At 57.5% G+C, this 56,582-nt stretch carries 55 protein-coding genes, 3 tRNA genes and 1 other RNA gene (1 of these 59 running past the window's edge); 32 read left to right on the top strand and 27 right to left on the bottom strand.

The genetic code is table 11. The annotated features are described in order from the left end of the window. A protein-coding gene (locus BP07_RS04215) for a respiratory nitrate reductase subunit gamma (RefSeq protein ID WP_157203071.1) crosses the window boundary here: on the bottom strand, window positions 1-467 show its 5' portion. 388 nt of this gene lie to the left of the window's left edge; only the first 467 of its 855 coding nucleotides appear in the window; the start codon lies at window positions 465-467; its stop codon lies off the left edge, out of view. A 263-nt stretch (window positions 468-730) separates the two neighbouring features. Here BP07_RS04215 and trxB point away from each other — a divergent pair, with 263 nt between their 5' ends. Then, complete coding sequence (trxB, locus tag BP07_RS04210; protein ID WP_042686133.1) at window positions 731-1,642, top strand: thioredoxin-disulfide reductase; 912 nt, start codon at window positions 731-733, stop codon at window positions 1,640-1,642. Here the strand turns inward: trxB and BP07_RS04205 are convergent. From BP07_RS04205 to rpl7ae, 7 genes are all read right to left on the bottom strand, one after another. Then, window positions 1,626-2,039, bottom strand: a complete 414-nt coding sequence (locus BP07_RS04205; RefSeq protein ID WP_042686131.1) for a Tfx family DNA-binding protein — start codon at window positions 2,037-2,039, stop codon at window positions 1,626-1,628. The genes trxB and BP07_RS04205 overlap by 17 nt on opposite strands. Window positions 2,040-2,101: 62 nt before the next feature. Continuing rightward, complete coding sequence (locus BP07_RS04200; RefSeq protein WP_245597049.1) at window positions 2,102-3,133, bottom strand: flippase-like domain-containing protein; 1,032 nt, start codon at window positions 3,131-3,133, stop codon at window positions 2,102-2,104. A 17-nt stretch (window positions 3,134-3,150) separates the two neighbouring features. After that, window positions 3,151-4,923, bottom strand: coding sequence for a translation initiation factor IF-2 (infB, locus tag BP07_RS04195; protein WP_042686126.1), 1,773 nt, complete (start codon window positions 4,921-4,923; stop codon window positions 3,151-3,153). Beyond that, the gene (gene ndk / locus BP07_RS04190; RefSeq protein ID WP_042686123.1) at window positions 4,916-5,377 is read right to left on the bottom strand and encodes a nucleoside-diphosphate kinase; all 462 of its coding nucleotides are present in this window, start codon (window positions 5,375-5,377) and stop codon (window positions 4,916-4,918) included. The genes infB and ndk overlap by 8 nt, the downstream gene beginning before the upstream one ends. Window positions 5,378-5,383: 6 nt before the next feature. Continuing rightward, a complete protein-coding gene (locus BP07_RS04185; protein ID WP_042686363.1) occupies window positions 5,384-5,578 on the bottom strand; it encodes a 50S ribosomal protein L24e in 195 nt (64 codons plus the stop codon). 5 nt (window positions 5,579-5,583) lie between these two features. Beyond that, a complete protein-coding gene (locus tag BP07_RS04180) occupies window positions 5,584-5,796 on the bottom strand; it encodes a 30S ribosomal protein S28e (protein WP_042686121.1) in 213 nt (70 codons plus the stop codon). A gap of 9 nt (window positions 5,797-5,805) precedes the next feature. Continuing rightward, a complete protein-coding gene (gene rpl7ae, locus BP07_RS04175; protein WP_042686118.1) occupies window positions 5,806-6,171 on the bottom strand; it encodes a 50S ribosomal protein L7Ae in 366 nt (121 codons plus the stop codon). Window positions 6,172-6,348: 177 nt separating this feature from the next. Here rpl7ae and leuS point away from each other — a divergent pair, with 177 nt between their 5' ends. Next, on the top strand, window positions 6,349-9,210 hold the full coding sequence (leuS, locus tag BP07_RS04170; RefSeq protein ID WP_042686117.1) for a leucine--tRNA ligase: 2,862 nt from the start codon (window positions 6,349-6,351) through the stop codon (window positions 9,208-9,210). On the opposite strand, the gene BP07_RS04165 is transcribed toward leuS, so the two are convergent. The 5 genes from BP07_RS04165 to pyrE are packed head-to-tail and all read right to left on the bottom strand — an operon-like array spanning window position 9,197 to window position 14,115. After that, window positions 9,197-9,592, bottom strand: a complete 396-nt coding sequence (locus BP07_RS04165; protein WP_042686114.1) for a nucleoside 2-deoxyribosyltransferase — start codon at window positions 9,590-9,592, stop codon at window positions 9,197-9,199. The genes leuS and BP07_RS04165 overlap by 14 nt on opposite strands. Continuing rightward, window positions 9,592-11,901 carry a DUF3656 domain-containing U32 family peptidase gene (locus BP07_RS04160; RefSeq protein ID WP_042686111.1) on the bottom strand — a complete coding sequence of 770 codons (2,310 nt, stop codon included), beginning with the start codon at window positions 11,899-11,901 and terminating at the stop codon, window positions 9,592-9,594. Before BP07_RS04160 ends, BP07_RS04165 begins: the two co-directional genes overlap by 1 nt. After that, a complete protein-coding gene (locus tag BP07_RS04155; protein ID WP_052353235.1) occupies window positions 11,901-13,073 on the bottom strand; it encodes a M24 family metallopeptidase in 1,173 nt (390 codons plus the stop codon). The genes BP07_RS04160 and BP07_RS04155 overlap by 1 nt, the downstream gene beginning before the upstream one ends. Next, window positions 13,073-13,528, bottom strand: a complete 456-nt coding sequence (locus BP07_RS04150) for a phosphatidylglycerophosphatase A (RefSeq protein ID WP_157203069.1) — start codon at window positions 13,526-13,528, stop codon at window positions 13,073-13,075. Before BP07_RS04150 ends, BP07_RS04155 begins: the two co-directional genes overlap by 1 nt. A 32-nt stretch (window positions 13,529-13,560) precedes the next feature. Beyond that, window positions 13,561-14,115, bottom strand: coding sequence for an orotate phosphoribosyltransferase (gene pyrE, locus BP07_RS04145; protein ID WP_245597048.1), 555 nt, complete (start codon window positions 14,113-14,115; stop codon window positions 13,561-13,563). A gap of 312 nt (window positions 14,116-14,427) precedes the next feature. Between pyrE and atwA the strand changes: the two genes are divergently transcribed. The 8 genes from atwA to BP07_RS04105 are packed head-to-tail and all read left to right on the top strand — an operon-like array spanning window position 14,428 to window position 21,792. Continuing rightward, window positions 14,428-16,014 carry a methyl coenzyme M reductase system, component A2 gene (atwA, locus tag BP07_RS04140; RefSeq protein ID WP_042686105.1) on the top strand — a complete coding sequence of 529 codons (1,587 nt, stop codon included), beginning with the start codon at window positions 14,428-14,430 and terminating at the stop codon, window positions 16,012-16,014. A gap of 37 nt (window positions 16,015-16,051) precedes the next feature. Beyond that, on the top strand, window positions 16,052-17,578 hold the full coding sequence (mmp3, locus tag BP07_RS04135; protein ID WP_042686103.1) for a methyl-coenzyme M reductase-associated protein Mmp3: 1,527 nt from the start codon (window positions 16,052-16,054) through the stop codon (window positions 17,576-17,578). Further along, entirely contained in the window at window positions 17,578-18,075 is a 498-nt protein-coding gene (locus BP07_RS04130; RefSeq protein WP_052353234.1) for a methanogenesis marker 6 protein, read from the top strand. The genes mmp3 and BP07_RS04130 overlap by 1 nt, the downstream gene beginning before the upstream one ends. A 19-nt stretch (window positions 18,076-18,094) precedes the next feature. Further along, on the top strand, window positions 18,095-18,547 hold the full coding sequence (locus tag BP07_RS04125; RefSeq protein ID WP_042686355.1) for a methanogenesis marker 5 protein: 453 nt from the start codon (window positions 18,095-18,097) through the stop codon (window positions 18,545-18,547). Next, a complete protein-coding gene (locus tag BP07_RS04120; protein WP_042686351.1) occupies window positions 18,540-19,796 on the top strand; it encodes a methanogenesis marker 15 protein in 1,257 nt (418 codons plus the stop codon). Before BP07_RS04125 ends, BP07_RS04120 begins: the two co-directional genes overlap by 8 nt. Next, the gene (locus BP07_RS04115; protein ID WP_042686102.1) at window positions 19,786-20,475 is read left to right on the top strand and encodes a methanogenesis marker 17 protein; all 690 of its coding nucleotides are present in this window, start codon (window positions 19,786-19,788) and stop codon (window positions 20,473-20,475) included. Before BP07_RS04120 ends, BP07_RS04115 begins: the two co-directional genes overlap by 11 nt. After that, complete coding sequence (locus tag BP07_RS04110; protein WP_245597044.1) at window positions 20,438-21,397, top strand: methanogenesis marker 7 protein; 960 nt, start codon at window positions 20,438-20,440, stop codon at window positions 21,395-21,397. The genes BP07_RS04115 and BP07_RS04110 overlap by 38 nt, the downstream gene beginning before the upstream one ends. 8 nt (window positions 21,398-21,405) lie before the next feature. Then, window positions 21,406-21,792, top strand: coding sequence for a molybdopterin dinucleotide binding domain-containing protein (locus BP07_RS04105; RefSeq protein ID WP_042686100.1), 387 nt, complete (start codon window positions 21,406-21,408; stop codon window positions 21,790-21,792). Here BP07_RS04105 and BP07_RS04100 read toward each other — a convergent pair. Continuing rightward, the gene (locus BP07_RS04100) at window positions 21,773-22,291 is read right to left on the bottom strand and encodes an adenylate kinase family protein (protein WP_042686348.1); all 519 of its coding nucleotides are present in this window, start codon (window positions 22,289-22,291) and stop codon (window positions 21,773-21,775) included. The two genes, BP07_RS04105 and BP07_RS04100, sit on opposite strands and share 20 nt — an antisense overlap. A gap of 109 nt (window positions 22,292-22,400) precedes the next feature. Between BP07_RS04100 and BP07_RS04095 the strand changes: the two genes are divergently transcribed. The 7 genes from BP07_RS04095 (at window position 22,401) to BP07_RS04065 (ending at window position 26,791) form a co-directional block, all read left to right on the top strand. Next, a tRNA-Gln gene (locus tag BP07_RS04095) sits at window positions 22,401-22,473 on the top strand. Window positions 22,474-22,526: 53 nt separating this feature from the next. Next, the gene (locus BP07_RS04090) at window positions 22,527-22,757 is read left to right on the top strand and encodes a KEOPS complex subunit Pcc1 (protein ID WP_042686098.1); all 231 of its coding nucleotides are present in this window, start codon (window positions 22,527-22,529) and stop codon (window positions 22,755-22,757) included. A gap of 3 nt (window positions 22,758-22,760) precedes the next feature. Next, entirely contained in the window at window positions 22,761-24,269 is a 1,509-nt protein-coding gene (locus BP07_RS04085) for a serine--tRNA ligase (protein ID WP_042686096.1), read from the top strand. An 8-nt stretch (window positions 24,270-24,277) separates the two neighbouring features. Then, window positions 24,278-24,679, top strand: coding sequence for a hypothetical protein (locus BP07_RS04080; protein WP_042686092.1), 402 nt, complete (start codon window positions 24,278-24,280; stop codon window positions 24,677-24,679). 89 nt (window positions 24,680-24,768) lie between these two features. Then, window positions 24,769-25,446: a corrinoid protein gene (locus tag BP07_RS04075; RefSeq protein WP_042686089.1), complete on the top strand. Its 678-nt coding sequence runs from the start codon at window positions 24,769-24,771 to the stop codon at window positions 25,444-25,446. Then, window positions 25,439-26,530: a uroporphyrinogen decarboxylase family protein gene (locus BP07_RS04070; RefSeq protein ID WP_042686087.1), complete on the top strand. Its 1,092-nt coding sequence runs from the start codon at window positions 25,439-25,441 to the stop codon at window positions 26,528-26,530. Before BP07_RS04075 ends, BP07_RS04070 begins: the two co-directional genes overlap by 8 nt. Before the next feature lie 186 nt (window positions 26,531-26,716). Next, window positions 26,717-26,791: transfer RNA gene (locus BP07_RS04065), tRNA-Met, on the top strand. On the opposite strand, the gene hisA is transcribed toward BP07_RS04065, so the two are convergent. Continuing rightward, window positions 26,789-27,529: a 1-(5-phosphoribosyl)-5-[(5-phosphoribosylamino)methylideneamino]imidazole-4-carboxamide isomerase gene (hisA, locus tag BP07_RS04060; protein WP_042686346.1), complete on the bottom strand. Its 741-nt coding sequence runs from the start codon at window positions 27,527-27,529 to the stop codon at window positions 26,789-26,791. The two genes, BP07_RS04065 and hisA, sit on opposite strands and share 3 nt — an antisense overlap. 59 nt (window positions 27,530-27,588) lie before the next feature. On the opposite strand from hisA, the gene uppS reads away from it, so the two are divergent. The 5 genes from uppS to BP07_RS04035 all read left to right on the top strand — a co-directional run bounded on the left by uppS (window position 27,589) and on the right by BP07_RS04035 (window position 31,852). Beyond that, window positions 27,589-28,557, top strand: a complete 969-nt coding sequence (uppS, locus tag BP07_RS04055) for a polyprenyl diphosphate synthase (protein WP_084174102.1) — start codon at window positions 27,589-27,591, stop codon at window positions 28,555-28,557. A 263-nt stretch (window positions 28,558-28,820) separates the two neighbouring features. Further along, window positions 28,821-29,711, top strand: coding sequence for a methanogenesis marker protein 11 (gene mmp11 / locus BP07_RS04050; protein WP_042686085.1), 891 nt, complete (start codon window positions 28,821-28,823; stop codon window positions 29,709-29,711). Window positions 29,712-29,737: 26 nt separating this feature from the next. After that, window positions 29,738-29,845, top strand: a tRNA-Tyr gene (locus BP07_RS04045). Window positions 29,846-29,919: 74 nt separating this feature from the next. Beyond that, window positions 29,920-31,224, top strand: a complete 1,305-nt coding sequence (locus tag BP07_RS04040; protein WP_042686082.1) for an ATP-binding protein — start codon at window positions 29,920-29,922, stop codon at window positions 31,222-31,224. Beyond that, on the top strand, window positions 31,217-31,852 hold the full coding sequence (locus BP07_RS04035) for a stage II sporulation protein M (RefSeq protein ID WP_042686079.1): 636 nt from the start codon (window positions 31,217-31,219) through the stop codon (window positions 31,850-31,852). The genes BP07_RS04040 and BP07_RS04035 overlap by 8 nt, the downstream gene beginning before the upstream one ends. On the opposite strand, the gene gatD is transcribed toward BP07_RS04035, so the two are convergent. Beyond that, window positions 31,853-33,100 carry a Glu-tRNA(Gln) amidotransferase subunit GatD gene (gene gatD, locus BP07_RS04030; RefSeq protein ID WP_042686076.1) on the bottom strand — a complete coding sequence of 416 codons (1,248 nt, stop codon included), beginning with the start codon at window positions 33,098-33,100 and terminating at the stop codon, window positions 31,853-31,855. Between the two features lie 95 nt (window positions 33,101-33,195). Between gatD and BP07_RS04025 the strand changes: the two genes are divergently transcribed. Beyond that, a complete protein-coding gene (locus tag BP07_RS04025; protein ID WP_245597043.1) occupies window positions 33,196-33,582 on the top strand; it encodes a helix-turn-helix domain-containing protein in 387 nt (128 codons plus the stop codon). A 169-nt stretch (window positions 33,583-33,751) separates the two neighbouring features. Here BP07_RS04025 and mer read toward each other — a convergent pair whose 3' ends face one another. Beyond that, window positions 33,752-34,738, bottom strand: a complete 987-nt coding sequence (gene mer / locus BP07_RS04020) for a 5,10-methylenetetrahydromethanopterin reductase (RefSeq protein ID WP_042686075.1) — start codon at window positions 34,736-34,738, stop codon at window positions 33,752-33,754. 113 nt (window positions 34,739-34,851) lie between these two features. Between mer and BP07_RS04015 the strand changes: the two genes are divergently transcribed. From BP07_RS04015 to BP07_RS04005, 3 genes are all read left to right on the top strand, one after another. Further along, entirely contained in the window at window positions 34,852-35,832 is a 981-nt protein-coding gene (locus BP07_RS04015; protein WP_042686071.1) for a bifunctional N(6)-L-threonylcarbamoyladenine synthase/serine/threonine protein kinase, read from the top strand. A gap of 141 nt (window positions 35,833-35,973) precedes the next feature. Next, the gene (gene alaS, locus BP07_RS04010; RefSeq protein WP_042686069.1) at window positions 35,974-38,724 is read left to right on the top strand and encodes an alanine--tRNA ligase; all 2,751 of its coding nucleotides are present in this window, start codon (window positions 35,974-35,976) and stop codon (window positions 38,722-38,724) included. Further along, window positions 38,714-39,799, top strand: coding sequence for a hypothetical protein (locus BP07_RS04005; protein ID WP_042686067.1), 1,086 nt, complete (start codon window positions 38,714-38,716; stop codon window positions 39,797-39,799). Before alaS ends, BP07_RS04005 begins: the two co-directional genes overlap by 11 nt. Before the next feature lie 4 nt (window positions 39,800-39,803). Here BP07_RS04005 and ffs read toward each other — a convergent pair. Then, window positions 39,804-40,116: signal recognition particle sRNA (gene ffs / locus BP07_RS08570), an RNA gene on the bottom strand. Between the two features lie 62 nt (window positions 40,117-40,178). Here ffs and BP07_RS04000 point away from each other — a divergent pair. After that, on the top strand, window positions 40,179-40,427 hold the full coding sequence (locus tag BP07_RS04000; RefSeq protein ID WP_157203068.1) for a helix-turn-helix domain-containing protein: 249 nt from the start codon (window positions 40,179-40,181) through the stop codon (window positions 40,425-40,427). On the opposite strand, the gene BP07_RS03995 is transcribed toward BP07_RS04000, so the two are convergent. The 4 genes from BP07_RS03995 to BP07_RS03980 form a co-directional block, all read right to left on the bottom strand. After that, on the bottom strand, window positions 40,420-41,169 hold the full coding sequence (locus BP07_RS03995; RefSeq protein WP_042686062.1) for a 4-phosphopantoate--beta-alanine ligase: 750 nt from the start codon (window positions 41,167-41,169) through the stop codon (window positions 40,420-40,422). The two genes, BP07_RS04000 and BP07_RS03995, sit on opposite strands and share 8 nt — an antisense overlap. 22 nt (window positions 41,170-41,191) lie before the next feature. Beyond that, on the bottom strand, window positions 41,192-42,565 hold the full coding sequence (locus BP07_RS03990; protein ID WP_042686061.1) for a Holliday junction resolvase-like protein: 1,374 nt from the start codon (window positions 42,563-42,565) through the stop codon (window positions 41,192-41,194). 119 nt (window positions 42,566-42,684) lie between these two features. Beyond that, window positions 42,685-43,662: a coiled-coil protein gene (locus BP07_RS03985; protein WP_052353231.1), complete on the bottom strand. Its 978-nt coding sequence runs from the start codon at window positions 43,660-43,662 to the stop codon at window positions 42,685-42,687. Then, complete coding sequence (locus BP07_RS03980; protein WP_157203067.1) at window positions 43,659-44,405, bottom strand: hypothetical protein; 747 nt, start codon at window positions 44,403-44,405, stop codon at window positions 43,659-43,661. Before BP07_RS03980 ends, BP07_RS03985 begins: the two co-directional genes overlap by 4 nt. Before the next feature lie 130 nt (window positions 44,406-44,535). On the opposite strand from BP07_RS03980, the gene BP07_RS03975 reads away from it, so the two are divergent. Beyond that, window positions 44,536-46,212 (top strand): ATP-dependent DNA ligase, encoded by a 1,677-nt coding sequence (locus BP07_RS03975; RefSeq protein ID WP_042686056.1) that lies wholly within the window; start codon window positions 44,536-44,538, stop codon window positions 46,210-46,212. A 283-nt stretch (window positions 46,213-46,495) separates the two neighbouring features. Here the strand turns inward: BP07_RS03975 and acsC are convergent, their stop codons facing one another. The 5 genes from acsC to purS all read right to left on the bottom strand — a co-directional run bounded on the left by acsC (window position 46,496) and on the right by purS (window position 51,231). Next, on the bottom strand, window positions 46,496-47,902 hold the full coding sequence (gene acsC, locus BP07_RS03970) for an acetyl-CoA decarbonylase/synthase complex subunit gamma (RefSeq protein ID WP_042686054.1): 1,407 nt from the start codon (window positions 47,900-47,902) through the stop codon (window positions 46,496-46,498). Further along, window positions 47,903-49,201, bottom strand: coding sequence for a CO dehydrogenase/acetyl-CoA synthase subunit delta (gene cdhD / locus BP07_RS03965; protein WP_042686052.1), 1,299 nt, complete (start codon window positions 49,199-49,201; stop codon window positions 47,903-47,905). A 9-nt stretch (window positions 49,202-49,210) separates the two neighbouring features. Further along, complete coding sequence (locus BP07_RS03960; protein WP_042686050.1) at window positions 49,211-49,978, bottom strand: ATP-binding protein; 768 nt, start codon at window positions 49,976-49,978, stop codon at window positions 49,211-49,213. Window positions 49,979-50,296: 318 nt separating this feature from the next. Then, a complete protein-coding gene (gene purQ, locus BP07_RS03955) occupies window positions 50,297-50,983 on the bottom strand; it encodes a phosphoribosylformylglycinamidine synthase subunit PurQ (protein ID WP_042686047.1) in 687 nt (228 codons plus the stop codon). After that, window positions 50,980-51,231: a phosphoribosylformylglycinamidine synthase subunit PurS gene (gene purS, locus BP07_RS03950; protein ID WP_042686045.1), complete on the bottom strand. Its 252-nt coding sequence runs from the start codon at window positions 51,229-51,231 to the stop codon at window positions 50,980-50,982. Before purS ends, purQ begins: the two co-directional genes overlap by 4 nt. A 9-nt stretch (window positions 51,232-51,240) precedes the next feature. Between purS and BP07_RS03945 the strand changes: the two genes are divergently transcribed. The 4 genes from BP07_RS03945 (at window position 51,241) to BP07_RS03935 (ending at window position 55,997) form a co-directional block, all read left to right on the top strand. Then, a complete protein-coding gene (locus BP07_RS03945; protein WP_042686043.1) occupies window positions 51,241-51,462 on the top strand; it encodes a hypothetical protein in 222 nt (73 codons plus the stop codon). 180 nt (window positions 51,463-51,642) lie between these two features. Beyond that, window positions 51,643-51,924, top strand: coding sequence for a hypothetical protein (locus BP07_RS08760; protein ID WP_157203066.1), 282 nt, complete (start codon window positions 51,643-51,645; stop codon window positions 51,922-51,924). 248 nt (window positions 51,925-52,172) lie between these two features. Then, window positions 52,173-54,236, top strand: coding sequence for a hydantoinase/oxoprolinase family protein (locus BP07_RS03940; protein WP_042686040.1), 2,064 nt, complete (start codon window positions 52,173-52,175; stop codon window positions 54,234-54,236). Window positions 54,237-54,239: 3 nt separating this feature from the next. Next, a complete protein-coding gene (locus tag BP07_RS03935; protein WP_084174100.1) occupies window positions 54,240-55,997 on the top strand; it encodes a hydantoinase B/oxoprolinase family protein in 1,758 nt (585 codons plus the stop codon). The last annotated feature ends 585 nt before the right edge of the window (window positions 55,998-56,582 follow it).

Here is a 56,582-nt window from a genome sequence, read left to right as displayed (position 1 = left end):
TCCGAGGTGAGGTAGTATGCGGGCTCCATCCCAAGGTGCTCGATGCCAAGGCTAATTATTTCAAAGAGGAACACAAGCAGTGAGAACACGAGCAGCATCGTCCATCCCCAGAAGATGAACAGATGCATCACCCATCGTAAGGGGCTCCTTCGAAGAATCCTCGTCTGAAGCCCAAGCTCGAGTACGAGTGTCTTTACCAAAACACTGAGCCGCCTGCTAAATATCATCCTTAGAATGGTGGCTATGAACCATATGATGCTGTTCTTGCCAGGACCTCCGTACTCCGAGGCTCCAAGCCCATACTTTTTGAGCTGCACATACAGCCCCACCAAAAAGATGCCTACGAACGCGAACGACAGTGTCATCATCACACCGAAAGTCAAACCCGAATAGTACGCCACCTCTACTTCCTCCTTCCCTTTACAGCCTCCTCGTATGGCACACGCTCGAGGGAAGATTTTGTCCATCGTATTAAATGTTTACTATTCATCGTCTGTGCCCCCGCTGCGGCACACACCATCCTCCAACTGGATTGTGGGGATTCCAAGCTTACCGTATATGGCTTTCCATTTCATACTGGTGGCTTTGCTCTCTTCCTCCTCTCAGTGATAGCCGACTCCCCAACAATGAGGCACGATTATCACACGGAAAAAGACGCTATCGAGTGATGCAGACCACATTTGCACGAGCCAGCACTAAAGCTTTAAGGTGCAGACCCATACACACTACCATGTATGACCTCGTCATAGTGGGGGCAGGTCCAGCAGGGCTCACCGCTGGAATATATGCGATGCGGGCAAGGCTGAACACGCTGGTGCTCGAGCGCTCTCAGCCCGGAGGAACGGCGCTGCTCTCCCCCGTGGTGGAGAACTACCCGGGCATTCCCAGCATCGCTGGTGCTGAGCTTGCGCAGAGAATGAGGGAGCACGCCGAGGGGCTGGGACTGAAAATCGAGTTTGAGAGGGTGGAAGGAGTAAAAGGCGAGGATGAGGGCTTTCTCGTGCAAACGCCCTCCAGAGAGGTCGCCACGAGAAGCGTGATCATCGCCACTGGCGAGAGACCAAAGCCCCTTGGGGTGCCGGGAGAGAGTGAGCTCAGGGGCAGGGGGGTATCGTACTGTGCCACATGCGACGGGTTCTTCTTTGTGGACAGGAAGGTGCTCGTGGTGGGAGGGGGGAACTCCGCCCTCACGGAGGCGATATATCTCTCTGGAATCGCGAGAAAGGTATACATAGCCCACAGAAGGGACAGGTTCAGGGGAGAGCGGATATATCAGGAGCGGGTGCTCTCCAAGCCCAACGTGGAGGTGCTGTGGAACACCGTGGTGGAGAGCATCGAGGGAAAAGATGCAGTCGAGAAGGTGGTGCTGAAAGACACCAACACGGGCAGCACCAAAGAGCTCGAGGTGGACGGGGTGTTCATATACGTGGGCAACGTGCCCCTCACCGGGATGGTAGAGTGCGAGAAGGACGAGGGCGGATACATCATCACCGACGAGAGGATGCGCACCTCGGTGGAGGGCATGTTCGCTGCTGGCGACTGCCGTGCCAAGCGGCTGAGGCAAATAACCACGGCAGTGGCTGATGGAGCAATCGCCGCCACAGAGGCTGCACAGTATCTCCAGCTCAGGGTATCTGGATGAGCACCTCCCCCTCTCTCGTGATGGCAATCTCGAATGAAGAGACCACGAGCCTGTGCCTCACCCTGTCCCCAACCTCCTTCCGGATGAGGCTCAAAAGCTCCAGCCTGTCATGCACGATGTGGATGTCCTGCTCATCGCACCGCCTGTATGCCTCGTGAGCGAGCTGCTCGATGTCGTCCCCCACGTGCGCCTCTATCCACACAGGGGCGGTGAGCATCCTCGCCAGCCTCAGCGTGCGTTTCGCCCTCTCGATGGTGCGTTTCGCCCTTCTCTCGAGGCTGCTCACGTTCTGCTTGGTGGTGCCCATGCGCTCTGCCACCTCCTCCTGTGTGAGCCCCATCGCCCTCAGCCTCATCACCTCGACCTGCCTTGGCGTGAGAAATGTACCCTCCTCCATGAATACACCTCTACCTCGAGACTATATAGCCTATGTCTCTGAAAATAGCCTATGTCTCTATCCTATGTCTCTGAAAGCCTCCTCAAGCTCATGAGGTTGTACAGCCCCCCGAACACCACGTCGAAGTAGTAGTGCACCGCCCTCCAGCCTATCACCAGCACGCCCAGCACAGAAGAGGGGGTGAACGAGCCGAACAGGGCGAGCGCCCCAGCCTCTGCAATGCCACTCGCGCCGGGCGTCAATGGGAGTATCATCAGCATGGACAGCACTATCTGGGCGGCAAACGCCCTTGGCACCACTTCAACGAGGTCAACGTTTCCCACCAGGCCGAGCAGCACCCACACCACCACCGAGTACTGGGCAATCCAGTATCCCAGCGTGGAGGCGAACGCCATCGGCACGCTGCCCCTTCCCTGTCCCAGAAGCTCCCGAAGCCCATCCCTGAACGCCCGTATCTCGGCATCCACGATCTCCACGATGCGGGAACTCGTGGGAGGTTTTCTCATCAGCTTTCCCACCAGCTTGAGAGATACGCCCACTATGCTGATAAGTGCCATCCTCCCAAGCCTGCCCACCCTGTAGGGCTTCCTGAGGGCGTACGCAATCAGCGCCACGAGCCCTATCAGCAGCACCGCAGAGGTTGCGAGCATGAGCATAAATGTGCTCCTGCCAAGGTAATGATACAGCACTATCACCATCGGGATGGCCACGATGAAAAACAGCCCATCCAGTATGCGCTCCCCAAACACCACCACACCCGCCTTTCCATAGGGCACGCCACTCTCCTTCAGCATATGGATGCGGATGGGCTCACCCCCCATCATGGAGGGTGTGATGGCAGCCAGAAACAGGTTGTGAAACACTATGGACATGCACCGCCTCAGTGAGACAGTATAGCCCATTCCATGGGTGAGCGAGCGCATCCTCACAGCCCCGAATACATAGCCGAGCAGGTGAGCACATAGGGCGAGCAGAAAAAACCAGGGGTCGATGCGCTCCAACGCCAGTATCGTACCCTCATCGAACGTGAGCGCCATAACTGCGAGCACGGAGAGCACGCTTATCGAGACCGTCAGAAGCAGCATCCTTCGCACTCTTTCCAATGGCACCCTCACCTGCCCCAGAAAGGATCATCTCTTCTCTTTATCTCCAGAAACTCCTCTAAAGCATCCCGCTCATCCTGCGTGAGAAGGTGGGCGATTTCCTGCTCGAGCAGCTTGGCGTGCTGCTCTGGCACGTCCACGTACAGCACGTCGCCCTCCTTTATCTGCCTTCCCACGGTGACACCCTCTATGGATATGGCGAGCTCGTCCCCCTGCCTCGCCTCATGGACACTCTCGCCCCTCTTCTGCATACTCTTGAGGGTGCCCGCTCTGTTGCCATCCGCCCTCAACAGAGGCACACTGCCCCTGAGCGTGCCAGAAAGCACCCGCACGCCCACCACCGCGGGCTTGCTCTGCCTGAAAACGCAGTCCGGAAGCAGCATCAGCTTTGCTGGCTTGACGATCGCCTGAGAGCGGCTCTTCTCGAGCATCTCCCTCTGGGTATTGGCCCACTCCTCATACTCCTCTGTAAGCCGGTATATCACGTTGCTCGTGATGAGCTTCACATCGGTGCGCTCTGCCTCCTCCCTCACATCTGGCAGCACGCCCACGTTGAAGCCCAGCACCACGGCATGCAGGGGGTCGGGCGCCACCGCAGCCTCCACCACGTCTCTCTTCGATATGTCGCCAACGCACGCCTCTCTCACGGGTATGCCCATCTTCCTCAGCTCTCCGACCACCGCCTCGAGCGAGCCCAGCGTGTCTGCCTTCACCACCACCCCCTCGGCATCGACGGACAGCTCTGTCTGCTGCATCTCACAGAGCACCTGCTGCCTTGCGTGCTCCACATCCCCCTCCACCACACGCAAAGGGGAGCCAGCCACCACATCCTCGAGGCCGGGAGCCACCAGCTTAATTCCAGCCGCTGCCACCACCCGCTTCACTTTGCGGAACTTGTGCTCTGTCCTCGTCTCCCGCAGCGGGCGGGGCTTTAGCAGCGCCCTCACCCTCGTGAGCACGGGTCCCTGCGAGCCTCCCAGCACCACGGTATCCCCGGTGGAGAGCACGCCATCGTACAGTATGGCGTCTGCCGTTATTCCAAAGCCCCGCTCCTCTCTGACCTCGAGCACGGTGCCCACGCCGGGCCCGCTCACGCTTATTCTGAGGCTGTCCTCGAGGAACTTCTGGGCAAGCCCCATGAGCACCATGAGCACGTCCGCTATGCCCTCACCAGTCTTGGCGCTCATGGGCACGAGGGCAACGTTTCTCGTGAAGTCCCGTATGCGGTCATATCTATCCGCGCTGAACCCATGCTCGTAAAGAGACCCCACGATGGAGTACACCGCCTCGTCCAGCCTGCGCTGCACGTGCTCGCTCTGCTCGGCGTATGAACGGACAAAGGGTACATCTGGGTGGGAGAGCCAGCCATTTATTCTATCTATCTTGTTGAGCGCGACCACGAAGGGTGTCTTGCACTGCTTTAGGATGGTGAGCGACTCGATGGTCTGGGGCTTGAAACCCTCTGTGATGTCCACCACCAGCAGGGCGAGGTCGGCGAGCGTTCCGCCCCTTCTTCGAAGACTCATGAACGAGTGATGGCCAGGGGTGTCTATGAACAGCAGCCCTGGAAGTCTGAAGTGCTGGGCGGGAAACTCGGAGCACATCCTCTGTATAGTGGAGGTGGGCACCTCTGTTGCTCCAATGTGCTGCGTGATGGCTCCCGGCTCCTTGGAGACCACAGAGGTTCCCCTAATGCGGTCCAGAAATGTGGTCTTGCCATGGTCCACGTGCCCCAGCACACACACTATGGGCGTGCGAAGCTGCTCATTCGCCTCACTCATACAGCCAGCTCTCTTCACACCTTTCGTAGTCCAGTATCTCAGCAGGGTCAAAGTGGATGGATATCTCGCGCTCTGCGGATGCAGGGGAGTCAGAGGCATGCACCACGTTCCTGCCTATGTCCAGAGCGAGGTCGCCCCTCATCGTGCCCGCATGTGCCTCTATGGGGTTGGTGCTGCCACACAGCGAGCGCATCGCCCTTATGGCATTTCTTCCCTCCACCACCATGCACACCACTGGCCCGCTGGTGATGAAGCTCACGAGGGACGAGAAGAATGGCTTGTCCGCGTGCTCTGCATAGTGCATCCTTGCCCTCTCCTCATCGAGCCACACCATCTTCATGGCGACCACCTTGAGCCCCCTTCTCTCGATGCGGGAGAGCACCTCACCTATGAGCCCCCTGCACACGCCATCGGGCTTTACCATCACAAACGTGCGCTCCTGCAGCTCCTGCATGTGCTCTCACCTTCTCGATGTAGAGAGCCACTCCCTTCCCGCCTTAGTCCATCTCACGTGGCGGGGAATGCGCCCGAGGGCGTGGTTCTTCTCACACTTTGAGCCGCAGTAGAAGTACACCGTCCCGTCCCTCTTCACGAACATCTTGCCCGTGCCGGGCTCTATCTCCCTTCCACAGAAGGAGCACACTCTTTTCTGCACACACCTCACCGCCTTGAGAGCTTCTTTGCCTCTCTCGAGGTCTCGAGCAGCATCAGCACATCGCCCACTCGCACTGGACCCAGCACGTTTCTGGTGATTATTCTGCCCTTATCCTGACCCTCGAGCACCCTGCACTGCACCTGCACGACCTCGCCGTGCATTCCCGTGACGCCCATCACCTCGATGACCTCGGCTGGGTACCCTTCCTCATCACTCATGCACACACCTCACTTGAGGGTGGCGAGCTTCTGGGCTATGTCCTCCACCATCTCCTTCGCCTTTCCCGCATCCACGATGGCCGCGGCTGCGGACTTCACCGCAAGCCCGCAGGCTGCCCCAAGCTCGCTCTGGCTCCTCACATACACATACGGAACGGACTTCTCCTCGCACAGGAGCGGAAGATGCGCCACCACCTCTGGGGGCTGCACATCTTCGCTTATGAACACGAGCTTTGCCATTCCCCTCTCCACAGTCTTGGTCACCTCATTGGTGCCCTTCTTGATTCTTCCCGTGTCTCTGGCAAGCTCCAGTGCCTCGAGAGCAGCATTTCGTATATCGTCTGGAACCTCAAACCTCACATAAATCTCCGCCATTTACTGTCCTCCTTCAGGGTTTCCCCTTCATCATTCATCGTCGGGTGCCTACATGCACAAAGCCCGTATATTAAGCTTGCTCACGCACCCTCCCACACACCCTCCAAGCATGGGTGCTGCCATCACCCTTATAAGCATGGATGCTCAACACACGCCCAGAGCGAGGCTGATGATGGGATGTACGACCCTCACGAGATAGAGAGAAGGTGGCAGAGGCTGTGGGACGAGCACAGAGTATTCGAGCCCATCGTTGAAGACAGGCAGAAGTTCTTCATCACGGTGCCCTATCCATATCTCAACGGCAATCTGCACGCAGGGCACACGCGCACGTTCACCATCGGAGACGTGGTGGCGCGCTACAAGCGGATGTGTGGGTACAATGTGCTGTTTCCCATGGGCTTTCACGTCACGGGCACCCCCATTGTGGGGCTCTCTGAGCTCATACGCAGCAGAGACCCAGAGATCGTGGAGGTGTACGAGAGGTATCACGGCATCCCAAGGGACGTGCTATACACGCTGGACACCCCAGAGAAAATCGTGGACTACTTCAGGGTGGAGGCAGAGAAAGCCATGCGCTCCATCGGGTTCTCCATTGACTGGAGGCGCAAGTTCACCACGATGGACGAGCACTACAAGGCGTTCATACGCTGGCAGTTCGAGCTGCTGCACAAGAAAGGATATGTGGCAAAGGGCTCGCATCCCGTGCGCTGGTGCCCAAACGACGACAACCCCGTGGAGGACCACGACATCCTGCGGGGCGAGGACGCAACAATCGTGGAGTACGTGCTGATAAAGTTCAGGCTGGAAGATGGCACTGTGCTTCCGTGTGCCACCCTTCGTCCAGAGACGGTGTTCGGGGTGACCAACCTGTGGATAAACCCAGACCTCACCTACGTGAGGGCATCCGTGAGGAGCCCCGATGGAAAGGAGGAAGAGTGGGTTGTGAGCGAGGAGGCGTTCGAAAAGCTGCAGTACACCGAGCGGCAGCTTGCCCGCATCGGGGAGGTGAGGGGCAGCGAGCTCGTCGGCTCAGAGGTGAAGAACCCCATAACTGGGAATGAAGTGGTGGTGCTCCCTGCCACGTTCGTGCATCCCGATGAGGGCACGGGCGTGGTGATGAGCGTGCCAGCCCATGCGCCGTACGACCATCTTGCACTGCAGGACCTGGCAGATGCCGACCTCTCGCAGTACGGCATCGAGAATCCAATCAAAAGCATCCGCTACGTCTCCCTCATCTCGGTGCCAGAATACGGGGAATATCCAGCGGTAGAGGCGTGCGAGCAGATGGAGGTGAGGGACCAGCATGACCCTAAGGCAGAGGAGGCAACCCGTCTGGTGTACCGCAGGGAGTTTCACAGTGGCGTGCTCAAGGAGGTGTGCGGACGATATGCGGGCATGGCGGTGTCCGAGGTCAAGGATGTGCTCACGAGGGACTTTTTGGACGAGGGGCATGCCGAGCTGTTCTACGACTTTTCAGAGCGCCCAGTGGTGTGCAGGTGTGGCACACGCTGTGTGGTGAAGATGGTGAGGGGGCAGTGGTTCCTCACGTATTCTGACACCGAGTGGAAGCAGAGCGCACGGGAGTGCCTTGCCCAGATGAAGATAATACCTCCAGAGATGAGGGTGGAGTTCGAGAACAAGATAGATTGGCTCAAAGATAAGGCGTGTGCGAGGAGAAAAGGGCTTGGCACCAGCCTGCCATGGGATGAGGAGTGGCTCATCGAGAGCCTTGCGGACTCCACGATATACATGGCATACTACATCATCGTGAGGCTAAAAGATAGAGGGGTGGGCGCAAAAGAGCTCACCAAGCCCGTGCTGGACTATATACTGCTCGGGGACGAGCGGGCACTCGAGCACGTTCCAGAACAGCACAGAGCTGCGGTCAAGGCAGCACGGGAGGAGTTCGAGTACTGGTATCCAGTGGACCTTCGAACCTCTGGAAAGGACCTCGTCGCCAACCACCTGCTGTTCTTCATATTCCACCACGTGGCAATATTCCCCAGGGACAAGTGGCCAAAGGCGATAGCGGTGAACGGCTTTGTGTCGCTCGAGGGTCAGAAGATGAGCAAGTCCAAGGGTCCGCTGCTCACACTCAGGCGGGCGGTGGAGGAGCATGGAGCAGACACCACGAGGCTGTACATCCTGAGCAATGCGGAACACATGCAGGATGCCGACTGGAAGAGCGAGAACGTGGAGGCGATGGGGAGACACCTGCAGCGCTTCTTTGAGTGGGCGCGCGAGATTATCGCATCCCATCCACAGCGCTCGGAGAGCACGAGGCTGGACAGGTGGATGCTCTCGAGGCTCTCGAGGCACGTGAGGGAGACAAGGGAGGCGCTCGAGGCGCTGCAGACCAGAAGGGCACTCCAGCACGCCTTCTTTTTGCTGCTCAATGATGTGCGCTGGTACGAGCGCAGGGGAGGCAGGGGCGAGCTGTTCACCGTGGTGGACACGATGGTGAGGCTGATGGCACCCTTCACACCCCACGTGTGCGAGGAGCTGTGGAGCATGTACCACGAAGAGGGAGACTTCGTGTCCCTCGCACCATATCCAGAGCACCACCCAGAGCACGTGGACGAGGAAGCAGAGTTCTGTGAGTTGCTGGTGCGCGAGGTACTTGATGACATCACCAACATCCTCAAGGTGGCAAAGATAGAAAAACCAAGGCGGGTGTACCTGTATACCGCAGGGGACTGGAGCTACACAGTGCTCAAGGAGGCGCTCGCCCACAGGAGCTCGCTCGACATGGGTCAGCTCATGAAGAGGCTCTCGCTGGACGAGAGCGTAAAGCCCCACATGAAGGAGGCCGCCAGCTACCTCAAGAGCCTCGCCAAGGACATCCGCTCCATGGATGAGCTGAAGCTCTCAGGCTATGTGAACACCGGGTGGAATAGGAGGGCGGAGAGAGAGCTGCTGGAGGAGGCATCCAAGTTTCTCTCGCGGGAGCTTGGGCTCGAGGTGGTGGTGGACCCACCGAAAGAGGAGCCCAAGGCTGCCCTCGCAAGGCCCATGCGTCCCGCCATCATAATCGAGTGAGGGCGCTCTTTAGCAGCGAGCAGAGCTCATCGGGCGTGGAGTACTCATAGAGGTGCACCTCTGGGCAGCCCGCTATCATGGCAGAGAGCCTCACCCCTCTCTCGTGCACGCACACCACGGGAATGCCCCTGCACAGGGCATGGGCAACCTCGAAGCCCACTCCCGTGGAGGGTGAGCTCACCTCTGCCAATAGCACATCGCTGCGCTCTAAGGCTGCGATGTCCCTCTCGTATATCTCCTCATCATCGAGACCCCGCTCGTCCGAGAGCCAGAACGCCCCCTCCACCTCGATGCCCATCTCGACGAGATGTGTGTACATCAGCCTGTATATCTCCTGTCTTTCGGCAACGCCCCGTATCGGGGTTGCGAGAAACACCCTCACTACATCACCCCCCTGAAGTAGTGTCCAGTGGTGTACCTTCCCTCAAGCCTCTGGGGCTCTCCCGCAAGCGCCCTCCTGTATGCCTCCACGATGTCTCTCACCTGCTCTGGGGTGTGCAGCACGAGATCCAGCCTGATGGCACGTGCACCGCACGAGGCGAGGGTATGGATGTGCTCGAGCATGCACAGCTCGATGGAGTTGTATATCACCGTTCTGCCGTGCTCCCGCACCACTGGAAAGCTGTATCCTGCCTCGTCCCTAAGGTACACCCTCTGTCCCTCCCTCGCGATGCCCCGCTCGATGAGCTCCCCGACGAGATCGTGCTCTGACACCATGAGTCGCTGGTAGCCGTGTGCCTTCACCTCGATGGGCACGGGGCTGGAGGCGCACAGCTGCTGAACCTCCTCGAGGGTGAGCTCTGGAGAGGCACACACCCTCACCGCCCCAAGCTCAGCCAGCACAGCACACGATAGGGGATTGAACACGTTCAGACTCTCCTCGGCAACAAATGGCACTGCGTGCTGCGCACACACCCTCACCACGCCGAGGTTGGATGCACACACGTGCACCCCCTGAAGGCGGACAATCGCCCTCTCAAGCTCCTCGAGCTCATCGTCCTTGGTGATGACAGGGGTGAGCACACCGAGGGGCACACCCATGGAGGAGACCTCATCGAGCACGTGGAGTGGCACATACACCACGTCCGCTCCACAATCACGTGCCACCCTCGCCGAGGGAGCATCCCTGACCGCCACCGAGAGGATGGGCCTCTCACGGGCAGGGTGCATGTGCCTGAACACGGGCATGGGACGGTCTGGGCGTGTCCTTCCCTTAGCTTGCCTGCGCATCGTGCTCAGCTCGTCGCACGCCCTCCTTCTCGCCTCACTCAGGGAGCCCAATGGCACGAACACCCCCTCGTCCGCATCCACACTGACGCTGCGGGCGGTGTATGGTGTCCCCCCGAGCCTTGCGGCGATTGTGCGCAGCTGCTCATGGGGGGTTGGGGATGTTATTCCCCTCTCCACCACGTACCCGCTTTCTCCCACGCCCACGTGCACGCCGTCCGACACCCTGACCAGAAGGGGCATCCCAACCCTTGCCACAACGTGCACGTCCACCTCCACGGGAGGAGGGTGCATGCGGGAAAGCTCCCTCATCAGCGAGACATCTGCCGTGAGGTACACCTCGTCCCCCTCGCCACACCCTGCGAAGGGGATGCGTACCCTCTCACCAGCCCTCGCCCTCTTCACCTTCCTACCCCCCACGTACATGCTCCTTATCCTGCCCCCCACGATGCCGTGTGCAGTGTGCACCCCTATGCCATCCCCAACCTCGATGTCCTCCGAGGGCACAAACTCCACCATGCCTCCCCTCACCTCGTCCACCCTGCCGATGAATAAGCCCACGTTGGCAGGATGCCGCCTGAACATCACGTCCTCGCCCAGAAGCCACCCGTGCGTGAACCCGCGGTGGAACACGCGGGAGATGCGTCCCCTCAGGAGAGAGGGATCCTCGCCAGAGAGTGCTCTTCGATACGCATCCACCACGCACGCCACGTACTCGCTCCTTCGCATCCTGCCCTCTATCTTCAGTGCCCTTGGATGGCACTCCAGCACCCTCTCCAGCGAGTCGAGGAGGCACAGCTCTGCGGTGCTGAGCACGTGCTCTCCTCCGATGGCTGATGGGGATACCCTCCTGCCATCCACCTCCACGATATACCGCTTTCGGCATGGCTGGGCACACCTTCCCCTGTTCGCGCTCCTTCCCCCCACAAAGCTGCTAAACAGGCACTGGCCAGAGTAGCAGTAGCACAGCGCCCCATGCACGAACAGCTCCACATCCACCCCAGCCTCCTCGGCTATGCGCCTTGCTTCCGAGTGCAAAAGCTCTCTTGCGAGTATCACCCTGTCCGCTCCGAGCGCTGCCACCAGCTCAGCTCCAGCCGTGCTGTGCACCGTCATCTGGGTGCTCGCGTGTATCTCCATGTCTGGATAGCGGGCGCTTGAGAGCACGAGCAGTCCGATGTCCTGCACGATGACGCCATCTGCCCCTGCCTCGTATGCTGCATCCATGAGCTCGATGGCACGCACGATCTCCCGCTGCTTCATCAGAGTGTTCACTGCCACATATGCCCGCACGCCGTGCTCGTGGGCAAGCCCCACAGCATCCTTTAGCTCATCCACCGAGATGTTCTGGGCATACGCTCTGGCATTCAGCTCCCCAACGCCAAAGTACACCGCATGCGCTCCAGCCGCTATCGCAGCCCTCAGCGCATCGAGGCTACCGCATGGGGCAAGAATCTCACACATCACACCACGAGCTCCCTCGAGATGGTAAAGAGGCTTTTGCCCCCATCCTCGCCCACTACCACGGTGTCCTCTATCCTCACGCCCCCCACGCCCCGATAGTACAGGCCGGGCTCCACCGTCGCCACCATGCCGCGCTCGAGCACCCCATCCGAGGTGCCGATGCTGGGCTCCTCGTGAATCTCCAGCCCCACTCCATGTCCAGTGGAATGTATGAAGCCCTCTGTGGCACGGCTTCCCGATGGGGGCGCATCGAATCCGTGCTCGATGATGGCGTGCCTCACGTGCTCGTGCACCTCTGATGCCCTCACGCCGTGCCTCATGAGCGATATGCCCCTCGTGTGGGCATCGAGCACTGCGGCGTGCATCCTCTTTATCCTCTCCACCTTCTCTCCCCCCTTGTGCACCCTGAGCACCGTTCTGGTGAGGTCGGAGAAGTACCTGCACTCCCTGTGCCTTGGAAACACGTCCAGCACGATGGGCTCGTCTGCCCGAAGCTCGCCCTCTCCCATCCAGTGGGGCATGGAGGACCGGGGTCCTCCTGCCACGACTGTGCCCTCCACAGCCTCACAGTGCCCTTTGAGCAGCACCACATCTATCTCCTCCCTCAGCCTCTCGCTGGTGAGAATCTCTCCCTCGTATACCAGATGCCCCTCTGGGGAGACCGAGCTATCGGCAATCATCTGGATGGCCCTCTCGCATGCCCGCTCACACACGTGGGCACAGCGCCGTATGCAATCTATCTCGTGTGGCTCCTTTGTGCGCCTGAGCGCTGAGAAGGGGCTTTTTCGCACATCGAGCACGATACCTCTCGCCCGCAGGGAGTCTGCAATACCCACTGGAAGCTCTTCTGGCACGCACACCCTTCTTATGCCCGCCCTGCGGCACAGCCCAGACACCACCTCCCGAAGGCTCCATCTCTCGCCCCCAATTTCTGAGAATGCCACCACATTCTCCACCCTTGAGTGCTCTGACGCCCGCTCGAGCTCCATCTCCGAGACCGCCAAGTACTCCTTTAGCTCACCATCGAGATGGCACAGGTACACCACGGGGTCAGATGCAAAGAAGCGGGTACAGTAGTACATGTTCGCATCAATGGAGGGTGTTCCCACCGAGAGGTAGGCACACATGTGAATGGTGCGCATGTGCTCTGCGAGCCTTTCTTGGAAACCCATCACAAGCCCCTCATCGCATGGGTGTACGTGTTCGCGGATGCGCCGCCGATGAGCCCGCCCACTGCATCATCCAAAAAAGGCGGAAGCCGTGAGAGCACCCCGGGCTTTTGCCTGTCGAATCTCGTGTACTCGAACACACCCTTGGTGCCGCCCACGTATGTGGCTATTGCCATTCCCAGCAGCTCGTCCGCCACGATGAACGCAAGGTCGGCGTCGTAATGCTCCCTTGTGATACAGGGTAGCTCTCCCCGCCTTCCTGCGCTGTCCAGCAGCAGAGCGGCATACAGCAGCACACACACGTTGGGATCATCGAGCGCTGCATCGAGCTCGCGCCCGAACAGCTCGGCTGCCCTCTCACTGCTATCCATCCCGGGATGCGGCACCCAAAGCTCGAGCCATGCCTCCACCACATCGCTGCGCTGCACACCATGCTCCGCGAGTACATTCCACACCATGATACTGCCTCCCATTTGATACTGCCTCCCATTTAAACGATGTCTTGAAGGCTGAAAACGCTTCTCAGCGGTATCCCTTCCTCCTCAAGCGCCTCAAGAGCCCCCTCTCCCCTGTCAACGAGCACCATCGCCCCCACGACGGTATGTCCCTCCTCGCGAAGAGCCCTGGCAGCCTTGAGCAGCGAGCCCCCAGTGGTCGCCACATCGTCCACCAGCACCACCTGTGCACCCTCCGGGATGGGACCCTCTATCTGCCTTCCCCTGCCATGTGCCTTCCTCTCCTTTCTCACGATGAAGGTGGGGATTGGCCTTCCCTGTAGCTGGCTCACCACCGCCAGCGCCCCGCATATGGGGTCTGCGCCGAGCGTGGGTCCCCCGATGGCGTCCGCCCTCCATCCCGTGGCATCGAGCAGCCCGAGCAGTGCCCTCGCACTCAGAAGTGCCCCCTCGGGATGCAGCGTTATCATCCTGCAGTCCACATACACATTGCTGCTCCTGCCAGAGGAGAGCACAACGGACATGTGCGTAGTGTGCGCTCTTACGAGTTCGAGGAGTCTCTGCCTCATCTCCATGTCATCATCCCACATATCCAACAGCCCCCACACAATAAAGAGCTGCCTGCTCTTCGTGCTGTTCTTTCTTCGTGCTGTTCTTTTATATTTTCTGTGAATGGACGTATACAATTGTCCATTCCTGCGTATCCCCAAACTTTGGGCAATGCTTTAGTATCTGGAGGACAGAATATGGAGCGAGGCTGGAGTGAGGCTGGAGTGAGGCTGGGGTAGGCGCGCCTGTGGGGAGGGCAGGGAGGCTCGGCATAAAGTTAGGGGAGCAAAAGTTTAAGTATCGGGCTATTATATCTGCATCCGAGCTATGCCCGAACCAATGGAGGAAGATAGATGCCAGTGCTCGTCGAGGTACAGAACCTCACTGTGAAGTTCGATGGTAGGTGTGCGCTAAAGGACGTCAGCTTCACCCTCGAGGAAGGAGACTCCCTCGGAATTCTCGGAAAGAGCGGCTCTGGAAAGACTGTGCTCATGCACGTGCTCAAGGGGCTGGAGCACATCGATGAGGGCTCCGTGATATACCATCTCTCGGAGTGTGAAAAGTGTGGAAGGCTGGAGAGGCCCAGCGATGCTGGAGGGACGTGCCCGAGATGTGGGGGAGTGCTAAAGCTCATCGAGTTCGACCTCGCAAAGCTCGATTCCCATCACCCAAGACGAAAGGAGCTTCAAAGGCGGCTTGCCATCATGCTTCAGCGCACGTTCGGGCTATATGGAGATGAGAGGGTGCTCGTCAACGTGCTCAACGCCCTCACGGAGGTGGGATATGAGGGGAAGGATGCTGTGATGAAGGCTGCTGAGCTGCTCAATGATGTGAACATGAGCCACCGCATCATGCACGTGGCAAGAGAACTCTCTGGTGGGGAGAAGCAGAGGGTGGTGCTCGCCCGCCAGCTCGCAAAGGAGCCCATAATGCTTCTCGCAGACGAGCCCACGGGCACCCTCGACCTCAAGACCGCAGACATCGTGCACGACACCATCGTGAAGGCAAGGAAGAAGTACAACATGGGGCTTGTGGTCACCTCCCACTGGCCCACGGTGGTGGAGGAGCTGGCAGAGAGGGCGATACTGCTCGAGGATGGCCAGATCACAATGGAGGGTCCATCCCACGAGGTGGCAGAGAGCTTCGCGAAGCAGGTGTCCCACATAACAAAGGAAAAGGTAGAGGTCGGAACGCCCATCATCAGGGTGGAGAACCTCACCAAGAAGTACGTGTCCATCGACAGGGGCGTGATCAGGGCGGTGGACAACATCTCGTTCGAGGTGTACGAGGGGGAGATATTCGGCATCGTGGGCGAGAGCGGCTCTGGAAAGACGTCCACAGCCAAGATGCTCATAGGGTTGCTGGAGCCCACGAGCGGGAGCGTGATGGTCCGGGTGGGCGACGAGTGGGTGGACATGACCCAGCCGGGATACAACTTCAGGGGAAGGGCGACCAAGTACATGGCGATTCTGCATCAGGAGTACAACCTCTACCCATACCGCACCGTGCTCGAAAACCTCACAGAGTCCATCGGGCTCGACCTTCCACTGGAGCTGGGTGAGAAGAAGGCGCTGTTCACCCTCACCTCGGTGGGCTTCAGTGAGCAGAGGGCGCAGGAGGTGCTAAAGAGCATGCCAGAGGAGCTCTCAGAGGGCGAGCAGCACAGGGTCGCGCTCGCACAGGTGCTCATAAAGGAGCCCAGAATCGTGATTCTGGACGAACCCACGGGCACGATGGACCCCATCACCAAGGCTGAGGTGTCCAACTCCATCCTTGCAGCAAGAAAGAGCCTCGACCAGACGTTCGTCATCGTGTCCCACGACACCGACTTCGTGGAGGCGGTGTGCGACCGTGGCATCCTCATGTTCAGGGGCAAGATCATAGCAGAGGGCACGCCAGAGCAGCTCATAGATGCCCAGATGAGGACAGAGGTAACCTGAATTCAAAAGACATTTAAATCAGTAGGCTCTGGATGCTATGGGAGAGTGTAGCGTGGAACACACCATAACGCTCGATGGTGAGCAGGTCACAGTGCCAGAAGGTGCCACGATAGCCGACGTGCTGGAGCAGTATGGGATAAACCACATCGAAGGCACCAAGGTGGGGTTGCTCAGGTCCACCTCCAGCGAGGAGCTGCGCACGGACAGGTTCGTTCTTCACACCACCAAGGGCGAGGTGGAACTCAGAGCAGATGCACCAGTAGCCAGCACGCTCATGGGGTTCGAGGGTTCTGCTGTGCGCTGGAACGACGGCAAGTCCCTCGTGTTCGGATACCGTCCAGTGGACATAGAGCCCTCAAGGAATGAGAGACGCTATGAGGGAGGGGAGGTGTTCTTTGCGACCTCTGGGTTCGATGCCGAAAAGGGCATGCTGGCGTTCTCGCTGAGGCGGCACTCTGCCGCATACGGGGGTTCTGAGGAGGGGGGGTTTGGAAGAGTGATAAGGGGTGCGCACGTGCTCCCCAAGCTGGAGGAGGGCGACGTGCTGCTCTCGGTGAAGCCCGTGCTCGAGGTGAGGCGTGCCAAGGACTTTCTGCTGACGGAGAATCTCTCGCAGGAGGTTCCCGAGGGGGCGATGCTGCTCACGGGAGTGAGCATATCCCTTCTGAAAGAGGCACCCGTGGGGGCAGAGCACGTGCTCGCCGCCCTCGAGGGGCACGTGCTCACAGTGGATGTGTGCACCAACTCGTTTGTGTCCTATGATGGGTTGCAGGGCGAGGTGTGCCCGTTCGAGCACCTCGCAGCCCGCCGCAGGGGTGCGGTCTCGGTGAGGACCGAAGGGTTCGGAATCGGCAGGATATACATCTCCAAGCAGGACAGGGCATCGAGCTGGATGCACTCGGTGGTTGGGGAGGTAAAGAGCGGGATGGAGCTTCTGGACTTTGCATCTCAGGGAGATGCGTTCACCGTCAGGCTCGAGCCAGAGCGGCTGAGTGTGTATGGACGTACATTTGTGGAGGCAGAGCGGCTCGCTGGGAGGCGGGGCGTGGTGCTCGAGAGGGATGGCTACATCGAGGACGATGGTATCATCGTGGATCAGAATCCCCACACCACCATCGAGGTCGTGGAGGGTGGAAAGGTCAGAGCACTGGGAGTGCCACCCTCCAAGGTGCTCGATGTGCACCTCTACAGGCAAGAAGCCCCCAAGTCCATAAAATACCTCTCGAGGGCGCTGGGGATGGCATACAGACCCATAGGAGAGATGAGCGTGGTGTTCACCTATGAGAACACCATCCTCATGAAGCCAGAGAGCACTCCAGACCTCGAGCTCATACCAGAGCACACGCCAACCGATGTGGTGGAGGCTGGCGAGATTGGCCTGACCAACCAGGCAGCAAAGCGAAAGGGGATATTCGGAATAAAGCTCGTGGACGATACAAAGTATGGACCCACTGGAGAGAAGTTCCATGCCACGAACATCGTGGCGAGGGTGAGCAGGGAGCAGCTCCATAAGCTCCATGGACTAAGGCAGGGCGACGTGCTGTACATCAGGGAGGAAAAGTGATGGAGCAAAAGCCTTGGGCAGGGCTTGCCAAGCGAAAGGACTCGGGGGAAGCCCCTGAGGACCCTGAGGACATCATCACGAAGATTGTGGTCGTTTCCTCTGACTCCGTGTTGCCGATGGACCTTGCGCTACAGGCACACATGAATAACGAAGACGTGGTGATAAAGGAGACGTGCTTTGGGCTCATCGTCTCTGGAAGGCGAGAGAGTGTGGAGCGCATGATAGAGGGGCTCAGAAGCCTCGACCCCCACGGAATATTCGTGAAGGAGAGGGGCTTTGGGCCCGGTGATGAGCGCAGGTGCAGGGCGAGCCGTGGAGGGGGGGCAAGGCCAGGCTTCTACCTCCTGAAGGAGGAGGGGGAGTTGCTCCCCATGATACGCAGGGCGCTCGACAGGCTCGAAAGGCAGCACATTCCCCCCGCCAAGAAGGGGGCAGAGGGGGCAGAGGAGAGGGTCGAGCCAGAGGCGATACTGAAGATTGCAGAGAAGTATTCATGATATTCATGAGGTGCTCGATGTGAAGGTCTTCATATATCCATACACCAGCCTCATACTGTACGACCTCGTGGAGAGGTTCGGGCACGAGCCCCTTGGCATTATGACCGAGGTGGGGAAGCGGGTGAGGACACCCTCTATTGAGTCCCCTCCCCTGAACATCACCGCCGAGGAGGCAAAGCGGGGGTTAAAGTATGCTGCAGTGGATGTGCCCTCTGGCGTCAGGGGAAGGATGGGCGTGCTCGACCCCCTGATAGAGCGGGCAGAGGCAGCCATCATAGTGAGCAATGCGAGGCTTGCCTTTGGGTGCATGGGATGTGCGAGGACGAACGAGCTCGTGAAGTACGTCATCAGGACAAAGGGCATTCCAGTGCTCGAGCTCGAATATCCCAGAGACGAGGAGGAGACTGAGCAGTTCGTTGCCAGCATAAAGGCATTCTGCGATGCGCTCGGAGGAGGGAAGGGAGATGAGTGAGAGGATAAGGATAGCGCTCATCTCGTGTGGCTCTGAGTACAGCGGGGTGCAGAAGGAGATCGAGTGGGCCACCCGCGAAGTGGGAGCCGATGTGGTGTTTCCAGAGGTCGAGATAGAGGACATAGAGAGGGCCGAGAGGGAGTTCGGGCTGGACGTGGCAAGCCACGACCTGCTGCTCGCCATTGCCCGTGCCATGTCCATCGTGGAGGGCAGAACTGAGGTGGACGGCGTGTTTATCAGCACGTGCTTTAGATGTGCCGAAGGGGCGATCGTGAGAAGCGAGGTGCAGCGCTACATCCACAGGAACACCACCCTTCCAGTCATCAGCTACTCGTTCACAGAGCGCACGGTGGGCACCACGCTGCTCACGAGACTGGAGGCGCTCGTGACTACCGCCAAGCGAAGGAGTCTTCTCGCACTGGAGGAACAGAAGGGGCTCACCGTGGGCATAGACTCTGGCTCCACCACCACCAAGGCAGTGGTGATGCACGACAACGAGATCATAGGCACGGGATGGGTGCCCACCACCAAGGTGGTGGAGAGTGCCGAGGCTGCACTCGCTGACGCCCTCGAGATGGCAGGGGTGAGGGCGACCGATATCGAAGGCATCGGCACCACTGGATACGGGCGCTTTCTCGTGGGCAAGCACTATGAGGCAGACCTCGTGCAGGAGGAAATCACGGTGAACTCCAAGGGGGCGGTGTTCCTCGCCGACAGACAGAAGGGCGATGCCACTGTGATAGATATAGGTGGCATGGATAACAAGGCGATAGCAGTGCACAACGGCATTCCCGGGATGTTCACCATGGGTGGAATATGTGCTGGTGCCTCTGGCAGGTTCATAGAGCTTGCGGCGAAACGGCTCGGTGTGTCCCTCGAGGAGTTTGGCAGGCTCGCCCTGAAGGGAGACTACAGAAGGGTGCCCATGAACTCATACTGCATCGTGTTTGGCATCCAGAGCCTCGTGAACTCGCTCGCAGCTGGAGCTGCCCCAGAGGATGTGGCGGCTGCGGCATGCCACAGCGTGACAGAGCAGGTGTTCGAGCAGCAGCTTCAGGAGGTGGTGGTGAAAGAGCCAGTGATCATGGTGGGCGGCACCTCGCTGATTGCAGGGCTTCCAAGAGCGATGGAGGAGCTGCTGCACACCGATGTGCTCGTTCCGCCCAATGCACAGTACATTGGAGCGGTGGGCTCGGCACTGCTGGTGTCGGGTATGCTGAGGCTCAAGGAGGGCGCAGATGGGACATGAACTGGTGAGGGTGCACTCCCCAGACGAGAGGGGTGCCCTGCTATACAAAGAGGTTGCCGAAACGCTCATAGGAGACCTCATGCTCGCACGGGTCATCGAGCACATGCGGATATATGCTGACCCAGAGGAGCCGGTGTTCATCGTGGTGATGCTGCTGCGCCACGGGCTCCAGCCCGCAAAAATCGAGGATATCGCCACCGTGAAGCCCGGGGGACCGGGAGAGGACATGGTGCTCGTGGAGATTCGAGATGAGGACTACGCAGTGCCCCTGATACGAAAGCTCTGGAGCGTGTATGGCAGGGACGGTGTGGAGCAGCCAGAGCAGAAGGTGTTCGCCATACGCACGCAGGACAAGCTAAAAGAAATCGAGAGGGTGGAAAAGCTCGTGGTGGAAAAGCCCAAAGAGGAGGTGTACGAGCGGCTCGCCGACCTGCTCGAGCGGCTCGCTCCAGAGGGCTTCAGGGTGAAGGACACGAGGCTGACATCGAGGTATGGAATGCTGATAGCCTCGGAGAACCCGCTGGAGGGCAGATGGTACACCATGGCAGGGAACATGCTGGAGGATATGCTGAGGGAGACCTCTGGGAAGATGCCGGACGAGGAGGAGCTGCGAGAGATAGAGCAGCGCATCTCGAGAGGGTGTGAGGGCAGGGGAGGAGGAGCTTGCAGGCTGTGGTAGCATGTTCGAGCCAGTGATGTTTGAGGGGGGAGTGCACAAGCATCAGCTCATCATAGAGCTGGTGGAGGACCTTGGAGGATACGTGCTCGAGACCAACGTGATGCAAACCGAAATCAACATCCTCATGCTCATCCCAGAGGAGGACATACCTCACATGGAGCAGCTCGCCAAGAAGCTGCTCGGCAAGATCACCGTGGCTCCGCTCGCTGGCACCGAGATAGCGGTGGTGGCTCCATCGCTCTCCTCCCAGCATCTGCCCCATCCCTCGTGCGATATAGCGGAGTTCATGCGAAGGCAGGGGGCAAACACCAACCTGATTGGACTCTCGAGGGGCGTGGGAAAGCGCGTGGCGGTGATGAACTCCTATGAGCGGGAGCTCATCAACGAGCACGACCTCGCCATCTTTGTGTTCGGAAACTTCAGGGCATGCATACAGGAGAAGGTCTCAAAGCTGCTCTCTCAGATAAAGGTGCCCGTGGTGGCGGTGGGAGGACCAAGGATAGACGAGGAGCTGCCAGTGGAGGCATACATCGATGGGTTTGGCAGAATTGCCCACAGGCTCAGAAGGAAGGAGGAGATTACCCAGCTGGAGAGGGTGGTGGGCGCGGTCTCGAGGGTGCTCAGAAGAAGGAGGGAGGAGATGGCGAGCGACCCGCTCACGGTGTTTCCCGCAAGGGCGAGGTTCGAGATATACTCCCAGATAGAGGAGGCGAGGAACATACTCTCCCCAGCCCCCCTCACGCTGCAGCTCGATGGCATACGGGTGAAACTGCCCTATGACGAGTTCGCAGACCGCATCAGAGCAGTGAGGTTCGAGGAAGGTATATCGCTGGGAGAGATTGCCCACATTAGACGCTCCAAGATGAAGGGATACGTCCTCGTGAAGATAAAGCCCTCATCTGAGACTGGAATGATGCTGTAGGGGGTATAATGGTGAGAAGGCTGGGTGAGCTCATCGGAAGCCCAGAGCTCTCGGTAGAGGTGGTGGTGTACGACGACGTGTTCGTGTGCTCCCTGTGGGAGCAAGACGTGTTCTCAGAGGAGTTTCTGGATAGGGCTGCCATCATCGAGCTGGAGAGGGGCACCCTCAAGCACCTCTCACTCAAGAGCGGCGATGCGGTTGAGGTGAGAAGTGAGAGGGGAAGGGTGGTGGTGAGGGCGACAGAGGGAGAGCACATCGGAGCCCCAGCGATGCCCAAGAGTCCGCTCTCGCTGGCGCTCACAGATGGGTGCGACACCAGACACTTTTCCGCAGTCATAAAAAAAGCGAGTGAGTCCATCACCCGCATCGAGGACCTCATAGAAGGTAGCCAGTAAAGTCCACCCTCCCTGGTTCGTATCCAGATATGGGCGTGCCCGCCCTCTCTGCCCCTATGATGCGTACGATGTGCGAAGCGAGTGCACTCGGGCTCATGTGGGTGGCATCCACCTCGTACACCCTCTTGCACATTTCCACCGCCTCCACCAGTATCACGTCCAGCGCCTCAGCCTCGGCGTTCTCCCTCACCTTGTTCTCTGGATAACCCCGCTCCCGAAGCCGCTGCTCCACCACCCATGGGCTGCACCTCACCACGATGCACACATCTGCCACGTGGTGAGCGAGATGTCCCTCTACCACCACCAGCCCCTCGTACTCCGAGAGGTGCTCCCGCAGGGCGTCTATGTCCGCAACCACGCAGTCCCCTTCCGTGCCCAGAGAAAAGCCCTGCTGGAGCACGAGGGCATTGATGTCCACCACCTCGATGCCCATCCTGCGCAGCAGGCTCGCTGCCGTGCTCTTTCCCACACCCGGCGTGCCGCTTATTCCGAGTATCATCAGGAGCACATTGTTTCCCCTCTATAAGTATGTGAGATACTGAGACACCGTAAGAGACACTGAGACACCGTAATCCTTTTATTGGTGTATCGAGCTAAGAGGGAAGGGAAGCCCGGTGGTGTAGTGGTCAATCATGGGAGGCTCTGGACCTCTCGACTGCGGTTCGAATCCGTACCGGGCTACTTTTACCAAACCCTTATATCGCATGCCCATGTGAGGGGCTCGGGAGGATAGCATGGAGGAGCGTGCGTGGGCAAAAATCGTGTTCTCAGAGCTTGCACCCCACGAGCGGCTCGCTATTGAGGCTGTCTCTGTGGACAACACCAGCAACATGCAGTGTGAGTGGGACGATGAGGTGGCGCTTACCGTGGAGTGCTCAAGCGCAAAAAGCCTGCTCGCCACACTCGACGATTATCTACGATGCCTCCAGGTATCGCTCGGCATGGCCAGCGCTGTGGGGAGATAGCACATGGATGAAAATGCACGGTTTCATCTTGTGGGCCATTTCAGGCTCAGCCATCCGATCGAGGATGCGAGGGAGCTGGAGGGGTTCTTTGCGAACACGGCACCCGATGTGCTCTCCAGAGGAGTGCCAGAAGGCAGGGGCGTGCACCACCTGGTACACGATGCACGGGGAGAGCGGCTCGTGCTCGAGGTGCTCTCGGACAGCTATCTTAGAGCCCACGAGGCGGTGCTGAGGCTCAGAAAGCCCCTCGCCAAGGTGCTGGGAAAGCAGCGCATCGGTCTTAGGGGCTTTGAGGTGGAGCGCTACACAATCCATCTTCCAACACCACGCCCCCTGAAGCTGGGAAAGATACCGTTCGTGAGGGAGATGAAAGCCGGGGGCAGTTATGTGGTGCTCGAGCTGGACGTGGGCGAGGGCGAGCTGGAAAAGAGAGTGCCAGACAGAATCGTGAGCCTGATAGAGGACAAGCTCAGGGCAGCAGAGCACGGTACAAAGGCGGAGAACTGGCAGCTGCTCTGGCAGAGTGAGAGGAAGCCCGAGGTGTTCTGTGATGACCCCACCAGTGCCCTCATAAAGGCAGGGTGGATCAAGCACGGTGCAAGCAGGGGTCAGTGGATTTACGGACCCCAGATGACCCATGTGATGCGCACCTTCGAGCGCATCGTGCTCGAGGAGCTGCTAAAGCCCCTTGGCTACCGGGAGATGATATTCCCCAAGCTCGTGCCATGGGAGGTGTGGATGCGCTCTGGACACGCGAAGGGCGTGTATCCCGAGATATACTACGTGTGCCCGCCCAAATCCAGAGACCCAGAGTACTGGGAGGAAGTGATGGACCACTACCGCGTCACACTCGAGGTGCCGCTCGACCTCATCGCAGAGCGCATCGACAGGCCCATTGGTGGGATGTGCTATGCCCAGTGTCCGCCGTTCTGGGTGTTCCTGCAGGGCGAGACCATAGCAGACCGCTCGTTGCCCATCAGGGTGTTTGATCGCTCTGGCACCTCGCACCGATACGAGAGCGGGGGCATTCATGGCATCGAACGGGTGGACGAGTTCCACAGGATAGAGATAGTGTGGGTGGACTATCCCGATGGAGTGGTCAGGGAGGCAGAGCGGCTGCAGGAAAGATACCATCACATCTTCGAGGACATCCTCGAGCTGGAGTGGAGAAGGGCATGGGTGACGCCGTGGTTCATGGCTCAGGAGGGGCTCACAGGGCTTGCCGGTGATGCGAGGGTGGGCACCACAGACTACGAGGCATACCTGCCCTACCGGGGACGAGATGGAGAGTGGCTCGAGTTCCAGAACGTGAGCGTGAACGGCGAGAAGTACCCCAAGGGCTTTTCGGTGAAGTCCCAGAAGGGAGAGCCCCTATGGAGCGGATGCTCTGGCGTGGGGCTCGAGCGCTGGGCGAGTGCGTTCTTTGCCCAGAAGGGCATAGACCCCTCGGGATGGCCAGAGCCCTTCCTGAAGTGGGTGGGGGACATCCCAGAGGGGTTTGAGTTCCTGTAGGTGGTACAATGGTGCTCGTCAAGGACGCCAGAAGGACTGCCACCACCATCGTGGTGCGCTCGGACAGCAAGTCGAGAATCAGTGCCACCAAGGACCCCTACCTCGCCCTGATGCTCAGGCTCTTCAGGTCAGAGCGCACGGCAGCCAAGGCAAGGCAGTTCCTCTCCCTCGTGGAGGAGAGGCAAAAGGTCGGACGTCCCTTAAGAAGCGAGGAGTGGGAGGAGGTAATGGAGGAGCTCGAGCTCTCCCGCTCCTCGTTCTACTCCATGAGGAACAAGCTGCTCGGTGCGGGCATGCTCTCGGTGAGTGGTGGGGAGTACCGCATATCTGGCGTGTTCAGCAAGGACCTGTACGACATGGCGAGGTGGTGGTGGACAGCTGTGTGCGGATATGATGCAGAATCATTGTGAAGGGTCGGGAAACACAACATATAAAAAGAGGAAACACAACATATAAAAAGAGATAAGAGATATATGTTATTAGGGAGGAGGGGGCTTGAATGGGTTCCCGTTTGGACATCTTGGAGGAACTAAAGGAGAGTATCGTCACTTACGATGCTCGAAAGGCTGTCGAGAGTGCCCAAAGGGCACTCCAAAACGGAGTTGACCCGAAGGTCGCCATAAGTGAGGGCCTGAGCGCTGGGATGAAGGTCGTGGGTGATATGTACGAGCAAGGGGAGATGTACCTCCCAGAGGTACTGGCAGCCTCTGACGCAATGTATGCCGCGCTGGATGTTCTGCTGCCCCATCTAAAAACCGAGGGCCTGAGCACAAAAGAGACCAAGAGAGTCGTGATTGGCACAGTGGAGGGGGACGTGCACACAATAGGTAAGAAGATCGTTGGTACAATGCTTAAGGTAGCTGGATATGATGTGACTGACCTTGGGGGAGACGTTCCTCTCGAGAAGTTCATAGAGACGGCTGAGAGCCAGCGGGCACACGTGATCGCCATGAGCACTCTGATGACCACCACCATGGAGAACATGAGGGACGTCATAAAAATGCTTGAGGAAAGGGGGTTGAGAGGCAAGTACAGGGTGGCAATTGGGGGTGCACCCATAACCGAAGAGTTCAAGGAGCAGATAGGTGCAGACATCTACGCGCCGTCAGCTGAAGAGGCTGTGAGGGTGTTTAACAGGGTGTTTGAGAGGGAGAGGGAGGTTGAGAGAGATGCGTGAGGAGATGACTCCACAGGAGCGCCTAATGTCCCTCTACCAGACTGGCCGAGCGGACAGACCCGGAATAGGCGCGTTCGCAATGGGCTTTGTTGCGAGGATGACGCATGGGCTCACAGTGGGAGAGATTTATGAGTACCCCATCAAGCTCGCGAAGGCATACCTACCAGTTCAGCAGCTGTTTGGGTTTGACACGGGGCCCCTGTTTGGTCACGCCTGCACGGGGGCAGCGGAGTTTGGTGGAGAGCTTACCTATCCGTCCCCAGGATCCAGGGGTCAGTCTCCATCCGTAAAGAGACACCCCGTCACCACCCCAGAGCAAGTGGATGCTCTTGAGGTGCCAGACCCGAGCAAGGCGGGGGAAGTTCCCAAGTTCGTGGAAGCGATGAAGTATGTGATGGAGAAATACCCTCCCGGCTACAAGAGCCCATCCATTGTCGTTGGCACCCCATTCACATGGGCGGGCAACATCATAGGCGTGGAGAGGATGCTCCTCTGGATGATAAAACAGCCAGAACTCGTCCACAAGGTGCTCGATAAGGTGGTGGAGTTCCTCGTTGAGGAGGTGAAGTACGTTCTCGACGAGGTTGGACCAGTGATGTTCTTTGATGGCGGTCCCACCGACTCCAACGACCTCATAAGCCCCAAGCAGTTCAACGAGTTTGCCCTGCCCTATGTGAAAAAGTTCAGAGAGGAGGCACTAAAGGCGGGTGCACCCGGATTCTTGTGTCATCCGTGTGGAAACCAGACAAAGAACGTGGACATGTGGACAGAGGTTCCCGGGACATTTGGAATAAATTTTGACTACAGGACTCCACTGGAGACGTGTGTGGAGAAGTTTGGCGATCTCTGCATGGTGGTTGGCAATATAGAGCCCTCGAAGTTCCTGACAATGGACTATGATTGGGTATACAACAAAACAATGGAGTGCATGCGCATAGCGGCGATGAGGTGCTCCCATGGGTACACCGTGGGACCAGGCTGTGAGCTGCCCGTAGACACGCCCCCAGTTAACCTGTACGCAATGGTAAGGGCGACGAAGGACTTTGCACAGACAAAAGAGTGGCGGGACTTCGCACGAGCGTAGGTGGGCCATCCCCCACCTCAATGAACTGCCCTTCGCTCACCCAAGGAGCTTCTCCGACCGTGCATTCACAGCGTCGGGGAGCTCCAGTACGAACAGCACGGAACTCCCTTATAGAAGGGGACTTCCCATCCGCTTTAGTTAAAAAGAAAGCTTTATATATCTCATCTCCTCACTCTTCCACCCCGAAGCGGGGTAGGGTAGCCAGGAGATCCCGACGGGCTCATAACCCGTAGATCGATGGTTCGAATCCATCCCCCGCTATTCGTGCTGGTTTTCCAATGCCGCCATCGCCCCCCTCAGCGATAGTCTTCCAGTGTACAGGGCAGAGCCCACCACGGCAGCAGCCGCCCCCGCCTTGTTGAGCTGCATTAGGTCATCGAGCGTGGACACCCCTCCAGAGGCGACCACGGGGATGGACACCGTCCCTGCCAGCCTCCGCACTGGCTCGGTGCTCACACCCCTCAGCAGCCCCTCTGTGTCTATGTTGGTGAACAGAATGCTTCCTGCCCCAGCACGCTGTGCCCACAGGCCAGCCTCCTCGACCCTCGTCTCGGTGCACCTCGTCCACCCATGAGTGCACACCTTTCCGCCTCTGGCATCGAGGGCCACCATCACGCTATCACCTCCCCATTCGTGCACGAGGGCATCGAGGAACTGGGGGCTCTCAAATGCAGCAGTGCCCACTATCACCCTTGCAGCTCCAAGCTCGAGCAGCTCGCTGGCATGCTCGATGGTGCGCACCCCACCTCCCACCTGCACATCCACATCGCACTCCTCGATGATACTGGCGATGATGGAGGTGTTGGCACTCGAGCCCCACAGCGCCCCGTCGAGGTCTATCACGTGCAGCACACGAGCCCCCTGCTCCACCCATGAGAGTGCAACGTGCAGCGGGTCTGGTAGGGAGACTATCTCGTTTTGGGGATTTCCCTGCACCAGCTGGACGCACCTTCCATTTTTAAGGTCAACGGCAGGAATCACGAAATCCTCGAAGACCACTGCCATGGCAGTGCAAAAATACCACAATATATATAAGCCATCCCCCTGAACTTACCCATATGTCATTTTCCTCCCCCTTCCTTGCGAGGCTTGCCCGTGCGTCCAGGCGATGGCTTGAGGGTACAGTGCTCCGTGCATACGAAAGGATGCTCACCCGAGAGGTCTCCTCCGGGCTCATACCCAACCACATAGCCATAATAATGGACGGAAACCGAAGGTATGCGAGGATGATGCGAAAGCCCTCCCACGAGGGACACAGGAAGGGTGCAAGAACGACGGAGAACATACTCGACTGGTGCTGGGAGCTGGGCATAAAGAACGTGAGCATATATGCCTTTTCCACCGAGAACTTCAGACGGGACAAAGAGGAGCAGAGCTGCCTGTTCGAGCTCATGGAGGAGGAGTTTCACAAGCTGCTGAACGACGAGCGCACCCATGAGAGGAAGCTGAGGGTGTCGGTGGTGGGCGAGAGCTCCCTGATACCAGAGAGCCTGAGGAGGGTGGTCAAGAAGGTGGAGGAGGTTACCCGTGAGTACACAAACTTCAGGCTCAACGTGGCGATAGCGTATGGGGGCAGGTGGGAGATTCTGAGTGCGGTGAGAAAGCTGGCAGAGAAGGTGAGGGAGGGCAGGCTCGAGCCAGAGGATGTGGACGAGGAGGCGATATCCGCTCACATGCACACCGAGAGCGGTATGGTGATACCGGACGTGGACCTAATAATACGCACGGGTGGCGAGCTCAGGACGTCCAACTTTCTGCCATGGCAGGCAAACGGCAGCGAGTGTGCAGCCTACTTCTGCACCCCCTACTGGCCAGAGTTCACCAAGGTGGAGTTTCTGCGAGCAATTCGCACGTACCAGCAGAGAGAGAGCGAGCGCAAAAAGCACATCCTGCTTCGGCTCATGAGCCTCGTCAAGGAGTGCGGGCTCATCGAGATGCAGGATGCCCTCCACGTCTACAAGAGGCTCACTGAGGGAACTCTCCGGAGCAAAAGGCACACAACCGAGGGCGTGGGCACGGGAAGATGAGCCCTTCCATCTCCAGCCTCAAAACCGCCTGTTTACCTTCATTCCAGCATATTGGGGAAATCCGATTACACCTGTGAAAACATTGAGTGTCTCTTTAAGGTCTTCATCATCTTGGACTACATTGTACTGTCCTCTGAACCATTACCCTAAATCTCCACTGAAATTATATATCTTGTGGTTTAGTGGAAAAAGAAAAAGGAGGTGAGAAGGGCGAGAGCGAATTCCCACACCTATATGTAGGTGTGTCCCCTTCGCCCATAACTATGGATGATGTGTACACCGTGCCCTACAGGGCGATACATGCTGTGGTGAGCGAGGAGGGGGACAGGGTGGAGCTTGTGGAGTTTCCCCAGTGCTCTGGTGGTGCCTTCTGGGCACTGCACCACTACTCCCAGCGCTCCAATGTGATTTCCTCAAAGGTGTACGGCGACAGCGTGCGCTATCTCCTTGAAGTAGGGGAGTGTGATGAGCCGCTCGAGGGCTCGTACAGGGCAGCTGGAATAGAGCGGGTGGAGCTCAAGGAGCACGAGGTGGAAATCACGTATGTAGGGCTCGGCGGTGGGGGAATCGGAGCCACGGTGTGCAGGGCGCTCGCAGATGGTGTGAGGCGGTACCAGCTCTCCCCATCTGGGGGGAGCAGGCTTGCGCGGGGCACCATCGTGCTCCCCGCAAGACGCAGGGTGCTCATAGGTGTGGACGACACCGACACCAAAGAGAAGGGCGCCACTTGGACGCTGGTGCACAACATCGCAAAGCACGTCTGTTCAAAAGAGGTGGCATACCTCTCCCACACAATCGTCCAGCTGTTTCCAGTGCCAGAAAAGACACAGAACTGCACCGCCACGGTGGTGGAGCTGGGGTGCACAGAGGACGCAATACAACACGCCATATCCAGCTTCGAGCGGCTACTGATGCGCCACTCCCTCTCGGAAGAGGTGGGCATGGCGGTGTGGGTGGGGTTCGGGTGTGATTTCCTGAGGAAGTACTCAGAGAGAGCACGCTCCCACAGGGTTAGCTGGGATGAGGCTCTGCAGACCGCCCACGAGCACGGAGTGCTTGCGCCCATCGAGGGACGAGGACTCATAGGGGCGCTTGCGGCACTGCCCTGCTTTGCAGATGAGAAGGCGTGCATACCCCTGATAGGAAAATTTTAATATTGTGAAGGGAGTAGATGTGGGCACCCGCCTTAACTCAGCCTGGTTAGAGTGCGCGGCTGTAGTTCGAGCATGTGCCAGCGCACATCCGCGCAGATACCGCGATGTCCCCGGTTCGAATCCGGGAGGCGGGACTTCTTCCTCACAAGAGGAAAAGCTTTTTTGTGTTGGCAGAGATAAGTTACGTTTCACTTGGGTGGGCTGCAGGATGGACGCTGAGGACACAGAGAGGCTCGATGTGGTGGAGCTGCTGCTCACTGCCGAGTGTTACAACGCCCATACGGCACTCGATGCCCACGACCTTCCAAGTCTCATAAGAAGGCACTACTGGGATGCAAAGGCAAGGGGAGTTCCACGGCCCATCACGGTGTGTGAGAAAGATGTGAGGGCGATATACGGCACACCCAATGTCAAGGAGGTGTGCGCCAAGCTGCCCTTCATAGAGTACATGGAGTTCGGTGGACAGCTGAGCCTCACGGTGATGGAGCTTGCCCTCAGATGGTTCATAAAGAGTGGCGGGCTGAAGAGAATCGAGAGGAACCCCTCAATCGCCTATCACTGCGAGCGCATGCGGGTTAATGGCACGGGAAACATCTCATATGCCAGGGCGCGGCAGGCGGTGCCTCCCCTGCACTCCGAGAGAGTGTGGATAGATGCCCTCGTGGAGGACGTGAGGGAGGAGTGCGGGGAGGAGGCAGAGGAGATGCTCAAGCTGTGCACCATCTCAGCCCCAGATGAGATTCCCATCAGCCTTGAGGAGCTCGTGCTCACACCTCAGCAGCACGAGGTGATCTCCAAGATGACTGCAGCCCTCAAAAACAGAGAGTACCTGCTCGATATCGGGCTGTACGACGTGGGCAAGATGCTGTTCGTGGGTCCCCCTGGTACTGGCAAGACGTCCACCGCAAGGGCACTGTCCAAGCACCTCGCCCTGCCCTTCCTCGAGGTCAGGCTCTCGATGGTGACCAACCAGTACCTCGGAGAGACCTCGAAGAACATCGACAGGCTGTTCGAGCTCGCAAAGAGACTTGCCCCATGCATCCTGTTCATCGACGAGTTCGACTTTGTGGCAAAGACGAGAACGTCTGATGAGCATGCCGCCATCAAGCGTGCGGTGAACACGCTGCTCAAGGCAATAGACGAGATATCGCTCGTGAGACACGGGGTGCTGCTCATCGGAGCCACCAACCACCCCCAGCTCCTGGACGTGGCGGCATGGAGGAGATTCGACGAGGTGGTGATGTTCTCGCTTCCAGACGAGGAGATGAGAAGGCAGATACTCGAGAGGATAGCGAGCAGAATGAGGGGCAGCTTCGAGATGGGCGAGGTGGCGAGGCTCACGGAGGGCTTTTCTGGCTCAGACCTTAGGCTTGTGGTGAGGGAGGCGGTGCTCTCCAACCTCAGAGAGGGCAGAAGGGAGCTGACACAGCAGAGCCTGCTCTCCGCGATTCAGGAGTTCTCGAGAAGGGAGGGTGTCAAGACGGGCGTGCTGGAGGAGGTGGACATTGCATAGAAATGTCGTCCGCTCTGCCACATACCTGTACGCACTGAGATGGTACATAGCGCTCAATGCGGGTATATTCCTGCTCTCGTTTCTGCTGGGCGTGTGCACGGGGGTGCTTGAGCCCGAGGTGGCACATGAGGTGTTTGGTGGGGCAGAGGGATCCATTCAGCAAAGGGTGGACATGCTCCTCCACGTGCTCTCGGTGCTCGGGGTGCCAGAGTGGCTGTACTTTCTGGGCTTCATCGTGCTGATATTCCTGAACAATACAACCCTCTCGCTCGTGGCAATGCTGATGGCACTGCTTCCCCCGTTCTTCATCACGCCCCTCGGCTTTGTGGCACTCAATGGATACATCGTGGGAATAGTGGTGTTCTTTTCCAGCAGCCCCTTCATGGCGGCAGTGGGCATACTGCCCCATGGAATCATAGAGATACCCATGATTCTGTTTGCCACCTCGATGGGCACGCGCCTTGGCTGGCTCACCATAAAATGGATTATGGGAAGGGGAAAAAGTCCAAAGGACGAGCTTTTGCGCTCGATTGAGACGTTTTTGTACCTCATCGCGCCCATGCTGTTGTTGGCTGCCCTCGTGGAGGTGATAATCACGGGCTCGCTGCTCTACGTGCTCAACCAATGACTACAGGGGCTGGGGGAAGTACCACTCACCCCTCGTTTCCTCTTCTATCTCACCCCTGAGGTTCATGCGCACGAGCCTTCTTGCCTCCTCTGGAGGATAGTTGCCCAGAAGCCACATGAGCTTCACGAGGGCGACCTCGGGGAGCATGTCCTCACCCTCTATCACGCCCGCCCTCAGCATGTCCCTGCCATTGTCATACACGCGGTCGCACACCCTTCCAAACAGGCACTGCGAGGTGATCACCACCAGCACACCCTCCTCGGTAGCCCTCTGTATGGAGGGTATCCAGTGGCTGCCCACGTGGCCAAGCCCCGTGCCCTCTATCACGATGCCCCTGTATCCCCTGTCCACATAGAAGTCCAGAAGCTCTGAAGGGGCGCCGGGGGTGTACTTGATGAGCGCACACCTCTCCTCCAGCCTCTCGTGAAGCTCGAGCTTCGCCTCGCCCCGCCTTCGATGCGAAGAGAGCACCTTTAGCTCCAGCTCTGGATAGCTCACGCTGGCAATCGGAAACGCATTGATTGACCTGAAGGCGTCCCTTCGGGAGGTGTGCATCTTTCTGACCTTGCATCCCCTATGCACGAGGCAGTGGTCGTCGCTGGTGGTGCCATGCATCACCACGCTCACCTCTGCAATGTCGCTCACCGCAACCCGCGTGGCACACAGGGCGTTCATGGCGCTGTCCGAGCTTGGCCTGTCCGCACTGCGCTGGGCGCCCACGAGCACCACGGGCACAGGGGTGCACAGCATGAAAGAGAGGGCTGCAGCGGTGTATGCCATGGTGTCCGTACCATGGGCAATCAGCACCCCATCTGCCCCACCGTCTATCTCCTCATACACCGCGCTGGCGAGCTTTACCCAGTGGGAGGGTTGCATGTTCTCGCTCAGGATGCTGAACACCACACGGGCGTTGAAGTTGGCGAGCTCTCCCATCTCTGGTATCGCCTCCACGATGTCCTGAGCATCGAACTTGGGGCTCACCGCTCCCGTCCTGTAGTCCACCTTGCTTGCGATGGTGCCCCCTGTGGAGAGAATGGACACCTCGGGAAGGCCCTCCCTCCTCACAAGCACCCTCCTCTCCTCAGATGCCGGGTGCCTTTTCTCCAGAAGCTCGACGCGCTCTGGTCTGATGCCTATGTTGTATCCGTTGTCCAGCTTGAGCACCACGTACTCAGAGGTGCTGGGCATGAGTATGCCCTCGTACACCACTCCCCTGCAAACCGCCTTTACTCTGTCGCCCTCCTCCATGGTCTCTCCCAACGAGGGCAAGGATAAAAAGCTATTCGTGCCACCACGAAAGGGTTATATATTGTGGTTTTGTATTGACCCCACAAAATCAACCATTGGGTGGTGTTGCTCTGGCAAGGTCTATTGTGGAGATCATACGGGGAGACCTCGAGTGTAATGACCTGGCTGAATGTGTGCTCGGGCTAAAGGGACTCGATTTGCAGACCTACAAGCTGCTCTGCAAGGAAGGGGACATGACTGTGGAGAGGCTGAGCGAGCGGCTTGGAAAGGAGAAGTCCACGGTGTACAGGGCACTGCAGAACCTGCTGAGCGCTGGGCTCGTGTCCAGAAGAAAGATGGTGATAGAGGGGGGCGGGTACTACTACATATACAGAGCACTCGACCCGCATGTGCTAAAGCAGAACCTGATAGCCAACATCAACCAGTGGTATCACAAGATGATGTCCTTTGTGAAGGATATCGATAAGGAGATACTGAAGTGATGTGCTTCGGTTGATGCTCATACCACTCCCGTGCTGCAGCGGCTACCTCTTGTGCGTCGTGCCTGTGTATGGTGTGGCTGTTAGCCAGCCGCCGTGTCGTGAACTACCCCTCGCTTACGCAAGGGGTCTTGCAAGCAGCGGGAGGATAAAAAAGCGAGGGTTTTCCCCCTCACGCATTGATTATGTGCTTTCCTATCAGCTTGATGGACTTCTCCTTGTTCGGTCCTATCGGAGAGCCAGCGATGATCTGGCTCACGCCTATCTCCTGAAGCTCCTTCACCCTCGCAAGGCAGTCCTCGGGGGTGCCGTACACCGAGAATGCGTTGAGCATGTCGTCGCTCACTGCCTCCATCAGCCCTCCAAAGTCGCCCTTGGCGATCATTTCAGCGATGGCGTCCGCCTCGCTCTTGGGGATGTTGTGCCTCGAGAGCACGGTCTCTGGAGAGCCTGCCACTATGAACGCCACCACTATCGTCGCCTCCTTCTTCGCCTTGTCTGCATTCTTGTCTATCGAGAACGAGGTGTACGCCCCCACATCGAACTCCTCGAGGCTCTTCCCTGCCTTGGAGAGCCCCTTCTCGACCTGCTTTATCGCAAACTCGAAGTCCTTGGGATGCGAGGCGTTGATGAGCACGCCGTCCGCCACCTCCCCTGCGAGCTCGAGCATCTTGGGTCCCTGGGCACCAAGGTATATGGGCACATTGCCGGGCTTGAATGCGAGCTTAGCACCATTGAACCTCACGAGCTCGCCCTGCTCGCCCTCGCTCACCACCTTCTTTCCTGCAAAGAACTCACGGAGCACCGAGACGGACTCCCTCATCATGGAGAGGGGCTTTGTCCACTCTATGCCCATCGCATCGAACGTCGCCTTGTCCCCAGGTCCGAGCCCCAGGACTGCCCTTCCACCCGAAAGCTCGTTGATGCTGCCTATGGACGATGCCGTAATGGCGAGGTTTCTCGTGTACGGGTTGGTCACGCCAGTTCCGATCTTTATCCTGTTGGTGCACATCGCGAGCACCGCCAGCGTGCTGTACACATCCCTGTTGTTGTAGTGGTCTGTGATCCACACATTGGAGAACCCGTTGTCCTCTGCCAGCTTCGTATAGTGGGCAAGCTTCAATACCGGCTCGTTGGGAACAAACTCTATTCCATACATGGCAACTTCCTCTCCAAGATTGATGAAAAAAGATGACACCCCTGACTTAAAAGCATTTGCTTGCAGCCCTCTGTGGGCATAAGCTTATAATACCGCAGGAAATGGGATAGTGCATGCTCGTGCTGGGAATAGAGGGCACTGCATGGAACCTGAGCGCTGCCGTGGTCTCCGATGAGGGTGAGGTGGCGGAGGTGAGCCACACCTACGTGCCCAAGGAGGGGGGAATCCACCCAAGGGAGGCTGCCCAGCACCACAGCGAGCACATGCCCCGCATCCTCGAGCAGCTGTGTGAGTGCATGGCACAGAAAGGGCTATCGCTTCGGGACGTGGATGGTGTGGCATTCTCACAGGGTCCGGGGCTCGGTCCTGCGCTGAGGACGGTGGCAACTGCCGCAAGAACGCTCTCGATGATGCTCGAGGTTCCGCTGGTGGGTGTGAACCACTGCCTCGCCCACATAGAGATCGGCAAGTGGGACACGGGGGCACACGATCCCATGGTGGTGTATGCGAGCGGTGCCAACACCCAGATTCTCGCCCTCAGTAAGGGAAGGTACAGGGTGTTTGGCGAGACGATAGACATAGGGCTTGGAAACGCCCTCGACAAGTTCGCAAGGGCGATTGGTATGTCGCATCCCGGGGGACCCAAGATAGAGCAGCTCGCACGAAAGGCAAACTCCTATGTCCCCCTCCCCTACACCGTCAAAGGAATGGACCTCGCCTTCTCAGGGCTCATCACCGCAGCCAAGAACGCTACCAGAGAGCACCCCATAGAGGACGTGTGCTTCTCACTTCAGGAGCACGCGTTCGCCATGCTGGTGGAGGTGAGCGAGCGGGCGATCGCCCACACGGGAAAGGAGGAGGTGCTGCTGGTGGGGGGCGTCGGGGCAAACGAGCGGCTCTCCGAGATGATGCGCATCATGTGCACCGAGCGGGGGATAGCATACCACAGGCCCAAAAAGCGCTATCTTGGGGATAACGGCACCATGATAGCCATTCTTGGCATGCGGATGCTGAAGCACGGCATCACCACTCCGATAGAGCGCTCAGAGGTGATTGCTGGATACAGGCCCGACATGGTGGAGGTGGTGTGGTGAGAAGATGGAGGCGAAAGTGTTATAAGATGAATGGTGGCTATTATAACAGGGGCAATTTTGAATCATCGCATCCATCCCCTCTGATGCTTCAGTTGCCCCACTCATTTTTTACACTTATAGATGGTTCAGGGTGCATGCGCGATGTTTGAGCAGGAGTACGAGCTGGACTACTTCAAGGCACAGGGGTTTGTGAGAAAGGTGTGCCCCAAGTGTGGCAAAGCCTTCTGGACGGTGGACGAGGACAGGCTCACGTGCGGGGATGCACCGTGCGACCCCTACTCGTTCATAGGCAGCCCTGTGCTCAAAAGAAGGCTCACCCTCTCAGAGATGAGAGAGCACTACCTCCACTTCTTCGAGGAGCGGGGGCACGAGCGAATCGGGCGGTATCCCGTGGTTGCGAGGTGGAGGGAGGACATATATCTCACGATAGCCTCAATAGCCGACTTTCAGCCGTTTGTGACCTCTGGGCTCGCACCACCACCAGCCAACCCCCTGACGATATCCCAGCCCTGCATACGGCTGGATGACCTCGACAGCGTGGGCAGGAGCGGAAGGCATCTCACGCTGTTCGAGATGATGGCACACCACGCCTTCAACACACCCGAGAGGGAGGTGTACTGGAAGGAGCGCACAGTGGAGCTGTGCGATGAGCTCCTGAGGGGGCTTGGGGTGAGGCATGAGGATGTGACGTACAAGGAGGAGCCATGGGCAGGTGGTGGCAACGCTGGCCCGTGCCTCGAGGTGCTCGTGGGCGGGCTGGAGCTTGCCACGCTGGTGTTCATGAGCCTCGAGAGGCACCCCGAGGGGGGCATCACCATCAAGGGGGAGCGCTACAGGAGGATGCCCAGCTACATCGTGGATACTGGGTACGGGCTCGAGAGGTTCGTGTGGGCATCGATGGGCACCCCCACGATATACGATGCGGTGTTCGGTGAGGTGCTAAGACACATATCCCGCATGAGTGGGCTTGAGGGGCTGATGAGGGAGAGTGAGGAGGTGCTCGCAAGGAGTGCCGTGCTCGCTGGGTGCATGGACGTTGGCAGTGGCACAAAGCTCAGAAGGCTTCGAGAGCAGGTGGCGAGCACAATCGGCATGGACACCGACCAGCTCGATGCGCTGCTCACACCCATAGAGACGATGTATGCGATAGCCGACCACACGAGATGCCTCACCTTCATGCTGGGCGATGGCATCGTGCCCTCCAACGTGAAGGCGGGATACCTCGCACGGCTGGTCATCCGACGCACGCTGAGGATGATGAGGAGGCTGGGCATCGATGTGCCCCTGTTCGACATCGTGAAGCTACACATAGACCACCTTCCCGAGTATCCAGAGCTTGCCGAAATGGAGGACTTCATACAGGAGGTGCTCTCCCTCGAGGAGGAGAGGTATGCCACCACCATCGACAAGGGCAAGCGGCTCATATCGAGGATGCTCTCCAAGAAGGGGGGCTCCACGCTGAGCACAGAGGAGCTCATCACGCTGTACGACTCCCATGGCATACCGCCAGAGATCACGCAGGAGGTGGCAAGCGCCCATGGGGTGGACGTGGAGCTTCCCGACAACTTCTACTCCCTCGTGGCACAGGCTCACTCCTCAGAGGTGATGGTGGAAAGGGAGGTGCCCCATGCAGACAGGCTGAAGAGGCTTCCCGCCACAGAGAAGGGATACTACGAGCATCCCGAGGCGCTCACGTTCGAGGCGAGGGTGGTGGACGTGTTCGACCACCTCGTGGTGCTGGACAGAACACAGTTCTACCCAGAAGGGGGCGGACAGCCCGCAGACCACGGAGTGCTGATGTGTGGCAATGCCCAGTACGATGTGGTGGACGTGCAGATGCACGAGGGAGTGATAGTGCACACCCTAAAGCAGAAGCCAGAACTCAAGGTCGGGGACGTGGTAATCGGCAGGGTGGATGCTGAGCGCAGGCGTGCCCTCATGAGGCATCACACCGCCACCCACATCGTCAACTGGGCAGCCAAAGAGGTGCTGGGCAGGCACGTGTGGCAGGCCGGGGCACAGAAGATGGAGGACAGGGCAAGGCTCGACCTCTCCCACTACAGACGCATCACCGACGAGGAGCTGAGGAAAATCGAATGCCTCGCCAACAGGATGGCGATGGAGGGTGTGCCAGTGGAGGTCGTGTGGATGAGCCGCACCGAAGCAGAAAAGAGGTACGGCTTCACACTGTATCAGGGAGGTGTGCCCCCTGGGGACACCATCCGCATCGTGAAGGTGGGCGAGGACGTTGAGGCGTGCGGCGGCACCCACTGCGAGCACACGGGCAACGTGGGCCCCATCAAGATTATACGCACCGAGCGCATACAGGACGGGGTGGAGAGGATAGAGTTTGCGGCTGGCATGGCTGCAGTATCCCAGATCCAGCAGAGGGACGTGCTGCTAAAGGAGGCGGCAGGTGTGTTCTCGGTACCCATCGGGCAGCTGCCAGACACCGCAAGGCGGTTCTTCAGAGAGTGGAAGGCTCTCAAGAAAGAGGTGGAGAGGCTGCGGGAGGAGATAGCCGTGCTCTCCTCTAAGCTCAGCTCGCAGAGCGTGCGTGAGGAGATGGGAGTGCCATACTACTCGAATCGCTCGGAGAGCGCAGAGCCCAAAGAGATTATAAAGCGGGTAAGTCAGATTGCCAACACGAGCTCTGCTCTCGCCTGCGAGGTGGCAGACGATGGCTTTGCAGTCGTGGCAGTGCCCGACGAGCTGATGGAGCGGCATAGCGTGTCTGCATCCAGTATAATCACCCGACTCACAGAGGATTTTGAGGGAGGGGGAGGGGGCAAGCCCAACCTCGCACAGGGGAGGGTCAAAAGAGTACCATCTAAGGAGGAGCTCGATGAAGCCATCAGGCGATACATAAAGGAGCTCAAAGATGGACAGTGAGCAGCTCGTATCGAGGATGCTGGAGCTCATAACAGAACAGGAGCTCGAGGAAAGAATCAGACAAAAGGTGGAGTCCCTCGGAGGGCTATGCGATAGGGACACCGCAGTGCTGCTCATTGCCCACGAGCTCGGGCTGGACGAGAATACCACGGCACTCTCAGAGCTCGACCAGCACTCCAAGAGCGTATCGTTCAGCGCTGCGGTGCTCTCGGTGCTCAGCGTGCGCACGTTCTCTCGGGACGATGGCTCCCCTGGAATGGTCGCCAACCTGCTGGTGGGCGATGAGAGCGGTACCGCAAGGGTGGTGCTCTGGGACGAGCTGGCAGAGCTGGTAAAGAGTGGAAAGGTGCAGGTGGGCATGAGCTACGTATTCAGCGGCAGTGTGCGGGAGGGGCGGGGCGGTCTGGAGGTGCACATAGGCAGATGGGGCAACATCACTCCTTTAAGCCGCCCCATCAACCCCCTGTTCGAGCCCGCGCCGCTCTCCTCGCTGCGCGCTGGCATGGAGGTGGACGTGCTGGCAAGGGTGGTCTCGCTCGCACCACCGCGGGCGTTTTCCAGAAAGGACGGCACCGAGGGTGTGATGAGGGAGGCGATGCTCGCCGATGAGAGCGGGTGCCTCAGGGCAGTGCTGTGGGGTCAGGCTGCGCATATGCAGCTGCATCGGGGTGATGTGCTCGAAATCAGAAGGGCACGCGTGAGGGAGGGTAGAGGGAGTCCAGAGCTGCACCTCGACGCCAGCACCCCCATAATGGTGAGCGACAAAACCGTTCAGTGGCAGCCCACCATCACACCCCTCTCCGAGCTCGAGGTGGGGGGGATGTGCTGTGTGCAGGGCGTGGTGAGCGGATTGGGGGATATGCGCACGTTCACACGAAAGGACGGCACCGAGGGAAGGATGGCGGAGGTGTATCTTTCGGAGGGAGAGGTACGCATGAGGCTGGTGCTCTGGGACGAGTGTGCCGAGATTGTGGAGAAGCTCGACTTTGGGGATGCCATAAGAGTGCTGTTCTGCCATGTGAGGGAGGGTCCAGAGCTGTCCACCACAAGGCTCTCAGTGGTCGAGTGCATATAGTAGTGGGCGGGAGCCCGTGGTCGCTGCATCCCCACTGCGAGTGCCCACACCCCTTCTCAGCCCCGCTGCCCAGCGAGCGATGGGTGTCCGCAGTTAGCCTGCTCCCTTCCGGGCCTCGGCCGGTGTCCACGGTTAAGATGCAGGAACATGTCCTCCGACAAGCCCCTGCATCAACGCCATCCCCGCTGGACGGAGCCTCATGGTTGAGGTTGTGAGCACCTCGACGGTGAGGGTGTGCATCTCCCACGGGATTCGTCCCCCGCATATCGACGATTTCGGGCGACAGGCAACGCCGAGCTGCCCGGACTATCCCGCCCACCATCCTCTACTTGGACCCTCATGAGATAAACTTTATCCCTGCACCTCCATAGTATCGTGCATGAGTATGGAGGAGCACGAGGGCTTCGTGATGGGAAGCCCCACAAGGGAGAGACTGATGTCGCTGCTGGCAGGACGCAAAAACCCGATGGAAGTCGCCACGCTCTCCAAGCTGAGCCACGTGGCAATGCCCGTGTGCGTGCGCACGCTTGAGGAGCTGATGGAAAGGGGGCTCGTGGCGCTGAGAGAGGATGGGTATGTGCTGACAGAGAAGGGGCTGGCGGTGTACGCAAGGCTGCGCTCTACCTGAACTGCTCTGCGATGTGGTGCCCTATTGCCCGGAGGCTCTCCATCAGGTTGGTATCGTTGTCAAACCCCTGTATGAGAGCATCGAGCCTCTCAGTCGGGGCGTCCACAAGCTCTGATGCGAGCTCGAGCATGTTGCCGAGCGCTCGCTGAAGCTCGTCCACTATCGTGATGGTCGCCGTCCTCGAGGTTCTGGAAAGAGGGTTCAGGTCTATGGCGATCACCACCTTTCCCATGCTCACCAGCTTTTCACAGCGGTCACCATCCTCGAGCGGCACGAGCACCACGTCCGCAGCATATATACCCTTACTGGACACGCGCCCCCTCTCAGAGCTCAGATGTGGTATCATCGCATCCCGCTGAGTGAGCACCTCGCGAGCACCCAGTCTCATGAGATGGCTCGCTATCCTCTCTGCCCGCTGCTCTGTGTAATGGAACAGGTTCACCTCGAGAGGGATGGCGAGCAGCTCGGACAGGCGCACCAGAAGCTCGCCCGCGAGGGCTGCAGCGTTTCCGTTCACAGAGATTATGGGATGGCGGGCACGGATGAGGTGGGCACACGCCACCCTCTCTGCCTCGAGCGCTGCGTGCGTGGTACGCTCACCGATCAGGTAGTCGAATGCCTCACCCCTTCCATGGGCTATGAGCCCGTGCATACTCACAATGCCCTGCTCTATACCCTCCACCAGCTTCTCTCTGGCGATGAGGGATGCATACCTTGGATGGTCATGAGGTATCGTGCTCACGCATCTACAATCGCATCCCCATCTAATAAGCTTTCAGGGTGATGGCATAGAGAAGGGCGGTGAGCACCAGCACGAGGGACGCCACCAGCAGGGCACCCGCAAGCGAGATGTGCTCGATGAGCAGCCCGCCCCCGGCAGAGCCTGCAAAGTATCCGACGCTCCAGCACAGGTTGCCAAGCCCCATCACCATCCCCCTGTGGGAAGAGGGGACGAGCTGCCCAAGGGCTGCGATGGTGGGCGTGAACACCACCCCCAGTACCGTGCCCGTGAGCACCAGAGCCACCATCTTGGCAGTGAGGGTGGGCAGCAGCACTATCAGGGGGGCGAGCACGGCCCCTCCCAGCAGCCCCACGACCGCTATCAGCACCCCCGCCCTGTCGAACGCTGCCCCCACTGGAAGCTGTATGAGGGTGTACAGTGCCATCATCACCACAAACATCCCCCCAACGACGTGCACGCTCGCCCCAAACGCATACAGGTAGCTCGGCGCATGCGCCTCCACCATCCCCACCACGAGGGTGAGCGCAAGCACCCCAGAGAGCAGCACGAGAACTGGCACCTCGTGGGCAAGCTTTAGAGGCGTGGATGCGGCTGCCGCCCTTGGCACTCCGCCCGGAAGGCCCGTGCTCATCACCAGAGCAACCGCTCCCAGCACCGCAAGCAGCATGAAGGGCAGGTGGGGTGAGCCAAGGGCACCCAGACCCGGACCCACGATGGTTCCTCCCCCTGCAGCCGCCGAGATATAGCCCATCGTGCGTCCAGCCCTCCGCTGAGCCATCACATCGAGCACCAGCGCCAGCCCTCCTGTCCACACAGAGATGCCTCCCGCACCCTGCAGCGCCCTGAACAGAAAGAGCATCCATAGGCTGGAGGTGGTAGCAAACCCAAGGGAGGCGAGCGAGAAGCACGCCAGCCCCAGCATCACCACGATGCGCCTGTCCACGTGGTCGCACACCCATGAGATGGGAAAAAACAGCACAATGGCTGCAAGGGCATACATGGAGAACAGCAGCCCGAGCACGGAAGGAGAGATGTGGGGGGCAAGAAGCGGAAGCGTGGGCACTGCAGCACCATAGCCCATGGCCTCCACGAATACGGAAGTGCACACAATGAAGAGCACCCGCCCCACGCAACATCCCTCTCTGTTCTTTCCTGCAATTACTGCTTTACTCTTCTCTATTGCATCCTTCCTTATCTCCTTCTCGTACTTCTGCCTCCATTCCTCGAAAAGAATTTCTGCTTTTTTTGTTGATGCACTTTCAAGCTCTCTATCCCTCCACTCCTCGAATATCTGTCTCGCTCTCTGCTCTATCTTGCCCTTAAGCTCAGCATACTTCCAGAGTAGAATTATAAAGGCGAGGAAAAGCAGACCGAGAATGATTATTACGTACTCCATCCCCTCACCCCATAATCCTCCACAAACCCGTTTTATTGGTTTTAGCCATCTCTTCGAGCTGCAGGTAGTGTGCTTCTTTTACAGATGCAAACACCTCTAATCCCATTGCCCCTGCAAGGCTACTCGAGCTTTAGACTACCATCCTCTATGAGCACTTTGAGCTCCTCAAGGGATAGCCTTCCGCTCTGCTTGAGCTTCTGCTTTGCCTCCTCGAGCTTCTTCCTCTCCTTGCTGTCCCTCTTCTTCAGCTGAATCTCCTCGAGCCTATCGAGGAACACAGATATCTCCTTTCTCAAAAGCCTCACCGAGCGCCTTGTGGCATTCACCTTCTCCCTCAATGGGGCAATCTCCTCGTACTTCTCCTTCAGGCGTCGGTGGTAGAGGTCTGCCTCCTTCCTCATGGCTCTCGCCCTCTCATACAGCTCCACCATCGCCTCGTGGTGCTCCTGAGAGGTGTCTGAGAGCTGCCTGATATGCTCGTTTAGCTCCCTGATGCGAGGGGAGCATGCCTTGCACTGCTCATACGTCTTGGAGACCTCCTGATGGAGCGCCTCCGCGCGTCTTGCTGCCTCGATTCTCTGGGCAAGTTCCTTCAGCCGCTCATACACGTTGATCTCGTGGGCAAGAGGAATGTCGGCGTTGAGAAATACGTCCAACTCCCTAAGGTAGTCCTGCGAGAGCGAGCCCAGCCTGCCCTTGGAGCGGGCGTTGTACTCATCCCGCTTCGCTTTGAGGTCCTTGATTTTAGCCACGAGCTCGTCACATTCCCGCCTCAGGGCGTCCCTCTCCTGCTTGAGCTGGGCTATTCTCTCGTTTATCTCATTTCTCTTCTGCTTCTGTTCATTTGCCTTCTCGAACAGCTCCCGAACCTTCGCATTCAGCTCGTCCCGCCTTGCCCTGAGCTCATCGAGCCCAGAGCGATGAAGGTCAATCTGGGAGAAGCAATCCCTGAGCTCCCGCTCCATGGCACCGATCTGCTGGCGAAGCCTGTTTATGCGTGCCTTCAGCTCGCCCTCGCTCATCGCCGCTGCCTCTGCCTTGAGTGCCTCGAGGTCTATGCCTTCATCAAGCACCTGTATAGTCTCCTCCTCACTCATACTTCGACGCCCTCCCTCCTTGCCTCCTGCTGCCAGTATATCAGTGCGCCCTCGTGGCTCTTGAGTCTGTTGGACGCCCACGAGAGGTGTCCTCGAGCCCTTTCGAGCTCATCCTCGAGGTGAGCAAACCCCTCGCTCTTGGAGTCCGCCATGCTCAGCAGCTGATTGTATGAGTCGACCACCTCTGAGAGCCTGGAAAATATGGTGTCAAATGTCCTGTGCACATGCTCGCTCAAGGGCTCGTGAGATGCGAGCACATCCCTGACACGCTCGTATGTGGGTATGATGGCACTGGACAGCTCCAGACCCTCTTTGGGCTCTATCACGTGGGTCTCTATGTAGCTTTCGAACTCGTCCAGCTCCGACAGGGGCTGCCTAAGCTCCTCCGCCAGCTCTGGAGCTTCCTCCCGCACGTGCTCTATCAGCTGACCCCTTATGACGGATATCTGATGGCACAACTGCTTGGGCTTCTCATTGAGCACCGAGATGAGCGTTCTCTCCCTCTCTATCTCCCGCCTGTGCTGTCTGATGCTCTCCTCGAGCTGCTCTATCCGCTCCATGGTGCTCTCTATGTCCTGCTGCAGCTCGGTGATGAACCGTCTGTGCTTTTCCACGACCCTCTTCAACAGCACCTCATCCGCAAATACCACGTTGGGCACGCCCTTGATGGCATCCTCTGGTATGTCCTCCTCAGAATGTTGCTCGGATGCCGCTTCCGATGCACTGTCCTCCTCTACAGCCATGCCATCCTCCTCGCTCATCCAGCCAAAAGGCAGACATCCATACCATACCACAATGGAATAAGAAGCTTGTGGTATGTGCCCATATAATGTGCCCATATATATTTAATGGTGCACCTCCCACTATGCTGTGATGACCACCTTCCACGAGCTTGCCATCGTGTGTGAGCGCATCGAGAGTATATCCAGCTCGCTCGCCATCACACAGGAGGTGGCGACCTTCCTGAGAGCCCTCGAGGAAAGTGAGCTTGCAGTGTGCCCCCTCCTGCTCATGGGCACGGTGTTTGCAGAGTGGAGAGGGCTGGAGCTCGGTGTGGGAAAAAGCCTGCTGTACGCTGCCCTCTCCTCGGCGTCTGGCTGGTCTGCACGCCAGCTGGACGAGTTGCTGCGGGAGATGGGGGATGTGGGAAGAATGGCAGAAGAGGCTCTCAGAAGAAGGGCCCAGCGCACCCTGCTCTCTGCCTTTGGCGACGATGGTGGTCTGAGCGTGCTGGAGGTTTATGATATACTGGAGAGGATCGCGAGGGCAGAGGGCAGGGGCTCGCAGGGGCAGAAGGTGCAGCATCTGGAGTACCTGTTCTCCTCGTGTTCCCCGCTGGAGGCGAGGTATCTTGCAAGGCTCGTGATGGGGGAGATGCGCATTGGCGTGGGCGAGGGCATAGTGCGAGATGCAATAGCGCAGGCGTTTGGGGTGAGCAGCGAGGAGGTGGAAAGGGCATACATGTTCACTGGGGACCTCGGCGAGGTGGCGGTGCTCGCCATGAGGAAGGGCAGCGAGGGGCTGAGAGAGGTGAGAATCAGGCTGTTTCGGCCCATAAGGGTTATGCTCGCCCAGATAGCACCCGGTATATCGGCAGCCCTCGAGGAGATGGGCGAGGCTGCGGTGGAGTGGAAGTACGATGGTGCGAGGGTGCAGGTGCACATACAGGGCAGCGAGATACGTATATTCTCCAGAAGGCTGGAGGAGGTGACCCACCCCTTACGGGACGTGGCGGAGGCACTTTTGGGCTGCATAGATGCCAGAGAGGCGGTGCTCGATGGTGAGGCGGTGGCGTACGACCCCTCTGGAAGGCCAAGGGCGTTTCAGTACGTGCTGCGAAGGTTCAGACGCAAGTACGGGATAGAGAAGAAGAGGAAGGAGATTCCCATTCACCTGTTCCTGTTCGACTGCCTGCACGTGGATGGCAAGCCGCTCATCGACGAGTCCCTGCGAGAAAGAAGACGCACGCTCGAGCAGATTGTGAGGGAGAGCGGGGTTGTGAGCGTGGCAAAGCAGGTGATCACCTCTGACGAGGAGGAGGCAAGCGCGGTGTATCACGAGGCGCTGGATGCTGGACACGAGGGCATCATACTCAAGAAGCTTTCCTCCCCATACATTCCGGGCAGAAGGGGAAAGCACTGGCTAAAGGTGAAGCCCCTGATGGAGACGCTCGACCTCGTAGTGGTGGGAGCGGACTGGGGAGAGGGCAAGCGTGCCCACTTTCTGTCCTCGTACTATCTGGCGTGCATCGAGGACGACACAGGAAGGCTGCTCGAAGTGGGTAAGGTGGCAACTGGCACCACAGAGGAACAGCTCGCCGAGATCACCGAGATGCTAAAGCCCCTGATAATCTCACAGGAGGGCACGTATGTGAGGCTCGAGCCTGTGAAGGTGTTTGAGGTGGCGTACGAGGAGATACAGAGGAGTCCCAACTACCCCTCTGGCTATGCGCTGCGGTTTCCGAGGTTCGTGAGGGTGAGGGAGGATAAGAGTCCGGCGGAGGCGGACACACTCTCGCGCATCGAAGAGCTCTATGCCCGCTTTCAGTAGGAGTGTGCGCTGTGCCTTTTGCTTTACTGCAATAGTGCACATCCCGAAAGGATGCCGACATCCAGCTTCCCCATGCAGCGAACACACAGGAGTGAGGACACAGGACGACCTCTCCACAGCCGTGAGGCTGGACAGCCCATAAGGGCTGGTGTAAAGTAGCCCCCGAATCCGGGAGGATAGGGGGTGGTTCACCCTTTACATCACGCCAGCCAATCACAGCACGAGATGCTCTTTCTCCTCTGGCATATCCCCGATTGCTCATGCAGAGCCCCCCAAAGAGGGGCTACTCTGGAGGCCAGTTCTTCTCCATCCACTTTGGAATGCGTCCAGAGTCCTGCGGTCCCACCACCACCTTTAGACGCGTGACGTCCTCGAGCTCTCCCTGAAGCCTTGCCGCAAGCCCGGGAATCACGAGCACGCCGTGCTCCGTCTTCTCCTTGACATCGAAGTGCTCTTTTTCGAGGGTATCCTTAATCTTCTCGGCGGTCAGCTGTCCTCCAGCCACCGCAGCCTCCACACCAATCCCCTCGGTGTCCACCACCACCACATAGCAGTCTATCTTGTTGGATGCGAGGTCGCTCTCCACCGTGTAGTACGTGAGGGCAAAGTTGGTGGTGACGAACACGGGAGAGGAGGCGTCGGGCTTTCCGATTTCCTTTATGCCGGGCTCCACCTGCACGGGCCTTCTGGGGTCGGTGTATATGGTGTCCCTTATGTGGAGCACGGGCAGCAGCGCGCTCGGAAGGGTGCTGTGCAGCAGCAGGACATCGGCATACTTCACTATCTGCATGCTGGCAATCACGGTCTCCCAGTACGAGGCTGTGAGCTCGTCCTCGTACATCAGCCACGCAGTTGCTGGCACGCCCATCAGCGGATACGCCACCTCCTTCTGTCCCTCGAGTATGGCAGCCCTTCGAAGCTTTAGGAAGTTCTCGAACGTCTCTCTCAAGCCCTTTCCGCTCGGATACGTTCCCGGGTCGAGCACGAGGTCCTCTATCCCAGCGCTCGCGAACGTTGTCGCCATGGACTTGAGAAGGTCGAGGTCTCCGAAGGCAGAGAGTACCACGGGCACCTGGTGCTCCTTGGCGAGCCTCATCACGTGCTGCCAGTTGTCCGCTGTGGCTGCATACAGGAGCGGCCTTCTGGACGAGCACACCCTGAGCCCTGCCTCGAGCACCGCTGGGTCGAAGGAGCACAGCACGATGGGCCTGTCCGTGATGGAGCACACCCTCTCCACGGCGCGTGCGAACCTCTCTGGGTCACCAGAGGTCGAGCGTATCGCTATGCCGTCGGGCGTGAGAAAGCTGCCCACGTAGAACTTCTTGAAGCCCTGTATCTCGTTCACCCTCTCGGCAATCTCCTCGTCCCCCATGGTGTCCCACACGTCGTAGAACAGCCCGGTGGGGTTGAAAAACGTGAGCTGGTGGCGGTAGAGCACATCGTCTCCCCCTATCTTGATGGCTTTCTCTCCGGTGCCGATGACCACCTCACGCACCTCTGGGGCGAGCAGCTGCCTGAGCTCCTCATACTTCTTCCTATACTGCTCATCGAGCAGCGGAGGGCAGTCCTCCAGCCTTGCGCTCCTGTCTATCATCCTCGCCGCAAACGCCATGCACGTGGCCTCTCCGCACTCCCCACAGTTGGTCTGGGGAAGGTGCTTGTACACCTCGAGGGGACTGTTCACCTTCATCTACACCACCACCCTAGTAATCCAGTCCTTGATGTCCACATCGTTCTCCGTGATGGTGCCATGGAGCATCTGGGTTATGTCCTTGAGCACCTGCACGCTCGCTGGATGCATCATCATGAACAAATCGCATCCCGCAAGGGCGAGCGTGAGCCCCGTGACGATTTCCCATATCGGACCCCTGTACTCCCTCGGTCCCCAGTCCGAGTCCTCAGAGATTGGCGAGGACACCATCCACGCCTCCCTCGCACCCCATGCGTTGGTGGTGCCCGAGGAGATGGGGAAGCTGAGCTCGCTGTCGCCTATGAGCCCTGCGATGCGGATGCGCTCCATGTTGGTGTATGCATAGTCCAGACCATAGCCCAGCGCAGCGGTCGTTGGGTCAATCACAATTCTATCCCTCTCGAGCCCGCACTGCTTCATGAGCTTTCTGTTGAGCTCCTTCTGGGCGTTAATCTCGAGCTGTGTCCATGCGAGCACCACGTGGTCGTACTTTTTGGCTGCCTCTGCTATGCGGGCATAATCGAGGTTGAGTGATGCGGATGCCAGAAGGCACCTCTCGCCCTCTGCCGCTGCTGCGGCAGCCTCCAGCACCTCAGGGTCCTTCTCTGGGTTTCCAGACCCTCCTATCACGATTGGCACCTTGACTGCCTGCAGCACGTCCTCCACGGTCTTTGCTGCCTCCCTGGGTGGGGTGTCCTTGATGCCGGGGTCTGTGCTGATGAGGTGGATGGTCACCATGTCGGCATTGAACTCCCTCACCACCTTCTTTGCCCACTCGGCGGGGTCCTCCATCACGTCCTCGTAGTTCACCTTCACCGCCTTTGCCATGCCGATGGGCATGTCGAACACGTCCATGGTGATATAGTTCCCGTGGGGCATCTCTGCGTCGAAGTAGTAGGGAAGCGCCTGCTCTCCCCCAAGTGTGATGGTGTGGCTGCGGGTGCCCCCATCTGAGCTGGTGGCTCCAAGCGTCACCTCCTCTATTCTATGCTTCCACTCCGAGATGCCGCCAACAGAGAACCTCTCATCTGCGAGCCTCGTGGGCAGCTCTAACTGTGGGGGCTGGGGCTGCATCGCACGCTGCACAGGATAGCCCAGCAGCTGGGAGATGTTCAGAAGGTGCATCGCAATCTGGGCAAACTCGTGCCCGAGAGACTGCAAGAATGCGGGGTCAAGCCCACCATGTGCCATGTCCAGCTCTATCTCCACATCTCCCTCGATGTGCACATCTTCGAGCCCCTCGATGTTGAGCTTCCTCAGTATCCTGTTCAGCTCCTCAAGATCGATTTCCCGCTTCATTCTATCACCCTATGTGGCCTTTGTGGCGAGCAGCCTTTTCGCTATCTCTCTCACCTGCTCGAGCGCTGCCGAGCCGTTCTCCATGCTGCCCACTGGCTCATCGAGCAGGTCAAGCATGGCAATGTGCTCATCATAGGGCACAGAGCCCACCACCTCGAGCGAGAGCTCTCTCGCCACCTTCTCCAGCTCTGTCCTGCTCTCGTCCCTCACCTTGTTGAGCACCAGATACAGCTTCTTCACGTTCAGGTTGAGTGAGGATGCCAGCTCCCTTATGCGCTCTGCCGTCCTGATGCCCCTTCTCGATGCATCGGTGATTACGAGCAGCACGTCTATGTTCCTGATGAGCCTCCTGCTCAGATGCTCCAGCCCCGCTGCGGTGTCTATCACCACAACGTCGTAGTTGCGCATCACCTTGTCCATGATGCCCCGCAGCAGGTTGTTCACGTAGCAGTAGCATCCAGGACCATCTGGCCTTCCCATCACGAGCAGGTCATACCCCTTGAACTCCTCGATGACCTCGTATATCTTTGCCTGAAACATGCTCTCCTTGTTGATATCAGGAGGCAGGTCGTTCACGCTCTCCAGCATGAGCTCGCGCATATCGCCCACCGTCCTCTCCACGCGGACGCCCAGCACGTCTGCGAGGTTGGCATCTGGGTCGGCATCCACGGCGAGCACCACCCCCACCTCAGACTCAACGAGATGCCGAATGAGCATCGCCGCAATCGCGGTCTTTCCAGTCCCACCCTTTCCAGTTATCGCTATCGTATACGTCATGCATCTCCCACGGGTGTGTTTTCGTTATACTTTTCCATTATTAATCGTAGTAAATGAGGTGGTGCTAAACCACTCTCAAAGAATAAAACCCTTGCGGTGATTCTATAAATCTGTCGCTGAGAGCCATCAATCTCCATCATCCTACTGTCATCTGATGGAAAAGGGATAGCGGTGGCAGTGGTGCTCGCTGCGGCCCTCCCGCGTAATCTGCCAAGGGGGTCTCGCCCGAGCTGCTGCTGGATGCTGCCATGGTAATCTGAGGTTCCATCGTATCCAGCATCTACGAGATAAGCATAGCAGGGTGGGGGGATGCAGCCCTCACCGTCTGATGTAGTCCACCATGCTCAGGAACATAGTCTTGCCATCCTCTGAGCCCAGCACAGAGGAGCATGCCCGCTCTGGATGGGGCATGAGTCCGAGCACGTTCTTCTTCTCGCTGAGCACCCCTGCTATCGCCTCTGTCGAGCCGTTGGGATTGCTCACCCTGCCATGCTCGTCCACGTATCTCAGTGCCACCTGCCCCCTCGAGTTGAGCCTCTCAAGCGTTGCCTCGTCTGCATAGTACCGTCCCTCCTTGTGGGCTATCGGAAGGCGGATGATGTCCCCCTGCCTGAAGGCGAGCGTGAACGGGCTGTCCACCGCCTCCACCCTCAGGTGGCACCACGTGCACAGGAACTTCGGGTACTCATTCTTCAAAAGTGCCCCATCGAGCACGCCCGCCTCGGTGAGTATCTGAAAGCCATTGCATATCCCCAGCACCGGCATACCGTCGTCCACCATCTGCCGCACCCGCTCCATGATGGACTCTCTGGCAGCGATGGCCCCAGCCCGAAGATAGTCCCCGTATGAGAACCCCCCGGGAATCACCAGCCCATCGCACTCGTCCAAGAGATGGGCATCCTTATACCATATGAGCTCCGTGTCCACGCCCACGCTGTTCTCGAGCACGTGCGCAACGTCGAGGTCGCAGTTCGTGCCCCCAAACCTGAGCACGCCCACCTTCATCTTTGCTCCCTCAGCTCGTATGTGTAGTCGTGGATGATGGGGTTGGCGAGCAGCTTGGTGCACATTCCCTCGACCTGCTGACGAGCGTCCTCCTCATCCTCTGCCTCCAGCGTCACATAGAACTCCTTGGCGCTGGAGACCTCCAGCACATCAAACCCCAGGTTCACAAGCGCCCTCTGGATTGCGCTTCCCTCGGGGTCCCTGACGCCCTTTTTGAGCCTTACCGTGATGTCTGCGATGTAGTGCATCACCTCCCAATGTACATGACAAACATAAGGCTTTTGGCTTGGAGCATGCATGGCATATTTGATGCGAATGACTTACCGCCGCTTGTACTCGGGACGGACCGGAATGTTGTAGAAGAGGAGTTCTGGAGGCTGCTTATGATGGATTTGAGGAGCGTGGATGCGACATTCATGTTCGTTTATGAGAAGACAGATTACAGACATTTTATCTCAGTTTTATCACGCCGTTTTTGATTTCAGCAGTAATAACATACTTCATCTCAGTCCACCGTTTTATCGCAATCCTGTCCTACCTCGTCCTTCTCGGAATGGTGGTAGGAGCCTTTACGTTCATAGTATTCTTGAAGCATTACATTACTTCGAGGCGTTATGCAGTATCTCCAATCGACAGGTATGCGGAATACTTTTATGTTCTTGGCAGAAAGGGGGGGCACTCTCGTCACATTTCTTGCAACTGCCGCTACCCATCATAGTGCATTTGCCTTTCTCGCAAGTGTCGCAGTTTTCGCAACAGCTGGTGTAACTTACTGGATTGCTGCTTCTGCTTGGACAATGCTTGCTGGAGTTTTCATGTACCTCGTAGGTCCAAGAATAGGTAAATCAAGACATATAACCTCGGCAGGTATGCTCAGCGATTTCTACAACAGTAAAGCATTGCGAGTCAGGGACGTATCCCATACCAGTGGGGATCTCTAACATTGATTCTTGTTTCTGCAATTTATCTTTTCCTCGGTGGGCTTAGAGCTGCATACTGAATGCTAAAGGAGTCCCAAAGGTACTTGAACTTGGATTTATCTCGTCTCTCACAATGCAGTATGGAAGTGCCGATGCGATAGCTGCAGCGGCGCAACATCTCCATCTCGAGAGAGGAAATTAAGATTGCGGAAGAGTACAGAAAAGTACTTCTGAAGCTCTTTGATATGCAAACTTGAGGGTGCTATCTCATGGCGACTACGAGGTATCGGTTAGGAGTAGATGTGGGAGGAACCTTCACCGACCTCGTTATAATAAACGAGCAAACAGGGAAGATCGACATCACGAAGGTGCTTTCGACACCTCGAAACCCTGCCACAGGGGTGGAGAAGGGAATCAGAAAAATTGTCGAGAAAATTGGGATCCAAACTAATTCGATTTCGTACTTTGCTCATGGAACCACTGTAGCCACTAATGCAGTTCTCGAACACAAAGGTGCAAAAACCGCCCTTATAACTACAAAGGGCTTTCGTGATGTGCTTGAAATAGGAAGACAAAGACGACCGAGCTTATATCGGTTTGATGTAGATCGTGCGAAACCTCTTGTTCCCAGAAACTTAAGAAAGGAAGTTACGGAACGGATACTTTTTGATGGAATAATCCATGAACCTTTGGACGAGGGTGAAGTGAGGAAAATAGTGAAGGAACTTAAAGAAGAGGGAGTTGAGTCCATAGCTGTTTCCCTTCTGTTCTCGTATTGTAATCCCACCCACGAGAGAAAAATTAAGGAAATTATCACTGAAGTTTTTCCGGAGGTATATATATCTCTTTCATCGGAAATATTGCCAGAGTACAGGGAATACGAACGGACTTCCACTACGGTGTTGAATGCATATGTAATGCCTGTAATGGATCGTTATCTGGGAGATCTCACCGATAGGATGCGGAGGCTGGGTGTCTCTGCTGATCTCTTGGTGATGCAGTCTACGGGTGGAACCATGACCTCAGAAGTGGCACGAAAGATGAGTGTGCATACCCTACTCTCTGGCCCAGCTGCAGGTGTCATAGGGGCGACCTATATCGCGGATTTGGTAGGATATAAAAATCTCATCACAGTAGATATGGGCGGAACGAGTTGTGATGTTTCGCTTGTAGACAAAGGGGAGCCTAAAAGAACCACAGATGGTAAAATAGGAGGATATCCACTCAAGATCCCCATAATAGATATTAACACGATAGGAGCAGGGGGAGGAAGCATAGCTTGGATTGACCCAGGTGGAGCGCTTCGTGTCGGCCCGGAAAGTGCTGGTGCTGACCCGGGACCAGCTTGCTATGGCCTAGGTGGGGAAAAACCGACGGTCACAGATGCCAACGCAGTCCTGGGCTACATAAACCCTCGTTACTTCTTGGGCGGTGAAATGTCATTGGATGTCAAAGCCTCGGAAAAAGTCATATCAAAACACATTGCAGAAAAGCTAGGCTTGGACATTACGGAAGCGGCAAACGGCATAGTAGAGGTTGCAAATGCCAATATGGTTCGAGCGATTAGAGTTGTCTCCGTAGAACGAGGATATGATCCGAGAGACTTTGTCATGGTTCCGTTTGGTGGAGCGGGGCCATTACACGCCTCTAAACTAGCTGAGGAACTCAATATCCCTAGAATCTTGGTACCCTCGGCTCCTGGCGTCCTCTCTGCAATGGGGCTACTCACCGCGGATGTTCGACATGACTATGTACAGACATATCACGTGAAGACCTGTGATGCAGAACCAGAATCAATTGCTGAGCTCTTTGCAAGCTTGGAAGAGAGAGGCATCGAGACACTTGTGGAAGAGGGTTTTCCTGTCGAGAAGAGTATAGTTATGCGTTATTTGGATATGAGATACTTAGGACAGAGTTATGAAATCACAGTGCCAATGACTGGCGGTTTTACCCACGATAGTTTAAAGGAAGCCGAACAAACCTTTCACAGAGAACATGAGCGGATATACGGGCATAGTGCACCAGACGAGCCAACCGAGCTTGTAAATCTACGGGTAGTGGTATTAGGTCGAAATGAAAAATTCAAACTGCCTGAGTTGCCAGCGGCCCAAGATCCGGTAGAAAAAGCTATGAAGGAGGTAAGGAGAGCATTCTTTAGCGAAGAAGGGGGATATGTAGAATGTCCTGTCTACGATCGTGGGAGACTACAACCTGGACATGAATTCTACGGCCCGGCAGTTGTAGAGCAAATGGAATCCACACTCGTCATAAATCCGGATCAAAGAGTGTGGGTAGATCACTATGGTAATATCCACATCGAGGTGGGGGTGTAGGGTTTGAGCGTCGACCCAATCACTTTGGAAGTTGTGAGGAATGCATTGGCCTCGGTTGCAGAGGAGATGGGAGCGACGCTGAGACGCACGGCCTACTCTCCGAATATCAAGGAACGAGAAGATTGTAGCTGTGCCATTTTCGATGGTAGTGGACGGATGGTTGCTCAAGCAGAACACATACCAGTACATCTGGGATCCATGCCGGCTTCCGTTAGAGCAGCGTTAGATCGTTTTCCACCAGAAAAGCTGGAAGAAGGAGACATAATAATAGTAAATGATCCGTTTTTCGGTGGTACACACCTGCCAGATATAACTCTCATCTCTCCAGTCTTTTATGACGGTGAGCTTGTGGGGATGACAGCCAGCCGAGCACACCATGCAGACGTGGGGGGAAAGGCTCCCGGAAGCATGCCCGGAGACTCAAGAGATATTTTCCAAGAGGGAATTAGGATTCCTCCGATAAAGTTGTTTGAGGGGGATGAACAGGTCGATTCAGTCATGGAATTAATATTATCAAATGTCAGAACTCCGGAGGAGAGGAAGGGAGATCTTAGAGCGCAGGTTGCAGCGAATAAGCTCGGTACGCGGCGTATTCATGAACTAATCGGAAAGTACGGTCTGAGCATGTACCTTGAATGCCTCGAAGAGGTCATGAATTATAGCGAACGCAGGATGAGGGTCGAGATAGGGCGAATACCCGATGGAACCTATGGTTATACGGACTACATGGATGATGACGGGTCTACGGATGAGCCTGTGAAAATCTCGGTTGAAATTACCGTCGATGGGAGTGATATGATAGTCGACTTTTCTGGAAGTGACAAACAGAGAAGGGGCAACATAAATGCAGTGTTCGCAGTCACTCTCTCTTGTGTTTACTTCGTGTTACGCTGTGTTACGGATCCTACCATACCACCAAATGATGGATGCTACCGTCCGCTGAGAGTAATTGCCCCTAAGGGCACGGTTGTAAATGCGGAAGCTCCTGCAGCAGTTTCAGCTGGCAACGTTGAGACTTCACAGCGCATAGTAGATGTATTGCTTGGTGCTTTGGCAAAAGCCGTGCCCGAAAGAGTGACCGCCGGGTCTCAGGGAACTATGAACAACATCTCGATAGGGGGAAGAGATCATAGAAGTGGAAAAATTTATACATACTATGAGACGATTGGTGGTGGTCAGGGCGCAGGACCGAATAAAGACGGGATAGATGGTATCCACACTGGCATGACGAATACTATGAATACCCCCATTGAAGCTCTAGAGATTGCGTACCCTTTTTTGGTCAAGTGTTATACCTTAATGACAGATACAGGCGGAGCAGGGAAATACAGAGGAGGACTAGGAATTAAAAAAGATATACAGCTTCTCGCAGAGGAAGCAGAACTCTCAATACAGTCAGAGAGACGTAAACATGCTCCATGGGGGCTTTACAGAGGAATGAATGGTGCAAAAGGGAAGAGCCTTCTCATCATGAACGGGAAAGTGATAGAGCTCCCCTCAAAGATATCGAGGACAATTAAATGTGGTAACATCATCTCTATTCAGACGCCGGGTGGAGGCGGATATGGGCACCCTCTTGAGAGGGATCCAGAACTGGTTCTGAGGGATGTGTTGGAGGAGAAAGTTTCACTTGAAATGGCGAGGGAACTTTATGGCGTCATTATTAAATTAGATGAGAAGATAGTTGATCTTGAAGGAACTCGGAGGTTGAGAGAGAAAAAAAGATTAGAATCAAATCAATTTAAAAATGAACTTATTTAATTCAGATTTTTTCAATTATTTTTCAAGATACATAGTTTCAAGCTTGAAATAAATGGATTTCATGTGAATTTAAGAAAAGAAACCTGCGATTGCAGTTTTTTACGAATAACAATCCATCATGGTTGAGAAAATACAGCTTTACAGTAAAATGCACACATATTCTGGCAGTTGAAAAGTATCATTCATCTGATTTTTGCTTTAACAATTTTATGGTCTTCTCTATCTCACCACTCAGATAATTTCTGAATTTTGCATCTCCAAACTTTAGTGAACTACCCCTACTGTCGGAAGGGGCTTCCTGCTTCCGCGACCAGACTCGATCCCCATCCACCCAGAGCGCAGGTCCCCTTCGGCGAGACCGTTTCCGCAGACCACGTCTGGAAGGACGCGGAGGTCTCGGTCTCCACACTCATCCCCTCCGTGAACGAAGGGGACTTCCCGCCGAAAGAGTTAAAGGTGAATGACCTCCTCCCCACGCTTACGCATGGGGCTTCCAAACAGCTTAACGAAGCTGGCACGTGAGTGGATTAATGGGCTACTTAGCAGTAGCCCTTAATGCGCTGTATGCCAGCTGGACGACAGCTG

Origin of the sequence: Methermicoccus shengliensis DSM 18856, from assembly GCF_000711905.1 — an archaeon.
Lineage (GTDB): Archaea > Halobacteriota > Methanosarcinia > DSM-18856 > Methermicoccaceae > Methermicoccus > Methermicoccus shengliensis.
This window is presented reverse-complemented; position numbering and strand designations above follow the sequence as displayed.

Excerpts from the sequence above, each read along its gene's own strand:
- trxB (WP_042686133.1), top strand. The coding sequence starts at position 731 with ATGTATGACCTCGTCATAGTGGGGGCAGGTCCAGCAGGGCTCACCGCT.
- BP07_RS04205 (WP_042686131.1), bottom strand. The coding sequence starts at position 2,039 with ATGGAGGAGGGTACATTTCTCACGCCAAGGCAGGTCGAGGTGATGAGG.
- infB (WP_042686126.1), bottom strand. The coding sequence starts at position 4,923 with ATGAGTGAGGCGAATGAGCAGCTTCGCACGCCCATAGTGTGTGTGCTG.
- ndk (WP_042686123.1), bottom strand. The coding sequence starts at position 5,377 with ATGCAGGAGCTGCAGGAGCGCACGTTTGTGATGGTAAAGCCCGATGGC.
- BP07_RS04180 (WP_042686121.1), bottom strand. The coding sequence starts at position 5,796 with ATGAGTGATGAGGAAGGGTACCCAGCCGAGGTCATCGAGGTGATGGGC.
- rpl7ae (WP_042686118.1), bottom strand. The coding sequence starts at position 6,171 with ATGGCGGAGATTTATGTGAGGTTTGAGGTTCCAGACGATATACGAAAT.
- leuS (WP_042686117.1), top strand. The coding sequence starts at position 6,349 with ATGTACGACCCTCACGAGATAGAGAGAAGGTGGCAGAGGCTGTGGGAC.
- BP07_RS04160 (WP_042686111.1), bottom strand. The coding sequence starts at position 11,901 with ATGTGTGAGATTCTTGCCCCATGCGGTAGCCTCGATGCGCTGAGGGCT.
- BP07_RS04155 (WP_052353235.1), bottom strand. The coding sequence starts at position 13,073 with ATGGGTTTCCAAGAAAGGCTCGCAGAGCACATGCGCACCATTCACATG.
- BP07_RS04150 (WP_157203069.1), bottom strand. The coding sequence starts at position 13,528 with ATGGTGTGGAATGTACTCGCGGAGCATGGTGTGCAGCGCAGCGATGTG.
- pyrE (WP_245597048.1), bottom strand. The coding sequence starts at position 14,115 with ATGTGGGATGATGACATGGAGATGAGGCAGAGACTCCTCGAACTCGTA.
- atwA (WP_042686105.1), top strand. The coding sequence starts at position 14,428 with ATGCCAGTGCTCGTCGAGGTACAGAACCTCACTGTGAAGTTCGATGGT.
- mmp3 (WP_042686103.1), top strand. The coding sequence starts at position 16,052 with ATGGGAGAGTGTAGCGTGGAACACACCATAACGCTCGATGGTGAGCAG.
- BP07_RS04130 (WP_052353234.1), top strand. The coding sequence starts at position 17,578 with ATGGAGCAAAAGCCTTGGGCAGGGCTTGCCAAGCGAAAGGACTCGGGG.
- BP07_RS04120 (WP_042686351.1), top strand. The coding sequence starts at position 18,540 with ATGAGTGAGAGGATAAGGATAGCGCTCATCTCGTGTGGCTCTGAGTAC.
- BP07_RS04115 (WP_042686102.1), top strand. The coding sequence starts at position 19,786 with ATGGGACATGAACTGGTGAGGGTGCACTCCCCAGACGAGAGGGGTGCC.
- BP07_RS04105 (WP_042686100.1), top strand. The coding sequence starts at position 21,406 with ATGGTGAGAAGGCTGGGTGAGCTCATCGGAAGCCCAGAGCTCTCGGTA.
- BP07_RS04100 (WP_042686348.1), bottom strand. The coding sequence starts at position 22,291 with ATGATACTCGGAATAAGCGGCACGCCGGGTGTGGGAAAGAGCACGGCA.
- BP07_RS04090 (WP_042686098.1), top strand. The coding sequence starts at position 22,527 with ATGGAGGAGCGTGCGTGGGCAAAAATCGTGTTCTCAGAGCTTGCACCC.
- BP07_RS04085 (WP_042686096.1), top strand. The coding sequence starts at position 22,761 with ATGGATGAAAATGCACGGTTTCATCTTGTGGGCCATTTCAGGCTCAGC.
- BP07_RS04080 (WP_042686092.1), top strand. The coding sequence starts at position 24,278 with ATGGTGCTCGTCAAGGACGCCAGAAGGACTGCCACCACCATCGTGGTG.
- BP07_RS04075 (WP_042686089.1), top strand. The coding sequence starts at position 24,769 with ATGGGTTCCCGTTTGGACATCTTGGAGGAACTAAAGGAGAGTATCGTC.
- BP07_RS04070 (WP_042686087.1), top strand. The coding sequence starts at position 25,439 with ATGCGTGAGGAGATGACTCCACAGGAGCGCCTAATGTCCCTCTACCAG.
- uppS (WP_084174102.1), top strand. The coding sequence starts at position 27,589 with ATGTCATTTTCCTCCCCCTTCCTTGCGAGGCTTGCCCGTGCGTCCAGG.
- mmp11 (WP_042686085.1), top strand. The coding sequence starts at position 28,821 with ATGGATGATGTGTACACCGTGCCCTACAGGGCGATACATGCTGTGGTG.
- BP07_RS04040 (WP_042686082.1), top strand. The coding sequence starts at position 29,920 with ATGGACGCTGAGGACACAGAGAGGCTCGATGTGGTGGAGCTGCTGCTC.
- gatD (WP_042686076.1), bottom strand. The coding sequence starts at position 33,100 with ATGGAGGAGGGCGACAGAGTAAAGGCGGTTTGCAGGGGAGTGGTGTAC.
- mer (WP_042686075.1), bottom strand. The coding sequence starts at position 34,738 with ATGTATGGAATAGAGTTTGTTCCCAACGAGCCGGTATTGAAGCTTGCC.
- BP07_RS04015 (WP_042686071.1), top strand. The coding sequence starts at position 34,852 with ATGCTCGTGCTGGGAATAGAGGGCACTGCATGGAACCTGAGCGCTGCC.
- alaS (WP_042686069.1), top strand. The coding sequence starts at position 35,974 with ATGTTTGAGCAGGAGTACGAGCTGGACTACTTCAAGGCACAGGGGTTT.
- BP07_RS04005 (WP_042686067.1), top strand. The coding sequence starts at position 38,714 with ATGGACAGTGAGCAGCTCGTATCGAGGATGCTGGAGCTCATAACAGAA.
- BP07_RS04000 (WP_157203068.1), top strand. The coding sequence starts at position 40,179 with ATGAGTATGGAGGAGCACGAGGGCTTCGTGATGGGAAGCCCCACAAGG.
- BP07_RS03990 (WP_042686061.1), bottom strand. The coding sequence starts at position 42,565 with ATGGAGTACGTAATAATCATTCTCGGTCTGCTTTTCCTCGCCTTTATA.
- BP07_RS03985 (WP_052353231.1), bottom strand. The coding sequence starts at position 43,662 with ATGAGTGAGGAGGAGACTATACAGGTGCTTGATGAAGGCATAGACCTC.
- BP07_RS03980 (WP_157203067.1), bottom strand. The coding sequence starts at position 44,405 with ATGGCTGTAGAGGAGGACAGTGCATCGGAAGCGGCATCCGAGCAACAT.
- BP07_RS03975 (WP_042686056.1), top strand. The coding sequence starts at position 44,536 with ATGACCACCTTCCACGAGCTTGCCATCGTGTGTGAGCGCATCGAGAGT.
- acsC (WP_042686054.1), bottom strand. The coding sequence starts at position 47,902 with ATGAAGGTGAACAGTCCCCTCGAGGTGTACAAGCACCTTCCCCAGACC.
- cdhD (WP_042686052.1), bottom strand. The coding sequence starts at position 49,201 with ATGAAGCGGGAAATCGATCTTGAGGAGCTGAACAGGATACTGAGGAAG.
- BP07_RS03960 (WP_042686050.1), bottom strand. The coding sequence starts at position 49,978 with ATGACGTATACGATAGCGATAACTGGAAAGGGTGGGACTGGAAAGACC.
- purQ (WP_042686047.1), bottom strand. The coding sequence starts at position 50,983 with ATGAAGGTGGGCGTGCTCAGGTTTGGGGGCACGAACTGCGACCTCGAC.
- purS (WP_042686045.1), bottom strand. The coding sequence starts at position 51,231 with ATGCACTACATCGCAGACATCACGGTAAGGCTCAAAAAGGGCGTCAGG.
- BP07_RS03945 (WP_042686043.1), top strand. The coding sequence starts at position 51,241 with ATGTACATGACAAACATAAGGCTTTTGGCTTGGAGCATGCATGGCATA.
- BP07_RS03940 (WP_042686040.1), top strand. The coding sequence starts at position 52,173 with ATGGCGACTACGAGGTATCGGTTAGGAGTAGATGTGGGAGGAACCTTC.